At 57.3% G+C, this 57,671-nt stretch carries 51 protein-coding genes, 2 tRNA genes and 2 pseudogenes (1 of these 55 running past the window's edge); 14 read left to right on the top strand and 41 right to left on the bottom strand.

The window, feature by feature from the left end:
• The 7 genes in view from FH061_RS25785 to FH061_RS25755 are tightly spaced (at most 35 nt apart) and all read right to left on the bottom strand, a layout consistent with a single transcriptional unit that may run on beyond the window.
• Positions 1-3,629, bottom strand: partial view of a pilus assembly protein gene (locus FH061_RS25785; RefSeq protein ID WP_151638702.1) — the 5' portion only. 247 nt of this gene lie to the left of the window's left edge; only the first 3,629 of its 3,876 coding nucleotides appear in the window; its start codon is at positions 3,627-3,629; the stop codon falls past the left edge of the window.
• 15 nt (positions 3,630-3,644) lie between these two features.
• A complete protein-coding gene (locus FH061_RS25780) occupies positions 3,645-4,214 on the bottom strand; it encodes a PilX N-terminal domain-containing pilus assembly protein (protein ID WP_151638701.1) in 570 nt (189 codons plus the stop codon).
• On the bottom strand, positions 4,211-5,311 hold the full coding sequence (locus FH061_RS25775) for a PilW family protein (protein WP_151638700.1): 1,101 nt from the start codon (positions 5,309-5,311) through the stop codon (positions 4,211-4,213). The genes FH061_RS25780 and FH061_RS25775 overlap by 4 nt, the downstream gene beginning before the upstream one ends.
• Complete coding sequence (pilV, locus tag FH061_RS25770) at positions 5,308-5,862, bottom strand: type IV pilus modification protein PilV (protein ID WP_225984891.1); 555 nt, start codon at positions 5,860-5,862, stop codon at positions 5,308-5,310. The genes FH061_RS25775 and pilV overlap by 4 nt, the downstream gene beginning before the upstream one ends.
• Positions 5,863-5,897: 35 nt before the next feature.
• Positions 5,898-6,407 (bottom strand): pilus assembly FimT family protein, encoded by a 510-nt coding sequence (locus FH061_RS25765; protein WP_151638699.1) that lies wholly within the window; start codon positions 6,405-6,407, stop codon positions 5,898-5,900.
• A gap of 11 nt (positions 6,408-6,418) precedes the next feature.
• Positions 6,419-6,811: a type IV pilin protein gene (locus tag FH061_RS25760; protein ID WP_151638698.1), complete on the bottom strand. Its 393-nt coding sequence runs from the start codon at positions 6,809-6,811 to the stop codon at positions 6,419-6,421.
• A gap of 10 nt (positions 6,812-6,821) precedes the next feature.
• Positions 6,822-7,226: a hypothetical protein gene (locus FH061_RS25755; protein ID WP_151638697.1), complete on the bottom strand. Its 405-nt coding sequence runs from the start codon at positions 7,224-7,226 to the stop codon at positions 6,822-6,824.
• A gap of 310 nt (positions 7,227-7,536) precedes the next feature.
• Between FH061_RS25755 and FH061_RS31275 the strand changes: the two are divergent.
• Positions 7,537-7,668, top strand: a pseudogene (locus FH061_RS31275) (precorrin-3B C(17)-methyltransferase); the annotation flags it as partial.
• A 269-nt stretch (positions 7,669-7,937) separates the two neighbouring features.
• Here the strand turns inward: FH061_RS31275 and FH061_RS25745 are convergent.
• The 6 genes from FH061_RS25745 to FH061_RS25720 form a co-directional block, all read right to left on the bottom strand.
• The gene (locus tag FH061_RS25745; RefSeq protein ID WP_192805262.1) at positions 7,938-9,146 is read right to left on the bottom strand and encodes a cyanophycinase; all 1,209 of its coding nucleotides are present in this window, start codon (positions 9,144-9,146) and stop codon (positions 7,938-7,940) included.
• A gap of 245 nt (positions 9,147-9,391) precedes the next feature.
• Positions 9,392-9,928: a DUF2058 domain-containing protein gene (locus tag FH061_RS25740; protein WP_151638695.1), complete on the bottom strand. Its 537-nt coding sequence runs from the start codon at positions 9,926-9,928 to the stop codon at positions 9,392-9,394.
• 955 nt (positions 9,929-10,883) lie between these two features.
• Complete coding sequence (hfq, locus tag FH061_RS25735) at positions 10,884-11,366, bottom strand: RNA chaperone Hfq (RefSeq protein WP_225984890.1); 483 nt, start codon at positions 11,364-11,366, stop codon at positions 10,884-10,886.
• Positions 11,284-11,673 (bottom strand): hypothetical protein, encoded by a 390-nt coding sequence (locus tag FH061_RS25730; protein ID WP_151638694.1) that lies wholly within the window; start codon positions 11,671-11,673, stop codon positions 11,284-11,286. Before FH061_RS25730 ends, hfq begins: the two co-directional genes overlap by 83 nt.
• Before the next feature lie 1,009 nt (positions 11,674-12,682).
• Entirely contained in the window at positions 12,683-13,375 is a 693-nt protein-coding gene (locus tag FH061_RS25725; RefSeq protein WP_151638693.1) for a hypothetical protein, read from the bottom strand.
• Positions 13,376-13,858: 483 nt separating this feature from the next.
• Positions 13,859-14,173, bottom strand: a complete 315-nt coding sequence (locus tag FH061_RS25720; protein ID WP_151638692.1) for an EthD family reductase — start codon at positions 14,171-14,173, stop codon at positions 13,859-13,861.
• A 172-nt stretch (positions 14,174-14,345) separates the two neighbouring features.
• On the opposite strand from FH061_RS25720, the gene FH061_RS25715 reads away from it, so the two are divergent.
• The 6 genes from FH061_RS25715 to FH061_RS25690 all read left to right on the top strand — a co-directional run bounded on the left by FH061_RS25715 (position 14,346) and on the right by FH061_RS25690 (position 20,383).
• Positions 14,346-14,834 (top strand): DUF3293 domain-containing protein, encoded by a 489-nt coding sequence (locus FH061_RS25715; RefSeq protein ID WP_192805261.1) that lies wholly within the window; start codon positions 14,346-14,348, stop codon positions 14,832-14,834.
• Positions 14,835-15,078: 244 nt separating this feature from the next.
• Positions 15,079-15,621 (top strand): GbsR/MarR family transcriptional regulator, encoded by a 543-nt coding sequence (locus tag FH061_RS25710; RefSeq protein WP_151638690.1) that lies wholly within the window; start codon positions 15,079-15,081, stop codon positions 15,619-15,621.
• A gap of 59 nt (positions 15,622-15,680) precedes the next feature.
• A complete protein-coding gene (locus FH061_RS25705) occupies positions 15,681-16,070 on the top strand; it encodes a thiol-disulfide oxidoreductase DCC family protein (RefSeq protein ID WP_404822513.1) in 390 nt (129 codons plus the stop codon).
• A 121-nt stretch (positions 16,071-16,191) separates the two neighbouring features.
• Positions 16,192-17,295 carry a TIGR01777 family oxidoreductase gene (locus FH061_RS25700; protein WP_151638689.1) on the top strand — a complete coding sequence of 368 codons (1,104 nt, stop codon included), beginning with the start codon at positions 16,192-16,194 and terminating at the stop codon, positions 17,293-17,295.
• 926 nt (positions 17,296-18,221) lie between these two features.
• The gene (opgC, locus tag FH061_RS25695) at positions 18,222-19,451 is read left to right on the top strand and encodes an OpgC domain-containing protein (protein WP_151638688.1); all 1,230 of its coding nucleotides are present in this window, start codon (positions 18,222-18,224) and stop codon (positions 19,449-19,451) included.
• A 206-nt stretch (positions 19,452-19,657) separates the two neighbouring features.
• Complete coding sequence (locus tag FH061_RS25690; protein ID WP_151638687.1) at positions 19,658-20,383, top strand: family 16 glycosylhydrolase; 726 nt, start codon at positions 19,658-19,660, stop codon at positions 20,381-20,383.
• Positions 20,384-20,450: 67 nt separating this feature from the next.
• On the opposite strand, the gene FH061_RS25685 is transcribed toward FH061_RS25690, so the two are convergent.
• The 10 genes from FH061_RS25685 to FH061_RS25640 form a co-directional block, all read right to left on the bottom strand.
• On the bottom strand, positions 20,451-21,857 hold the full coding sequence (locus tag FH061_RS25685) for a DUF3131 domain-containing protein (RefSeq protein ID WP_151638686.1): 1,407 nt from the start codon (positions 21,855-21,857) through the stop codon (positions 20,451-20,453).
• A complete protein-coding gene (locus tag FH061_RS25680) occupies positions 21,851-23,272 on the bottom strand; it encodes a DUF3131 domain-containing protein (protein WP_151638685.1) in 1,422 nt (473 codons plus the stop codon). The genes FH061_RS25685 and FH061_RS25680 overlap by 7 nt, the downstream gene beginning before the upstream one ends.
• Positions 23,269-24,633: a DUF3131 domain-containing protein gene (locus FH061_RS25675; RefSeq protein ID WP_151638684.1), complete on the bottom strand. Its 1,365-nt coding sequence runs from the start codon at positions 24,631-24,633 to the stop codon at positions 23,269-23,271. Before FH061_RS25675 ends, FH061_RS25680 begins: the two co-directional genes overlap by 4 nt.
• Positions 24,630-26,468 carry a glycosyltransferase gene (locus tag FH061_RS25670; protein ID WP_151638683.1) on the bottom strand — a complete coding sequence of 613 codons (1,839 nt, stop codon included), beginning with the start codon at positions 26,466-26,468 and terminating at the stop codon, positions 24,630-24,632. Before FH061_RS25670 ends, FH061_RS25675 begins: the two co-directional genes overlap by 4 nt.
• A gap of 243 nt (positions 26,469-26,711) precedes the next feature.
• A complete protein-coding gene (locus FH061_RS25665) occupies positions 26,712-27,209 on the bottom strand; it encodes an ATP-binding protein (protein WP_192805260.1) in 498 nt (165 codons plus the stop codon).
• A 22-nt stretch (positions 27,210-27,231) separates the two neighbouring features.
• Positions 27,232-28,389 carry a sugar phosphate nucleotidyltransferase gene (locus tag FH061_RS25660; protein ID WP_225984893.1) on the bottom strand — a complete coding sequence of 386 codons (1,158 nt, stop codon included), beginning with the start codon at positions 28,387-28,389 and terminating at the stop codon, positions 27,232-27,234.
• A 19-nt stretch (positions 28,390-28,408) separates the two neighbouring features.
• A complete protein-coding gene (locus FH061_RS25655) occupies positions 28,409-28,747 on the bottom strand; it encodes an STAS domain-containing protein (RefSeq protein WP_151638680.1) in 339 nt (112 codons plus the stop codon).
• Positions 28,748-28,846: 99 nt separating this feature from the next.
• Positions 28,847-29,812: a hypothetical protein gene (locus FH061_RS25650; protein ID WP_151638679.1), complete on the bottom strand. Its 966-nt coding sequence runs from the start codon at positions 29,810-29,812 to the stop codon at positions 28,847-28,849.
• A 29-nt stretch (positions 29,813-29,841) separates the two neighbouring features.
• The gene (locus FH061_RS25645; protein WP_151638678.1) at positions 29,842-31,572 is read right to left on the bottom strand and encodes a SpoIIE family protein phosphatase; all 1,731 of its coding nucleotides are present in this window, start codon (positions 31,570-31,572) and stop codon (positions 29,842-29,844) included.
• Positions 31,573-31,653: 81 nt separating this feature from the next.
• Positions 31,654-32,820 carry a PP2C family protein-serine/threonine phosphatase gene (locus tag FH061_RS25640; RefSeq protein ID WP_192805259.1) on the bottom strand — a complete coding sequence of 389 codons (1,167 nt, stop codon included), beginning with the start codon at positions 32,818-32,820 and terminating at the stop codon, positions 31,654-31,656.
• A 698-nt stretch (positions 32,821-33,518) separates the two neighbouring features.
• Here FH061_RS25640 and FH061_RS25635 point away from each other — a divergent pair.
• From FH061_RS25635 to FH061_RS25620, 4 genes are all read left to right on the top strand, one after another.
• Complete coding sequence (locus FH061_RS25635) at positions 33,519-34,601, top strand: porin (protein WP_151638676.1); 1,083 nt, start codon at positions 33,519-33,521, stop codon at positions 34,599-34,601.
• A 409-nt stretch (positions 34,602-35,010) separates the two neighbouring features.
• Positions 35,011-36,540 (top strand): amidase, encoded by a 1,530-nt coding sequence (locus tag FH061_RS25630; protein ID WP_192805258.1) that lies wholly within the window; start codon positions 35,011-35,013, stop codon positions 36,538-36,540.
• A 10-nt stretch (positions 36,541-36,550) separates the two neighbouring features.
• The gene (locus tag FH061_RS25625; protein ID WP_404822512.1) at positions 36,551-37,687 is read left to right on the top strand and encodes an NAD(P)/FAD-dependent oxidoreductase; all 1,137 of its coding nucleotides are present in this window, start codon (positions 36,551-36,553) and stop codon (positions 37,685-37,687) included.
• 22 nt (positions 37,688-37,709) lie between these two features.
• A complete protein-coding gene (locus FH061_RS25620) occupies positions 37,710-38,108 on the top strand; it encodes a RidA family protein (RefSeq protein ID WP_225984888.1) in 399 nt (132 codons plus the stop codon).
• 134 nt (positions 38,109-38,242) lie between these two features.
• On the opposite strand, the gene FH061_RS25615 is transcribed toward FH061_RS25620, so the two are convergent.
• The 3 genes from FH061_RS25615 to FH061_RS25605 form a co-directional block, all read right to left on the bottom strand.
• Positions 38,243-39,367, bottom strand: a complete 1,125-nt coding sequence (locus FH061_RS25615; RefSeq protein WP_151638674.1) for a DSD1 family PLP-dependent enzyme — start codon at positions 39,365-39,367, stop codon at positions 38,243-38,245.
• Between the two features lie 36 nt (positions 39,368-39,403).
• Complete coding sequence (locus FH061_RS25610) at positions 39,404-40,705, bottom strand: D-serine ammonia-lyase (protein WP_151638673.1); 1,302 nt, start codon at positions 40,703-40,705, stop codon at positions 39,404-39,406.
• Positions 40,706-41,077: 372 nt separating this feature from the next.
• The gene (locus tag FH061_RS25605) at positions 41,078-42,061 is read right to left on the bottom strand and encodes a Bug family tripartite tricarboxylate transporter substrate binding protein (protein WP_151638672.1); all 984 of its coding nucleotides are present in this window, start codon (positions 42,059-42,061) and stop codon (positions 41,078-41,080) included.
• A 180-nt stretch (positions 42,062-42,241) separates the two neighbouring features.
• Here FH061_RS25605 and FH061_RS25600 point away from each other — a divergent pair, with 180 nt between their 5' ends.
• Positions 42,242-43,165 (top strand): LysR family transcriptional regulator, encoded by a 924-nt coding sequence (locus tag FH061_RS25600; protein WP_318841049.1) that lies wholly within the window; start codon positions 42,242-42,244, stop codon positions 43,163-43,165.
• 27 nt (positions 43,166-43,192) lie between these two features.
• Here FH061_RS25600 and FH061_RS25595 read toward each other — a convergent pair whose 3' ends face one another.
• The 5 genes from FH061_RS25595 to FH061_RS25575 all read right to left on the bottom strand — a co-directional run bounded on the left by FH061_RS25595 (position 43,193) and on the right by FH061_RS25575 (position 47,820).
• Positions 43,193-44,509: a PQQ-dependent sugar dehydrogenase gene (locus FH061_RS25595; protein ID WP_151638670.1), complete on the bottom strand. Its 1,317-nt coding sequence runs from the start codon at positions 44,507-44,509 to the stop codon at positions 43,193-43,195.
• Between the two features lie 510 nt (positions 44,510-45,019).
• The gene (locus tag FH061_RS25590; protein ID WP_151638669.1) at positions 45,020-45,229 is read right to left on the bottom strand and encodes a hypothetical protein; all 210 of its coding nucleotides are present in this window, start codon (positions 45,227-45,229) and stop codon (positions 45,020-45,022) included.
• Positions 45,230-45,862: 633 nt separating this feature from the next.
• Positions 45,863-46,711 carry a glycoside hydrolase family 16 protein gene (locus FH061_RS25585; RefSeq protein ID WP_151638668.1) on the bottom strand — a complete coding sequence of 283 codons (849 nt, stop codon included), beginning with the start codon at positions 46,709-46,711 and terminating at the stop codon, positions 45,863-45,865.
• A gap of 9 nt (positions 46,712-46,720) precedes the next feature.
• Positions 46,721-47,107, bottom strand: a complete 387-nt coding sequence (locus tag FH061_RS25580) for a hypothetical protein (protein ID WP_151638667.1) — start codon at positions 47,105-47,107, stop codon at positions 46,721-46,723.
• Positions 47,108-47,592: 485 nt separating this feature from the next.
• On the bottom strand, positions 47,593-47,820 hold the full coding sequence (locus tag FH061_RS25575; RefSeq protein WP_151638666.1) for an SHOCT domain-containing protein: 228 nt from the start codon (positions 47,818-47,820) through the stop codon (positions 47,593-47,595).
• Between the two features lie 470 nt (positions 47,821-48,290).
• On the opposite strand from FH061_RS25575, the gene FH061_RS25570 reads away from it, so the two are divergent.
• Positions 48,291-48,494 (top strand): cold-shock protein, encoded by a 204-nt coding sequence (locus FH061_RS25570; protein WP_151638665.1) that lies wholly within the window; start codon positions 48,291-48,293, stop codon positions 48,492-48,494.
• Positions 48,495-48,693: 199 nt separating this feature from the next.
• Here the strand turns inward: FH061_RS25570 and FH061_RS25565 are convergent, their stop codons facing one another.
• From FH061_RS25565 to FH061_RS25535, 7 genes are all read right to left on the bottom strand, one after another.
• On the bottom strand, positions 48,694-49,029 hold the full coding sequence (locus FH061_RS25565; protein WP_151638664.1) for an Hsp20/alpha crystallin family protein: 336 nt from the start codon (positions 49,027-49,029) through the stop codon (positions 48,694-48,696).
• Between the two features lie 21 nt (positions 49,030-49,050).
• Entirely contained in the window at positions 49,051-49,356 is a 306-nt protein-coding gene (locus FH061_RS25560; RefSeq protein WP_151638663.1) for an Hsp20/alpha crystallin family protein, read from the bottom strand.
• Positions 49,321-49,396, bottom strand: a tRNA-Glu gene (locus FH061_RS25555). The genes FH061_RS25560 and FH061_RS25555 overlap by 36 nt, the downstream gene beginning before the upstream one ends.
• Positions 49,397-49,401: 5 nt before the next feature.
• Positions 49,402-49,478 (bottom strand) — tRNA-Asp (locus FH061_RS25550).
• 166 nt (positions 49,479-49,644) lie between these two features.
• Positions 49,645-50,223: a hypothetical protein gene (locus FH061_RS25545; RefSeq protein WP_151638662.1), complete on the bottom strand. Its 579-nt coding sequence runs from the start codon at positions 50,221-50,223 to the stop codon at positions 49,645-49,647.
• 2 nt (positions 50,224-50,225) lie between these two features.
• On the bottom strand, positions 50,226-50,477 hold the full coding sequence (locus tag FH061_RS25540; protein ID WP_151638661.1) for a hypothetical protein: 252 nt from the start codon (positions 50,475-50,477) through the stop codon (positions 50,226-50,228).
• Positions 50,478-50,894: 417 nt separating this feature from the next.
• Positions 50,895-51,083 carry a hypothetical protein gene (locus FH061_RS25535; RefSeq protein WP_151638660.1) on the bottom strand — a complete coding sequence of 63 codons (189 nt, stop codon included), beginning with the start codon at positions 51,081-51,083 and terminating at the stop codon, positions 50,895-50,897.
• A gap of 578 nt (positions 51,084-51,661) precedes the next feature.
• Between FH061_RS25535 and FH061_RS25530 the strand changes: the two genes are divergently transcribed.
• On the top strand, positions 51,662-54,118 hold the full coding sequence (locus tag FH061_RS25530) for a glycogen/starch/alpha-glucan phosphorylase (RefSeq protein ID WP_151638659.1): 2,457 nt from the start codon (positions 51,662-51,664) through the stop codon (positions 54,116-54,118).
• Between the two features lie 117 nt (positions 54,119-54,235).
• Here the strand turns inward: FH061_RS25530 and FH061_RS31270 are convergent.
• The 3 genes and pseudogenes from FH061_RS31270 to FH061_RS25515 form a co-directional block, all read right to left on the bottom strand.
• Positions 54,236-54,415, bottom strand: a pseudogene (locus tag FH061_RS31270) (transposase); the annotation flags it as partial.
• A gap of 899 nt (positions 54,416-55,314) precedes the next feature.
• Positions 55,315-55,518: a cold-shock protein gene (locus tag FH061_RS25520; RefSeq protein ID WP_151638709.1), complete on the bottom strand. Its 204-nt coding sequence runs from the start codon at positions 55,516-55,518 to the stop codon at positions 55,315-55,317.
• A gap of 497 nt (positions 55,519-56,015) precedes the next feature.
• Positions 56,016-56,261 (bottom strand): hypothetical protein, encoded by a 246-nt coding sequence (locus FH061_RS25515; protein ID WP_151638657.1) that lies wholly within the window; start codon positions 56,259-56,261, stop codon positions 56,016-56,018.
• Positions 56,262-57,671: the final 1,410 nt, after the last annotated feature.

The following is a 57,671-nucleotide window of genomic DNA, read 5'->3' as shown; positions in this document are numbered from 1 at the left end:
GACGCGTTGAGCAGGTTGACCCAATAACCGCGGGCCTCGCCCAGCGATGCCGAACACGAGGCGGCCTTTGGTACGGGCCTGTTGGTACTGAAGGTCACCATGCCCCCGGCGATCAACGCCGTTGTCACGGTCTGCTCGCCCGTTCCGTACTGGTTCAAGTCCATGTACCACCCTTTGAGTTCAGACTGCGGCAATACCGCTGGCGTCGAACAGCTTGTCGAGTTGGTGTAGTTAGCGAGGCTATCGAGGTCAGCCGCTGTCGTCGTCGAAGCAAGATCGTCCTTGAAGACGTAAAAGCGGTTCAGCACATTTTCCCTAAACGGGTACTGCGTGCCGAGTGGATGCTCGCGGTCGCCGGTTCCGATGGCAACATATACCTTATCCTTATTGGCTAGCACTGCCGGCGCAAACAGGAACTTGCGGTAGCCGCCATTTGTGAAGGCAACCCGACGCATTGTCCAGCCGGCGGATCCCTGCACCGTCTTGTTGGAGCTCACGAAGTCAACGCGATACAGGTTGCCGCCGGTGTCGGCCGCATAGGCATAATCCGGATAGCCATCACCATCCGCGTCGACGAACGACACATCGGCTGCCACGCTGCGCTCGGTCTGGAACGCGGCAAGCAGCGCTCCCGTCCCGGCGTTAAGAATATAAACAAATCCGCCCTTCGTGTTGGCACATGTGGGCGACCGCGTATCTGCGTCCTCGCAGTTATCGTATCCGCCTCCAATTGCCAGCACCGGCGTTTCGGTAGAGTGCCCCTTGATGAACGCAATATTCGGCGTCGACCATGTCTGACCGATGCCGCTCATGCCGGATGTGCAGCCTGAGTCGTTGTCAAGATTCGGGCAGCCGGCTTTCCATTTAAAGGTCGGGCTGTCCGGATTGGACACGTCCAGCGCGTAGAGCATCCGCCCGCCGCGGCGCATGGTCGGGAATACCCATACTACCGGGTTTTGGTTGTCGCCATTCTGATAGACACCTGTCGAGCCGTCGAAGAAATAGTATTTCGGAATGCTGCCTTCGACCTTCGTATCCGGATAGCTGATCAGCGGGCTGTCAGTCATCAGGCGTGACAGGCGAGGGAAAAACTCGGGGGCGATGAAAGCCCAGCGCTCCTTGCCGTTGGAGGCATTCACTGCGCGGAACGTGCCGTCGTTCGCACCGTAAAAAACGGTAATGCCCTTCTCGCCGTAATTCACTGGCAACGGGCGTGAATGGATCACGTCGCCATGAATTGAAGGCCGCGTCTCGGCGACGGCATTATTAGCCTTCTCATTGTTGACGTCATAACCGCTGATGAAATTGACCAGGTTCGATGAAAGACCAGAGCTTGTTGTATCGAAAGCAGTCAGCGAATCACCTGTCTGGGTATAGAGGCTGCGGTTGACTGCCCAGGTCGGCGCCTTGCTGGTTACTGTCGGCGAATTGCCTTGACGAAGGACTTGCGCGACCGCTCCCTTTTCCACCAACGGACCATCAGGCGCATCTGAATAGGGGTCCCTGTCGGGGCACTGGCCCATCACTGTTTTCGGATCAAGTAACTGCCCGACGGGAAGCGTACCATCTGTGACACGTTCCCAGTAATTGGCGGATTCCGTCGTCCAGTAGCTCGCCGCGCATTCTGCCAAAAAGCCTGTCTGGCTGTTGACGGCGATCTTTGGAATAGGCTCGGTGGCATCGCCTAGTTCAATCACCCCGCCGTTATTGATGAGCTGATAACGCTTGAGGTTGCCGAACCAGCGTGGCCGCGCACCCGAATCGGGGCGGAACATGCCGATGAAAACCTGGTTTTCGTTCTGGGTACGGTTGGTCGCGTTGACTGGCAGACTGGTCGAGGCAAATGTCGTATTGACTGCCTGGATTTCGACCATGATCGTCTGCAGCGCAGTGAGAATCGCATCTTCGTTCTTTGCGGCGAAATACTTGCCGCCGCCTTCGCGCGCCATGCTCATCAGCAACGAGCTCTGCTCGGCATTGGGTTGCTTGTTATAGACGTCAATGGTGTAGGTAACTACCGACGACTTGATGGAACTGTCGGGGACAGGCACACCTTTCTTGAACAGGAAGCGTGCCCACTCGTCAGCATTGCGCGGGCCGCTGTCGACCATGGTATTGCTGGTCACGCCGTTGACATAAACGGTATTAGCGCCAACGACCTGGTACTGGTTCGTATTGGCAGGACAGGTCCCTCCAACGATTGTTGCAGTGCGAGTGACGGTATAGCGTGTTTTCGGTGTTGCAGTTTGACGAATAACTGCCTTCTTCACGTTGCCGCTTGCGCCCTGACAAGTCGCATCCTGGTCATTGCCGACCTTCGTGTACGTGCATGTGTAATCTGCCGGGCAGCTCAGTGTGCCGTAGTCGTGCGTGCCATTGGCTAATGGATCGGACCAGACAGGCAGATTGCCCGGATTTTGTCCCGACCCAGTGTAGTAGCAGCTGTTCGTTGACGCCGTCTGCACACCATACGCCGGTGCAGTATCGGCCGCGACAACTGTATATGAGCAGGAGCTGGCATTGGACGGACAAGCCAACCCGGCCTTGGCACCGGCATCGGCGGCTGTAGCAGCCGGCGCGCTTGCCAGATAGCCTGTCAAGCTGGAAGTGACTTCGGTCGTGGTCGGCGTCGGAATGACGCTACCCAATTTACAGCCCTGAGTGAACGCGCTGCACTGGCTGCGATATTCGTTCGCGGTAGCCACTGCATTACCTGTGTTGGTAAACTTTTTGCAGGTAACAGACGCACGGTCTGTTGCCGACCCGCTCAACGAGCCGATCGCCGAATATAACTGGCAAAGATTGTCATCGCTGTTCCAGCCGTAGCCATACGCAGTTTCGGCGCTGGCGCGGTCGCTGTAGCATTGGGCGGTATTACCCAACACGACGTCGCTGGTTGTGGTCTGCGTCGTGACCTGGGGTAGTTTAAGTTGGGTAGTATCGCCGCCCAGATTGCCAAGCGCTGTCGTGTTGGCCGAAGAGTCGGACGCCGGCCCGTTGTGGTTGGGGTTGCCGATGAAAATCACATAGTTGTTGCCACAGCTATTTGACAGTGACAGCGGCGATTTGAAGCGACTGTAAGGTGTTGCGTATCCATTCGGATCGGCAATGGGCGCGGGTAGAACGCCACTTGGCGAATAAGAGTTGGCGCCTGCGTAGTAATTAAACACGTCATACATCAGGTTGCCATACGGCGTGTTCGAATTGCGCTTCTCGTCGGGGCTTGTAATATTGTTGTAGATGGTGCTTAACTTCTGGCCAAAACTGAGCTTATTTTCACTGGACATGGGGCTGATGTTGAATCGCATGAAGCCCCCATTGTCATTCGCCGTGCCGCCAGTCACGAATTCCATCAAGCCCACGTTGACTGACGTGTCCAGCCCTTGAATCATTCGCTTAATGGCGTTGACTTCCGACTGTCCCTGGGTGGATCCGCCCGGCCATTGCTGGCTCTGGCGCGACCAGTTCGCAGTGTTGTCGAGCACGATCAGAATGTTGGGTTTGCCAAAACCTGCGCTACCTCCGCCAACGAAGATGTCAATATCCTCAGCAGCGGTTGGCAGTGACGCAAAAAGAGATGCGCCCCCTAACAGAGAGCCTGCGACGGCAGCGAATGTAATGCGGTTCATAGGTCGGGTTCCTTGCTATGGGCACTGGGTCGATACCGCGTCATTGCTCACACGAACGGCGACGCCCTGGGTTATCTCGACTTTTGCTTCGGTGACGACATCGGTGGCTTCGGCCTGTATTTCCCACACGCTGTCAGAGCAAAGGGAGGCGCCGGTTGCGGCGCCGGCCGTGCCAAAATTCTGTTGTTGTCCGACGACGCAGCCCACGTCTTGTTCTTTGGCCAAATCGAGTTTGGCCGTTTTGACTGCTTGTACCTTCGAACAAGTCGGTGGCTTTGCAAGCTTGATGGCGACGTCAGCTTTGCCATCTGCATTGGTGTCAACGCACTTGGTATTGGGTACCCCATTGCAGGGCGAGGGCAGCGCATCGTCGGGCGTGTCAATGAAGCGCGTGCTGCTGATGACTTCCGCGATGGTTTCCTGCGCGGCCGAATAGGCTTCGTTGCGCTGTTGCATATTGCCTACCGTCTGCAGACTACCCTTGGTCATGTTGACGCTTGTGATCACAATCAGGGTGAGCAGCACCAGCAAGATCAATGCGAGGATCAAGGTCAGGCCCTGCTGCTTGTTTAGATGCTTATTCATTGATCGTTCCGCCCTGCCGGATTGTTCATGCTCACCACCGTCGTATAGACGTGTCGTTTGAACGGGTCGTTGAACGGACCGGCCAGATTGGGTTCGCCGTTCCCGGCAAGGCCCAGCGAATACTGCTTGACGTCGGTGTACCCAGCCGTCTTTTCTGTGTTCCTGGCGAGAACGTGAAGTTTGACAGCAATGGTATTGCGCCACGCTTTGGCGCACGCGGTACCTGCGCAGGCCGCATAGCTGTTTGGATCTGCGGTATAGACCTTCGGAGAGCCCACTGCGTCGAGATCGAGGCCGTATTCGATCTGCAAGTTTTCTATGCCATTGACTAGCGGGATTGTGCTATATCCGTTCGCGCCTAGCTCCAGGCGCTTCAAGGTCGGAATGCCGTCGGACGCTTTATCGTTGTTGGCAACATAGTAGATATGCGTCCTATACCGGCGCAGCGGCGCCCGTGTCCCGGTTTTTGAGCCGGCATCGGAGCAATCTCGCTTGCGCAGTTTGAATGTTGCAGCGTTGTCCGGTCCGTTTTGCAAAATAAAATAGTTGAGAGGATTGCCAGACTCGAGTTCATCCATGCTGTTGCAGGTGGACGCCTGGAGAAAGGGCACGGTAGCGGTCAGCGCGTCGCAACCTGCGGTGCCGGCGATGCAGGCGGCGGTACGTCTGACGACGAGAATATCGGTGCCTGTCTTCCTGTCAGCGATACATGTTGGAGTGTTCGCATCCGCATCAAGACCTTGCACGTGCAACGGCATCCCTGCGATCAGGTTGGCCTGCGTGGTGTCACAGATGTCAGGTGGCGACGCCGGCGTCGCCAACTCTGTCGGGTCGAACTCGCCGTAATAGCCCGCCATTCGAATGTCATCTGTAAGCAGCTGGATTGCGTATCTACCGTTCTCAATCTGACGCGTAGCATTGTCGATTTCCCTGTACGATCGGCTGTTGGTCAAAAACAACGTGAACAGACCTGCCAACAGTATCAAGCCGAGCGCGACCGCCACCATCAACTCCACCAGCGAGAAACCTCGACTTAGCCCGTAGTGATGCTGACGCATGTTCAATACCTCTTGATCTTGGAATGCAATGCGGGTCATTGGCAACCTTGAAGACCTATCGAGATTTGCGTGGAGATAGCGCGGCGCATCTTGTCATCGTTGCCGTAAGCATCGTTGGCACAGTTAACTGCCGGCGCCTTGGTCGGGTGCATTCCCTGCCATGCCACCGTAACCCGGTAAACTGCCGGCCTGCACACGCCGCTGGTCTCGTCCGCGGTCTGCACCTGCGCGATGCAGCCACGCATGCCGGGCATTGTGCCGACCGCTTCGTTATCCTTCGTCGCTGAAAACCCTTTCAGCGCGTGGCTCCATTCGCACAGATCACGCGCCGCCTGTGTTGTCGTGGTAGTGCAGTCGACGGGTTGCTGGTCACCCGTGCCCAGCGGCGACGTTGAGACATACGCTGCAGCATTCTGGCGGTTGACGTCAATTCTCTCGGTCAGATTGGTCAGCATCACGAGCGCCTGGGCTCTTTCCTTCGATTCGAGCAATCCAATGCTCAGCTTGCTTTGCAGCCCCGCCAGGCCAAGCAGCCCGAATCCGAGGATGAGGACCGTGACCAACACTTCGATCAGGGAGACGCCAGCCATCCTGGATGGCGGACGCGACGGATGCTGTGGATGGGTCAACATGGGGTTTCCGACGAGCGCTGATAAGGCCGTCCGTTGAGATCTATCGAGACACACCGGTGCGTCGGGGACGACGAGATGGAAATATCAAAAATGATGTCGCCGCTGCCGCTGCGTAAACGGCCAGAAGGACTATAGACCATCGATTGAGGTCCGACGATGGAAAGCCCGCCGCTCGCGTTTTTATTGTGGATGTTGCGGTCTTCATCAACCGTGGCAACGCGCCAGCCCGCCTGCCACCCTTCAGTATTGGGGCTGATAACTACACTGGCATTGCGCTTGAGTGCCTCACTGCGTGCCAGCATGATCGACATCTGCAAGTCGGCTGCAGCCGACTTTGTGCGCTGATTAGCGATCATCGCCGACATGGACGGCGCGGCGACAGCTGCCAGGATGGCAACAATCGCGACCGTGACAAGCAGTTCAATGAGCGTGAATCCACCCAAAGCCAGGTGGAAGGAACATGGCTTCGGAAAAGTGAAACGAGGATCTTGAACGCAGCGCATTTAGTTAATTACTACCACTTGGAACTTGGGGACTTCGTACCGGCGCTGTCGATGGAAAGCACGACATCGCTTGCTTGGGCAGTGCCTGTTCTAGGTGTTGCTGTCACGGTGTACGCTGGCGGCAAGGCGTCGGCCACGGTAATCTGAACCGTATATAGGCTGGCTACCTTCTCCGGTGTTGACAGTCCGAGTAAGGCAACAGTACTTGCATAGGCGCGGTTGTCGATCAAGTATCGAGTCTGATGCTGCGCAATATCCACCAGATGCGCCTGCGCGGCAGCCCTGTTGGACTTCTTGATATGTTCTGTATATGAGGGGTAAGCGATGCTTGCCAGGATGCCGATAATCGCAACGGCAATCATCATCTCGATCAGCGTGAACCCATTTCTTGCGGCGACTCTCATGGTATTTCCTTTACCGATAATGACATGGCATCCCAAAAAATTGCCCATAGGAAAGGAAAATATGATGCCCCGCCCGCTTATAGGTTGTTATAAACACAAGCCGCCGGTTTGAACGGATCAAGAATGGAGCATGCCAAACCAGCAGGCAATTCGATGAAACCGCTGGCAGGACGCCCCTCGACACCCCCGCCTCTTCATGGGCAAAGCCAGGCTGACTAGACTCACTTGTACGCCGGAGAAACAGGGGCGACGCGCCATTCTTCCCGATGTGGCACGCAATGCCAAGCCAGCGTGTCGTTCTACTCGTGTCGATAACGAGTACAGACGAAGACACCGTTTCGTTGATGCGCGCAAAGCTGGCATCGTCGATATTGAACCAGTTGAAGTCTCCATTGAAGGTCAGATGCTTGTCCACGGATGTCTCGGCTTCGAACAGCTGCAGCACCATCTCGAGAGCAGGCACGTTGCCGTAGAGGCCGCGAGCACATACATGGCATCGGCTGCCCGTGCCGGCGGTTGCCTAAATACATTCGACGAATGGCGATAGACAAGCGGCAGGTGGGCCCTGCAGTCATGGGCGGGCTCCGTTCAGAATCAGCGAAGGCGCGGACACAGGGCAATCGGCGGTACGCGGATCGCTCCGGTCTTCGTGGAGAGTGGAAAGGAGCTTTTTCTTCGACAGCAGTTAACGGCAAGTCGAAGGCAATGCGTCCGGGGCGCATTCGTACAACCCGAATAGCGCTAGGATCGTCGAGGCCCAGCGTCTGTACCTGCGCCATCGCCGCCCCGGCACACCGGTGGCGATCGTAAAGAGCGCGTACCGTCGCCGTCAGAATATTGTATTCACGACGCTCGATATCCGGCCTTGTCCGAGCAGGCGAGAGGTACCGTGTCTCCAGGTCGTGTTTGTTAAGCGTTGCGAGCGGTTCGGATTGGCGCTGCGGAGCGCACGCGTATGCAGGGCACGCCGAGCACCGCAGGCGCCAATCCGTATCGCGCAGCAGCTTATCAAACACAGCCTAGAGCGTTTTCACTCTGACCTGCCTGCAGATCCTGGACCGATCGCCGTCGGCAAGGCGTCACGCCCTGTTCCAGCAGCAATTTGCCTCGGGCTCGACCAGGCTGGTCAGTAGGCGAAGTTGCTCAGCGTACCGTTGACAACGTTCGCTTCCCGGTAAGGAAGGGTGCTCCAGTTCGAGAAGTTGAACGATTGGCTGTCGGTGATCTTGCGTACGGAGATACCGCGCATGGTAAGCGGCTTGCCGGATAGGCAGGTCTCGGGCGCCATGGACGGTTGCAGCAGGTAAGCCGCCCCGGAACCGGGGACACCCGCATTGCTAACGCGCCGTGCCGTCTGCGAGCCGGCCGGCCCTTCGATCAGGAGCGCGGTCTGTATCGCCAGCCCGATGGCCCGAGCGCCGTTGGACGCGCCTGCCGAGCCCGATAGCACGCCGCCGGCGCAGCCAGTGGCGCCCTCCTGCCGGATAAGGCGTGCCATGAATGTCATTAGCCGCCCCATGCGGTCGCGCTCGTCGACATGAGCGTCGACAATGGCCGCGTCAAGTCCCGGTGCGACAATGAAAGCCGGCTGTGCGCCGGACTCGGATTCGATGCTCATGTACTTGTTGAATGGGTCGGCGAGAGCCTGTGCCGAAGTCACCGAACCGCGCAGCGCCGCGAAATCAAACCGTGGCAGCACCATCATGCCGGCCGAGGTCCCACCGACTGGGACGTTACGCGAGATCGCCTGGCTGAGAGTTTGCTCCAGCGCGGTACCACGCCAGTTCTTATAGTAGTCGGCCTGGTCGCCGCCGGCTATCCAGATAACGTCGGCGCGCCCGACGATCTCGTTGACCTTCGCATCATTGGCGGCAGTTGCCGACGGGATGACAAGGGTCTCCACTGACGACAATCCGAGTGCGGCGCCACCGACTGAGCCTGACTGCGCGGCTCCCGTAGTGCTGCATGTCGGATAATTCGAGTAATAAACATAACAATTGTAGCCATCGCTGCTGGTAGCGCGAATGATGACAAAGCGACCTCCCGAAGACGATGTGACGCCGGCACGGGTAATCATCCAGCGAAAGGCCTCGTCGACATCGTTGTCTCCGCCCATGAGCACCGTCGATGGCGAGCGGGGGCGTTGTCGGATGTCCGGCGTACGGTTCGCATCACCGGTGACATAGTAGGCATAGGATGTTTTGCCGCTAACATTGGTGCCGCCTCCGGAAATCTTGTCGGAGCCAGCGTAGGCGGACAGGCTGGCAGCAGCTGCGGCGACAATGAAGGTGCGGACCAGATAATGGGCGCACTGGCGTTGGCTTTTGAACAGCATGGCGTCTCCTTGATTTTGCGGTGGCAAAGCCGCCAGCCAACTATGCCGTGCCTTGTATTTCGTGCCGATACTACGCACCGTACCGTTGAGCAGCATCAAACCGTGATTGCCATTGAGTACTGGTGGCTGTATCACGGCGATATGCGCAGGACGTTCCGAATCTACCGTGCCGCAAGGCTTCTATCCGAACCGTCTGTCAGGTAGGCATCCTCAGGGCGGAATCCGGTGTTGAGGATACTGTTTTACTACCAGGTGAAGTCGTCCGGAATCTGGAAGGCAGCATAAGGGTCGTCCACATCCGTTTCAGTACGAGTCTTGTTCACTTTTACAACAAGCGAGGGAGCGCGCTCGGCAATCTTGTCGGCAATAACTCTTGGCACCAGTTCAGCAGCGCTGCCATGGCAGACGATGACGAGATTCCCGGCCATCAACTGCTTCTGCACCGCAGCCGACACATAGATGCGCTCGACCTTATTACCGTGAGTGAAATTGTAAGCAATGTCCCCTGCCCCCTTGCTCTGGCGATTGTTTTCCACCATCTGAGCAATCTGCGCCATGACTGCTTTTTCATTGGCTGCCGCATCGCGCTGGGCATTGAGTTCGCGTGCCCGCTCGGCGTTTTTTCGTTGTGTTTCAATTGCGGCCGCCTTCGCTTCATCGACACTCTGTGTGCCGCTTCGAAGCTCGATCTTTTTCTGCCGGCTTTTTTCGTGATTCGCTTGTTTCACTTTCTTTTTGTCGACCAGGCCGGCTTTCAAAAGCTGCTCTTGCAAAGAAACCATTTTCTACTCCATAAATAGGGGGCGGACTCAGGCAGCATCGCTAATCATCGCTAACCATCACGCTCGCATGGGGACACGACTGCTTGCGGCCTGCGGGACAGTTAACAACAATCAGAGTCCTCTGGCGCCGACCCAAGATTATAACGGTGCCGTCGTCCTTAGCCTCGTGACGCGGCTAGAACGTTTTCACCTTGACCGGCCTAGTCGAAATCGAGGCCGAGGCAGATTGCCGTTGGAACAAGACGCGGCGACGCGACATGGCCAGACCATGACAAGGAGGCACAACGCCGTGCCGGAGGCAATCTATCAGGTATCGGCAGGCAGGTCAGGGTGAAACCGCTCTAATGAAAAAATCACCGTCGATTACTGTTCTATGCGGAACTCCTAAGCTGGACTTTCTCCATTTAGCAGCGTAGCTAAGCGTCACAATTAAGCGTTCAAACAATGCCCATGGAATCTCGATCATATCCGGTGGATGTTTAGAGATCGTTAAAGTCTGCTCCCACGCTTCCACCGCAGGGCCATCATGCCCGAGAACGCGGCCGTGTCTCCGTATCTTTTTCATATCAGGCATCGGCTACGGCCACGATGCGTCGTGTTGGTTGCCAACGTTGGCCATGAACAGGGTTTGCCCCGCCCGCTTAGTGAGCTTACAGGGATGTCGCCTTCGATCTTGATAGTAGCGTTCCGATGTCGTGAGCAACGAGCAGCACGACAGAGCCGAATGCCGCTTTGCCCTGGGAATCGGCGCAATGATCGCCAGGCGAAGCCATAGCAGACCGCTGGCTTTGACGAAATGGCTGTGACTGGAACGCACCGGTCCCGATGAATACCCTCGGCGATAATTCGCTTGCCTCAAGGTCGCTCGATGGTGTCGCCAAGAGCCATGGCAAATGGACAAGGTCCAGCCGAGAAGGTAGATGTGGACGCTTGGGCAGCATATGCCCTGGGCTTCTTATCCTTCGCGCGTCAGGATGCGGCGCGGCGCTTTACGCAAGATCACGGGCGTCACCGCCGTATCCGCGCGACCGCCGGCACTCCTGGCTCGAGGCGATACGGAAGGCGATGCCGTAATGGCCTTGGCCGCCGGCACAATACTGGCGATCGTATGCTTGTAGATGAGCTGCATGCTGCTGCCAAGGCGTAAGGACAAGGCATGCTGATCAAATGACTCGATCATGCCAGCTTGTTTCACACCGCTTACCAAATAGACGATAACCGACATCCGCTGCTTGCGCAGGTCATTGAGAAAGGACGCCTGCAGGAGATCGCTCTTGCCGCGCTTCTTGTGCGTCCTGCTTCCCGACTTTTCAGGATGGTCACCTTCCGGTGCAAGGTCCGGCTTGCTTTCGACGCTAGATGTCATACCTGGCCAACATGGCTTCCACGCTAAAAGCCGGTCCTGGCTGCACCAGGCAAACGGCTGCTTCGCTGTCAATCTTTTTCTTGCGGCGGCCGGACTGGGGCGTTGCCATTGCTGAAAGCTGTTGACGCAGATGCCGCGCTAGGGAAATTCGTTTCTGGGAACGCTTCAGGCCGATGCGGCTTTGATACTGAAAACCATCCTCAAAGATGATTTGAATTTGACACTGACCTTCACCTTTTTCGGGTGCATCATTCGCCCAGCGTTCAAGTACGGCATTCGCCAGGGCCAATGTGCTGACGCGCGCGCGCATGACCACGCCGTCAATGCGTTCAATCAGAATCCGTGCGATATCGATCTTGTCACAATGTTCAATGATCAATTTCTATCCTTTGGCGCGCCATTGCGCCCAGTCTGGCAAGAGGATCAAAAACTCAATGTTTGCAGAGGTTGCCAACCGCCGGTCACCTGCTGCGGCTTAAAGAAAAAAGCCCGCAATCCTTGCAGAGTGCGGGCGAATCCAATTCAAGGAGAGTTGGAGGAGACGAGGACATCTTACCGGGCATTAACACTGCCGTCTTCTTTCGAATGCGAATGACAGATATTTCAAAATCTTATAACAAGCCGTGAAGGTAAAAGCCCGCAGCAATGTCATGCTGCGGGCTTTTATGTGTCTCCTGCCTATGCTCTTTATTGGATTTTTATACTGCCCCGCGATTGTGCACGAAGCGCGATGAAAAGTCATATGGCAGTGCAATAAATCCCATGGCGGGAGACCAGACTGATATACCTCCCATCGCACTAGATCAAGCAGGAATTCATTGACATGACATTCTTTCAAAGAATCCTTGCTCTTACACAAAGATCAGCTAAGCTACACAATGCACTTCATCGTGACCACGCTGACAAAAACTAAAAGCGGAGACAGCCATGTCAGTTCATCTGGAAAAATGCAGTAATCCCCTGTGTCGCAGGCTTTATGAACTTGAACATTACAGCCGGTGTTTCGCGCGTGAGGCCATATGCGCAGGGATGATTACATGCCCGTATTGCCGAACCGCTGTTTCAGCCAATCCTGCCCTCGTTTACTCTGCGCGCCCGTTGCCGAAAGCTTTTGAACACTGGCATACGGAAGATTTTTCTCCGCCCCGGAAAGGCGCGGACAAGGTCGGCAAATCACCCAGCTTGCGCTAGGCTATGCCTGATAAGCTTCTACGCGCTCCGTATTCGCATCATTGCTGGTCGGCGTATCACCAGGTTCTTTCAAGCGTGCATGCCGAATTGGCTTTCGGGTGTTTCTGCTAATTTTTCCACTGACTTGCATGGAGTGGACGCAATCACATAACGCGCTGCGTCAGTGGGCAAGCAGTCACACCTTGCACACTGATGTATTAAACGCTAATACCGGCACCGGATATGTCGCGGTTCTTCTTCCGCGTTAGCTGAATATCTCGATCGCCGAGCAGTAACTCCTTAACGAAATCGATGCACGCAGCATCGTCTCTGGCCGCATTGCTTGTTGTGACACGTTCGCCCAGTGCGGTGCCTAGCGCGAAAAATCTTTCGCCGGCGGTATGCATGGCCAGATCCAGGGTGCCTTCCCTGGAGCCGATAGCATCGCCGATCCATCCGGTGAAAATTTCATAACACTTGTCGTCAAGGTCCTTCGCCTTTACCGCTGACTGTGCCACTTCCAAAAACGAGACGCCGCCTTCGTCCGCATGGCGCATTATGTTGGCGAATCCATAAATGAAATCATCGATCGGTAAAAAGACGGTCGCCTTGGTGAACGCATGCGCAAGCATCATCCCGTTGGCGATGGTTTCACCGTTCCAGGAGCCTTCGAGTGCCAACGCAGCATGTGCAGGGAAGATTTGCAGAAGAGATTGAATATAAGCCCAACGGGTAGCTTCAGTTGCGCAAATCTCATTCATTTCCGTCAGTGTGACGGGTTTGTTGGCGAAGAATTTGTCAACGAGGGTTACATATTCGGTTTGCGGGAATTTACGCTGCCGGGTGCGTCGATATCGCTGGATGTCTAATGCTGATGTTAATTTCTTAATGTCGGATTTGCTGAATTCCATGGTCCACGCCTCTATGAGAGCCGTTAGGTGTTGTCCAGCTCAAATGGTTCATGCACCAAACAGAGAATTTTATGAGGCTCTTGCTGCGACTCGAGTTATCGCAATGCGACACTGATCGCAGTCATTGTCTGATTCGTTATCAAGCTTGATCGCATTTGTTAAGAATCAGCTTAAGCTTGCCGGAAGCAAGGGGCCTGACTACACGCGTGTCCACTGGTGCTACGGCAAGGAGGACTCGGCGTCCCCTTGTAACGCCGCCATGCGACACCTATTGCGCCTGTCTGGAAGGTTCGTATCCTCCGAATCCAGTGTGAACAGGCCCTAAGGCTTGGTTCGGGCTTTTGCGGTGAAAACCGGATACCTAGCACTCATGCAAACGCGCATTTTGCGTTCGGCATCGCTAAAGCGCCTGGCATATCACTCTCTATCAGAAAGATAAGCCTGCAGAATGCGCCTAGCGGCATGGCTTCGGAAGGCCGCGCTTCAACCGACAACGACTTCACTGATCTGACGAACTGGCGTGATGTCGGTGTAGTTGGCGATGTCAGCGAGGATTTCCTTGGCATGCGGGCCGAAGCCTGTCTGGAACGCTTCCAGCGACTCGCTGAAGATATGGCACATTGCCACATACGGTGCAGGGCTATCCGGCGCTCCGCCCGAAAGACCTTTGTCCACCGTGTAGTTCAGGCAGCTATCGCCCATCAGCCGCTTAACCATCGGCATGTGCTTATCGCGGTAATACTCGTGGTCGAATCGAGCACCGGAGGTATAGGGATACATTACGCTGACTTTAATCATGGCCGCTCCATGCAGGTATTGTGAAAAGAATTGGCAATCATGCATCATGAATAAACCTTGCGCAAGAATTTTGCCTGCACCACTACGGCTGAATACTGTATGCTTGTACAGTACAATGGATGATGCGATCATTCCTCGCCGTCACGCTTGCCCACCTTGTCTGATGACCCTCATGAAGGCCTCCAACACACATTCTATCGACCGTGCCGAATTGTCGGCGCAGCAACGCGCTGCTTGCCGTGCAGCATTGTTTACCGTGCATTCACCGCGTCGGCTGAATTTGCAAGCCGGCACACGCAACTATGAACTGACACAATTGCTTAAGGCGCATAACGCCGCGACTGCGGCCATAGTAACGGCTTATAACCCTGCGGGACAAAAGCTTCCGGCAACGAAAAACAAAGCTCGTCACATGGCGCTGTCCGCGGCCATCAAGAAGCTCAAACTCGCAGCGCTTCCGGCTGAGCGCAGAAGCGACGTCAATAGCGATCCGTCAGACGAAGCTTTTCTTGTCTTGAATATCAGTGGCGCGCAGGCAGAGGCACTCTTGACCGAATTCGACCAGCAAGCTTTGCTATGGTGCAACCAGTCTGGCGCGCCGGAGTTAATGGTGCATCCACTGATGCGGCAACGGGGATGGCGTCAGGCTTCGGCTGGGTGAACATAAAAAGCCAAGCGGAGTGATCGAAAACTGCGGATCGTATCCGCGTTCCTAGGCGGCAGCATCTTACGCTGATCCACATCGATCTTTTTCCAAATGCCGATAGCGCGCGACATAAACCTCATCGGGAAGTGGTAGAAAAGTCGTTACGAATCCCACTGGGATTTGACAAAAACACAAGTCTGTTGACTTTTTCTTCTGTATGGACTTTAATTTCTGTAAATACAGAAATTAAAGGAATCTCATGAAGCTCAGCGCCACTGCACAGAAGTTCGTCCTGCATTGGGGGGAAATGGGTACTCGCTGGGGGGTCAACCGTACGGTTGCGCAGATCCATGCTCTTTTGTATCTCTCGCAACAGCCTCTGACTGCGGATGACATTGTCGAGACTCTGGGAGTGGCGCGCTCCAATGTGAGCAATAGCCTCAAAGAACTGCAGAGCTGGAAGTTGGTCCGGATTACTCACGTTCTTGGTGATCGGCGCGACCATTTCATCGCCCTTCAGGATGTCTGGGAAATTTTCCGGGTGATCATCGAAGAGCGTAAGCGCCGTGAAATTGATCCGACGCTGACGGTTCTGCGCGAATGCGCAATCGAAGGTACGCAGGATTCGGAACTCGATGCGTCCGTCCTCGAGCGCATGCAGACGGTGCTGGATTTCCTCGAGATGCTGAGCGCCACCTATAGCGACTACCAGCGCCTGTCGCCGCAAACGCTGCAGCGCTTTCTGCAGATGGGCGGCAAGGTAGCCCGCCTGCTTCCTGCGAATGACAAGGAGCCGTCATGAGGCCGTTGCCGGACCTGACCTTGTATTTCGACGGGCATTGCCCGTTCTGCGCACGGGAAATGCGCCGCTTGAAGGATTGGAACGGCGCCGGCCGCCTTGCATTCATCGACATAGCGCATCCCGACTTCGATCCCTTGCCATTGGGCGTGGACCTGCCTGCGCTTAACCGCGAGCTGCACAGCAGGACGCGCGACGGCAGGCTCCTGGTCGGCATTGACAGCATGCTGGCGGCCTATACGCTGGTCGGCCGCGGACGGTTGGTATGGCCTCTGCGGAGAAACATGCTCCGCCCGAGCCTTGCACGCCTCTATCGCTGGTTCGCGCAGCACCGCTACCAGATTTCCGAACGCCTTGGCTATCGTTTGCCAGTGCAATGCAATGACGATGCCTGCAGTATCGGCAACCCGTTCATGAAGCAACCCTTTTCTTCCGAATCATGTATGGATTGACAGCATCACACTGATCGTCATGGTGCCGCCACTCTTCTGCTTGCACCGGAACGACAAGACCTTTTCCCTGCTTCACCCGGAATACATCAGCCGTCAAAAATTCAGCCGAGGAGATCACGCAATGAATACGCATGTTCTGGCATTGCCGCTTATGGTCGCGCAGGAATGCCTTGGCGCATTCGACACCAGTTATCAACACGAGATGCGGGATGCCATGGCCGCATTTCGTCTGGGGCGGTCCGCTTCAAACACCGACAGTGCCTCGCCAATTTCCTTCTGCAACTCCACGCAAACAGTGCTGGTCACCGGAGCGACCGGCTTCATCGGACAGCAACTGGTTCGCGCGCTGATCAGGGATGGACATACTGTCGTTGCCCTGACACGGCGTCAGAAAGAGGCCGCAAGGCTCTTCGACGGCAAAGTGCGGTGTATTGAATCCATGAACGATCTCGCCGCGTCCTTTCATATCGACGTCATCATCAACCTTGCCGGCGCCCGCATCCTCGGCCCGCGGTGGAGCAGCAAGCGCAAGAAGGTGTTGCTGCAAAGCCGCGTCGGGTTGACGCAAAGCGTCGTGGACTGGATCGCACGTGCGACATGCAAGCCATCACTTCTGTTGTCGGCGTCGGCGATTGGCTACTATGGCATCCAAAAGATCGGCGACCAGACCATGCTGGATGAAACGGCACCACCGCAACCCATGTTCATGTCTGACTTGTGCAGGCAATGGGAGGCGGCGGCGAGCGGTGCCATCGAGCATGGCGTCAGGGTGGAATGCATGCGTTTCGGCCTGGTGCTCGGCACGCAGGGAGCACTGCCGATGATGATGCTGCCGATTTTGCTTGGTGTCGGCGGCAAGCTGGCAAGCGGCCGGCAATGGCTATCGTGGATCCATGTGGAAGATGTCCTGCGCGGGATTGCTCATGTCTGGACACAGGCAAGACGGGAACAGGACGCAAACGTACAGGTTACGCCGCACACTTATGGAGTCACCAATTTCACTGCTCCGGAGTGCGTCACCCAACAGACGTTCAGTAAGACTGCGGCACGCATCTGGAAACGCCCTAGCTTTTTCCCGACACCGGGATGGCCTCTGCGGCTCGTCTTGGGTAAGCAAGCCGACTTGCTGCTGGAAGGCCAACGAGTCGTTCCGCGCCGGCTGCAACGCGAAGGATTTGTATTCCTTCATCCTGAGCTGGCAGGCGCATTGGAAAGCCTCAGGTAAGCTTGTTCACACTGTGCGCCAGACAGCATGATGCGCAGCGCCGCAGTCGTGCGGTCCAGCATCTTGGGGGCCATAGCCTCGCTATGGATTCCTGATCTGCCACCTCGGCCTTGCCAGTCGAGGGATTTAACAGGCTCACCCAGGCTCATCCTGCATGAAGTGACGTGAGATCGGTATCACCTTCGTACCCATCGAAAAGTTCATCCGGAATCACCGATGGCAATTTGCGAAACGTCAAATACGATCTGACCGGCGAAATCTATCTTTATCCCCGTCAGCAGGAAGGCGAATATCGGCCAAGTCGCTCCGGGCCGTAATTCCGGAGTCTGCACCGGCAGGGTCAGAGTTCAACGCCTTCCGCTCCCACCGATACATGTCGAACAGCAATTTCCTATCGCATCAACAAACCGGAAAAATTTATGCTTAACCAGCAAATACCTTTGTCTTCCAATCGTGTGCTGGAAGTTTCGGTAAGTGAAAAGGATGACTGCATCACAGTCTCCACTCAGATAATAACGAACGGCGTCCGCCCTTCCACCAAAACCTGCACGGTTACCAGTTTTCCGAGCGGACGTTCCCACTCTTGGATCTGCAGAGATAACAGGCCGAATGCGGAAGACCATTCCGCCCGTCAGGCGACTGCCATCAGACTGCCATCAACCTACTGACCGGCATGATTACCAGCGTTCGACATCCGCCTTCGTAGCAGCTGGAGCAGCGATTCCCTGGCGGAAATCCACGGCACACTTGTTTTGAATCCCCGGTCTCAATTCATCCCGCACGTGCCGCGCCAGGAGAGGAAAGCTAAGGCGAATCAGCCACTGGGCTCACCGGCAGGAATCATTTTCCCTGGACATGGTCTTGTTAATGCAGATGCCAGTCATGGCAATGTCATACTTGAACCAGAAAAAACCAGGGGAAATTTCTTGAGTGCAAACGCCGCCGCCTTGCCGCTTCATTCCATTCATGATTCCTGGCGTTACATCGAAACTGGCGCAACGCGCGATCTGCGCATCGACTTCATGCGCGGCCTTGTTTTTGTACTCCTGTTTACGACGCATTTCCGCTATCAATCCTGGTTCGCCCTCGTTGCATGGGAGCGCATCGGCGTTGTATCGTCCGCGGAAACCTTCATCATTCTCGCCGGCGTCGTCACCGGCGCCGTCTATGGCAAGAAGCTCAAGAGCGAAGGACTTGGACCCTGCAGCATCAAGCTGTTTCAAAGGGCGTGGACACTCTACAAGCTTGCTATCATCGTGGCCGGATCAGTTGCACTGCTGCGGCTGGTCCCCGGACTTGATACCTCTGCCCTGACAAGCTTCATCGACCCGGTCAGCGGCCATCGTCATGAACTTTACCCTCCGGTCGAAAACAGCGCGCTGACGTTCTTCGAGGTCCTGCTGCTGAAAGCCGTGCCTGACCAGTTTCAGGTCGTCGGACTCTACGTGGTGCTGTTCCTGCTCACCCCGCTGATTTTTTCCGCTATCCATCGTGGCAGGACCGGCTCCTTGCTTGTCCTCAGCTGGGCGGTCTATCTGATCAATTACCTTGCACTGGAATCTGAGCCCGGGACCGCCGCGCTGCCCGTCACCGGCGCGCAGTTCGAATATGCGTTTCCACTGCTGGCATGGCAGCTGATCTTCGTGCATGGCATCGTCGCCGGCTATCACAAGCAACGCATCCTGCAGTTTTTCCGCACAGGTGCCGGACAAGCGCTGCTGGCGACCTGCGTCGTCCTGTCCATCCTGTTCGCAGCCTTTTCGCTGAACCATCCGCTTGATACCCTGCCGGACTGGGCGGTTGCATCCTTCATCCCGCCGGATATCTTTATGCGCTGGTATCAGGCCTTTTTCCTCAAATACAATCTCGGTCCGGGCCGCCTGCTGAACAACCTGGTATTGCTGATCAGCGTGTTCGCACTGCTGACCGCCGCCTGGAGACCGATCAAACGTTGGCTAGGATGGCTGTTCATTCCGTTCGGGCAGGAATCGATGTACGTTTTCTTCGTGCACATCTATCTGATCCTTCTGATCTCCAATACGCCGTTGCCGGGCATGCAGAATGTCTGGATCAACACCGCCATCCACGCCGGCATGCTGCTGACATGCTGGGCCATGGTAAAAACCCGCTTTCTTTTCCGCTGGATTCCGCGTTAGCAAATAACAATCCCTGTGGACGTATTGCCACAATTGGATGCAATTCTTGCAAGTCTCTTCAATTCCAATAACTGTTTTTTATCTTGCAGCATGTCTTCTCATGGTATTGTTTCCTTGCGGCAATAATGACGGCGCACTCATGCATCCTCGATATCTGATGCGTCGCTTGATTGCCAGCCTCTTCCACTGGCAGCAAGAGAAACGAGATGACCGTCAAACAAAAAATTGCGGCCCTGGCATGCACGCTGGGGCTGACAGCGGGAGCTGGCGTGTTTGCGCAGTCCACACAAGTGTTTTATGACGATTTCAGCGGCAAGGGCGGCCTTGGCAGCGCATGGGATATCGCTACCTGGGTCAACGGACATCCATTCGGCTGCACCTTCTCCAACCAGGATGTTTCAAAGAGCAAGGGCGTGCTGCGTCTGAGCTTTTCCGGCAATTCAGGCAAGTGCGCAGAAGTACGCACGAAGCAATACTGGCAATACGGCAGCTTCGTGGTGGACATGAAGCCATCCAATGTTCGCGGCACCGTCAGCTCGTTCTTTCTCTACGACGGCGTATCCCGCACCGCGTCGCATCATGAAATCGATATTGAATTCATCGGCGGAACCTCGCTGCTGCATACCAATTTCTGGATCGCCGGTACGCAGTATCCGCGCGACATCGATTTGAACGCGCTGGGCATCGACCCCTATCAGCGCAGCCGCAAGTACAGCTTTGTCTGGCAGCCGGATGCGATCACCTGGCATGTGATGAACGATGCCGGGGAATGGATAGAGTTACGCCGTGAACAAGTAGATCTCGCCATGCCGATGAAGCTGATGATGAACGCCTGGTACGGCGACAATCTCGACACGGCGCTCTACTTCCCCGGCTATTACGACGGCAGCAGCGGCAAGGCGGAGTACAGCTCTGTCTGGATTGGTAAATAATTCCGATCCCGCCTCATCACATGCCGCTCTCATGGCATGAGTTGCCATGGGACGAGCATGAGACTCATTAGCGCGCCGGTACCAGAATCGCCGCGCACATCGGCCGCTCCGAGGGTAGGCACTGGTTGGGACGGGCAAACGGGTCGTCGAGCTTGCGCGCAAAGTAGCCGCTTCTCGTTTTCTCCGGCAGCAGCGTGCCCCTGACCTTGAACAGCAAGGTTTCGAGCACCATCGCATTGGTGGAGAGGGACAAGGTTTCCAGCGCCGCGCCGCTGTGCTCCAGCCGGCCTTCGAACCAGCCACGCTCCGGATGATGCAGCGGCTGGACCGCCTGCATCAAGCGGTCGGTATAGTCCCCCGGCCACATGACCCACATGCCGAATGCGGCGCGCGTCGATACCAGCGCAAGCTTCTCATATTCCTTGCCGTCGCTGCCCACCGTATTCCATGGATAGCCGGAGACGAATACGCCGTCGGTCACCGCATAAGGAGGCTCGCGCATCTGGTAATCGCTGCGTGCGGTCAGCACGCCCTCCTTCCGGAAGCGTGCTTCCTGCGCACGGTAAATGCGGTTGGCCATGTCCCGATAGTCCTGTGTCCCCGCCATCCCGGTTCCCGGATAGCGCCAGCCGAGTTCCATGCCCATCAGCACATGGGGCATGGTAAGTGCGCTGCTCGGCGCGCCGGTGGTGCGCGGGTCGCGTGCGTCATACGGCACGCGCACGCCGAGTATGGTGACGCTCTCGATCTGCGGCTCCGCCCAGATGCGTGTCGCGTCGAAGCCCCAGGCGGCAAAGCCTGCCGCTCCGATCTGTTCATAGCCCAGCCGGCCTTCGCGGTAGCGGTTGCGCTGGCCATTTTCACGGGAGGTGCCGAACATGGCGCCGCAATTGTCGATCACCTGGCAGAAATTCCAGCGCAGTACCGCCTTGTCGAAATATTCCTGGTATTGCGGATAACGGTTGCCGATGATCTTCATCCAGGTCAGCAGACGACCCGTTTCGACAGCCGACCAGCCAATGTCGGCTGGCTGGTTCGCATAGCTGACCATTTTTCCGGTCAGCGAGTTGTACAGCTTGTTGGGAACACTGCCTTCGGACAGATCCATGGTATTGAGAAACTTCAGCAGCCGGGACATGCGCGAGTCGAATTCCCGCGTGTCGATCAGCCCGAAGTCATGCGCCGCGGCGAGCGCCGCCATGTAATCGGCGACATGCCACATCGAGAAGGTGGGATAGCGGTCGAAGGAGTTGACCAGTCCGTTATCGGGATTGGTGTTGTTCTCGAAATAGCGCCATGCCACCTTGGCCCATTGCAGTTCCTGGGCTGTCAGCCGGCCATAACGGCCGTGGCTTCCCTCATGCAGAGCCGCATCCTTTGCCTTGGCGAACTGACCCGAGACTACGCCGCATCCGGTCATGAACACTCCGACCGCCAGCGCGCAGGCGGCACTCAACGCGCGCCGCCTCAGCATGCCCCTGCTCCGCCGCCGCAAGATGCCGTGTCGTTACGGCGGATGTTGAAGCGCGTACGGACCTTGTCGCCGTAGGCATCGCCGACGGTCTTTTCCCACAGGCCGCTCTTGCGGCCGCTCCACTTGAGCAGCTTGCCTTTGGCCTTGTACAGCAAGGCTTCCAGCATGATGCCGTTGTTGTTCGCGGTGAAGGTCTTGATGGGTCCCTTGCCGTTTTCCAGAATGCCCTCGTAATACCCTTTTGCGGGATCATGGGTCTTGGCAATGGTATTGAACAAGAGGTCGGTATAGTCCGATTTCCACATCACCCACATGCCGAGCGCAGCCTTGAGCGAGATTGCGGCAAATTGCGGCACATGCTTGCCGGTATCGGTGATGGTGTTCCAGGTAAAGCCGTCGGAGTATACGGTGTCGTAGACGAAGTACGGTTCCTGGTCGAGCTGATGCTCGGAACGGGCGGTGATGATGCCGGTATCGCGATGACGGTTTTCCTGCGCCTGGTAGACGCGCTGCGCGAAATCACGCATCCATCCATGGCTGTGGCGGCGGTCGTTGGTGTCGCGGTCGAGCGGCAGGTCCCAGTTGAATTCCATGCCGTCAAGCACATAGCTCTCGGACACCACGTAATTGTGCTGGTAAGTCTTGCGCGGATCACGCGAGTCGAAGGGCACATCCACGCAATGCGTATTCACGAATTCATACGGCTCGGGCTGCGATGCCATGTCGGTGGAGATGCCCCACAGCTCGAAGCCCTTGGCCGCATATTCCTCGTAACCCAGGCGGCCCTCCTGCACATACTCGACCTGTTTCTTTTCATTCAGGCGCGAGCCGTACAGGATGCCGCTGCGGTCGACGATGCGGTCGAACTTCCAGCGCAGCACGAAGCGGTCGATCGGGTCGGCCTGCTCCGGATAGCGTTCCTTGACGATTTTCAGCCAGATCAGCAGCCGACCGAGGTCGATCGCGGAATAGCCGATCTCGCCCGGCTTGTTGGCATAGTCGGATTTTTCCATCGTCTTGGTGTGATACACCTTGTTGGGCAATTCGTCGCGGAAGAAAGCCAACTTGTTGAAGGTGTTGATCACCGCACTGATTCGCTCGCCCGCCTGCCTGCGCTCGATGATGCCGAGTTCATGCGCGGCGACGATCGCGGCCAGATAGGAGGCGGTATCCCACATGGTGGTCGATGGATAGCCGTCGACCGCGTTCACCAGGCCCGATTCCGGCTGCAGGTTGTTTTCAAAATACTTCCAGGCGATGCGGGCCATGTTCATTTCCGCCTCGTTGAGCGGACCGCTGCGCTGGACATAGCGCGTTGCCGGCAGCTCGCCGCCAATGCAGCCGGCAGCCATCGTTGGCCCGTGCGCGCAGAGCAGCAGCCCGGTGAGACAAACTGCGATGCCGGATCGCCTCATGGTTTTTCTCCCTTTGCATGACCGAGCAGCCGGCCTCCCGCGATATAGGCCAGGCTTTCCAGCACCACGGCGTTGGTATTGGCGGTAATGGCCTTGTTGGCCGCGCCGTCTTCTTCATACTTGCCGGCATACCAGCCACGCTGCGGATCGAACAGCGTGCCGACTTCCTGCGTCAGCTTGCCGGTATAGTCATTGCGGTACAGCGCATGCCAGCCGAAAGCCGCCTTGACGCTCAGGCTGCGCAGCCGGCTTGCGTCTTCGCCCTTCTCCGTCAATGTGTTCCAGGCCTTGCCGTTACTGAACACGGTGTTGTAGACGAAATAAGGTGCCTGGTCGACATGGTCTTCGGTGACCGCGGTCAGCTTCCCGGTCTGCCGGAAACGCTCTTCCTGGGCACGGTACACGCGCCACGCGAATTCACGCGAGATGCGGTCGCCGCCGAATTCAAGACCGTCGAGCAGATACGGTTCGCTGAGCACGTAATTGTGTCCGCCCGTGGCTTGCGCATCGCGCCGGTCGTGCGGCACCGCGATGCCGTACACATCGGCGAAGCCGAGCTGCGCCTTGTAGTCGAGCGCCTCGGTGGCATCGGTGCCGAGCAGCGCGGCCGCCTTGGCCGCGTACTGTTCGTAGCCGAGACGGCCTTCCTGCAGCAGCTCCAGCTTGCCGCCGTCGTTCTGGTGCATGCCGACCAGCATGCCGTCGCGCGTCATGCGCGCCAGCTGCCAGCGGCTGACAACGCGCCTCGCCGCTTCGGTATGGCGCGGATAATTCCAGGCCACGATGCTCAGCGGCACCAGCATGCGGCCGATATCGATGGCCGACCAGCCGATGCCCTGCGCCGCCGGCTTGCCCGCATAGTCGACCATCTCCAGCGTGGCGGTACTGTACGACTTGTTCGGCAGCAGGCCGTCATACAGGGGCATGCCGGCCAGCGACTCCAGGATGTTTTCCATGCGCGCATCGAATTCCTTTTCATTCAGCAGTTCGAGGCGATGCGCCGATACCAGCGCCAGCAGGGTGGAGCCGGTGTCCCACATGGTGGCGGCCTGGTACTTGTCGACGGAATTCACCATGCCGGTTTTCGGGTCGGTATTGTTGTCGAAGTATTTCCAGGCGATGCGCGCCCATTCGCGTTCCTGCTCGCTAAGCGCCCTTGGCTCCGCCAGCGGCGGCACATCGCCGCTGTAGCGAATTTGCGCCTGCCCTCCCGCGGAAGCTTGCGCGCCGGGCTCAGACGCATTGGCTGCCTGCGACGGAACGCTATGTTTCTCGATCCACATGACGAGTGCGAAACCCACCGCCAAGGCGAGGATGAAGACGATATTGCTGCGCGCGCGCAAAAGATTTTCCTTGTTCATGCCATCCTCGTTGTCTCGGTTGCGGCCGCATCGGAGATATCCTCTTCCGGCGGCTTCCATTGCGCTGCCCTGATCATCGGCAGCATGACCAGGATATTGTTCAAGCCCCATGCGGCATTGACCACGAGACTCTGCAGCTCATTCGATTGTCCGAGGCCGAATACCCGGTAAGCGCCATACACGATCCCCGCAACCGTCAGCGCGACGACTGCCATCTGCGGAATCACGAGATGCAGGAAATTGCCTTCCTGCCTTTCCTTCGGCGTGACCGGAAACTTGATCTTTTCTCCCTTGAGCACAGTCCACAGCGCGCGGAAATTGATTGAGAAGAATGACAGATAGGATGCCTTGCCCTCCCATGACCTGACGCCCCACATGCCGAACATGAATGCCAGCTCGGTGGCAAGCAGGAAGGGCAGCGAATGCAGGTAGAAGGCGTTGGAATACGCCGACAGCGGCGGTACGCCGGTGAACAGGTAGATGATGGGCGCGGCAATGAAGACGACGTTCCAGATGCAGCCGAAGTAGGACCAGAAGGTCGACAGGTACATGGCGCGTTGCGCCCAGCTCATCTTGCCCTGGAACAGCGGATTGTCGCGGAAGCAGATATCGAGCGTGCCACCGGCATATTTGAAACGCTGGATCATCCAGGACAGCAAGTCCTGCGGCGACAGCATCTTCGATTCCACTTCCGGATGCAGCACCGACTTCCAGCGCCGGGCGACATCATTGTGCAGCACGATGGAAGTGTAGATGTCTTCCGAGACATGGAACTTGTACGGCGTGAACTCGGTTTCCAGCGCCACCTGGGTGCGCATGGCGCCGCTGAAGTCGTCGCGCAGACCGGGATCCTTGATCTCGGACGCGTATTTCTCCACTTCCTTGTCGACCTTCAGCGCATAGGCGCGCAGCGCCGCCTGCATCACGGCCTCCCTGCGGTGAATGGATCCGGCACCGCAGCAGAATGCAGCATTGGCCCAGTTGCGCCGACGCTGGATGACGTCATAGAACATCTGGGCATCGCTGACGAACGGGTCTTCGCCGAGGCGCACCGGTCCGACCAGGCGCTGCACCCCCGCGCCAAGCCAGCGTCCGACGCGGCCGGCCTTGCGCCCCCAGTACTGCGGCAGGCTTTCGCCTTCCGGAATATCGTAGAACCATTGAGGCGTCTGCACCCAGGCGACGTCGACGTCGCGAAAATAGCCGAGCGTGTGTTCTAGGAAGGTGGGGAACGGCCGGGTGTCGGCATCGCAGATGACGATGAAGTCGCCGCTGGTGTGCTCCATCGCATTGCGCAGATTGCCGGCCTTGAAACCGATATTGCTGGAGCGGGTGATGTAATTGACGCCCTCTTCTTCAGCCACCTGGCGCATCAGCGGACGACGTCCGTCGTCGAGCACATGCACCCGCAGGTCGATCGGATGCGGATAGCGCACCGCCTTGGCGTCGCGGATCGACAGCCGCACCAGTTCTTCCTCTTCACTGTAGGTGGTAATGAAGATATCCACCGAGATCGGACGGTCTTCGTCGCCGTGGGTGTCGGCGCATTCGCCGATGGTGCGCGGAGGAGGACGGCGCGGATAGTCCCGCACCCGCCACAGGTTGATCGCAAACAGCACCAGGCCGATATAGGCAAGCGTCTCGGCCAGCGCCAGCGGTATGGCGAACCACAAGGCATCGAAGTTCAGGGATTCGGTCCAGCGCCAGCGGATATAGTTGGCGCCGAGGATGAGTGCGACCACCACAAGGAACTGCCAGATCATCTCGATGGCCGGCGAATGCGGCAATGGCGGCGGCGGCCTGCGGTGCTCGAATTTGCTGAAATAAAATGCCAAGCGATACTCCTACCTTTGCTGATGAGTTGATAACCATGTTGAATGCTCCCGCCATTCCTGGTCCTGCCTGTCGTGACGGCGAGAGCCGGCTATGCATGCCGCAAGAGCTCTGGACGCCGCCATAACGGGCTATCTGCCGCGTTGCGATTCCTTCTCCCAACTCGTTACTGTCGTCTCGTCACGACTTGCAGCCGGCCGGTTCCAACGTAACCTCGGAGGCCTTTGCGGTACGCTTAATAAGCTCTAGGGATCGACCTCCTCCCCAAGCTTGTCGGTTTCGAATCGCTTCGCCATCGTCAACCGGTTGACGCCGTCGACGGACTGGTATTGCACCGCATCGAACGACAGCCTGATCAGCGCAAGACCCATTCCGTGTTCGGGTAAAGCAGCGACATTGTCAGGATCGAATTCGAATGGCACCGAACTGTCCCGTTCCAGGTTTTCCCGCGGAATCGGCTTTCCAGTGTCGAGCAATTCCGCAATGGCGGCATTGGATGACTGCTCGAAGCGCAGTTCCAGCGCCGCCGGATGCATTCCCGTATAGCCATGCGCCACCACGTTAGTCATTGCTTCAACGATGCCAAGTTCGATAGCGTCCTGGGCTTCCTGCGGAACGCCATCCGCCATGAAGGCACGCAGGGACTCGGCAATGGGACGCACTTCCTCCAGGCGCGCAGGCACGTTGAACTCGATCCTGCGGGTCATCGCGGACGGCTGGCCTGAGTCTGGAGTCGTTGTCATGGCGGAAGTCGTCATCGTTCGCTCATCGCGCAGGCTGGCGCTGCTGCACGATCTCACGCAGCATGTCATGCGTCTCGTCCTGGGCCAGGCCTTTGCGCGCATCGTCGAGCAGCCAGCCGATATCGGCGTCTGCGATGTCGACCACATCGCCATGGGGATCGATCAGCTTGCCGGCGAAAACAATGCGGTCGCTCAGCGATGCCACCGAGGCCACGCGGGTATAGTCGCCAATGATGCTTGCCCGTACCTGCGCGCCGGCTTCGATGACGCAGTTCGAGCCGATCACCGTCGGACCCTCGATCACGGCGCCGTCGCCGATCGATGTGCCGCTGCCGATGTAGACCGGTCCGCTGATTTGCACCTTGGACCAGTCGGCGCGGATGCCGAGGCCGACGCGCACGCCGGGCCGGATCTCGACGCCAGGCAAGCGGTAGCCGCGCACCTGGCCGCTCAGCGCAAGGCGGGTAGCATGCCAGAAGTCGGTCACCGAGCCGATGTCCACCCACTGAAACGGTTGCGCCACCGCGCAGACCGGCGCGCCTTTCTGTATCAGCGAGGGAAACAGCTGGCCGCCGATATCGTATTCCTGTCCGGATGGAATGTGATCGAATACCGACGGTTCGAAAATATAGATGCCGGTATTGGCATTGGTTGACAGGGCTTGCTCGGCCTTCGGCTTTTCCTGGAAACTCTTCACCCGGCCATCGCCATCGGTGACCACCACGCCGTACTTGCTGACTTCTTCCAGCGGCACGGTCTTGGTAACGATGGTGGCCACCGCGCCGCGGCTGCGATGGAATTCCAGCACTGCGCCGAGATCGACATCGATCAGCGCATCGCCACACAGCACGGCAAAGGTGCTGTCGAAGAAACCGCAGAAATCCTGGATCTTGCGCATGCCGCCGGCCGAGCCGACCGGATGGTCAACGAACTGTCCGTTCTCCAGCTGGCCTTCATAGGAATAGGCGATTTGCACACCCAGCCGCTCGCCGTCGCGAAAGTAGTTTTCGATGGCCGAGGACAGGTAGCTGGTGTTGATGAAAATCTGGTCGAAGCCGTGGCCTGCGAGATGCTCGATGATGGATTCCATCACCGGCTTGCGCACCAGCGGGATCATGGGCTTGGGCATCACGTTGGTAAGAGGACGCACGCGCGTGCCTTTACCCGCAGCCAATATCATTGCTTTCACGCCGATCTCCTCAGCTCAGCCTGTCAATCGCGTCGGACGGCGTATCCGCGATGACGAATACCTTGTCCATCCGGGTCAGCTTGAACAGGCTGAGCACCGCACCCTTCACATTGCATACCGCCAGCAGCCCTCTGGTACCCAGCGCCTTGAGCACCGAGACGATGGCGCCGAGGCCGCTCGAATCCATGAACTGCACCATCTCCAGGTCAAGCACCACAGCCTTTTCACCGGATTCGACCACCTTGAGCACCGCTTCCTTGAAGGACAGGGCTACCGATGCATCGATGCGCTTGAGCTGCGGCTTGATGATGGCCACGTCACGTTCCCTGCTGACTTCGATTAATTCCATGTTTTCTCCATTTTAATTTTTAAGGATTTGCGACATACAGGGAGTCCTCCTCCGATTGACCATGTCTTTAACTAGAAGTTTGCCTGTCCAGCTTTCCCCTTACCAGCTTGCCGACCAGGAAATGGAAACGCTGCCACGTCGGAAACCACCTTGCCCCGGCGTGTCACGCCCGGGATAGCGGTTGCCTGCATAGTTGTTGTACTGAATGGTGACCGTGCCCGGCCGCCAGTCAAAATATCCGAAACCGTAGGTAAAGTCCGGGTCCCAGGGCTGCTGCTGCGTACGATCAGGATAATAGAAGACCGTCGCATTCGCATACAGACTGTTAGGCAGGGTGTAACGGCAGCCCAGCGAGACCGTACGCTTGTTTTTCTTCAGTGAAAGGGTGGCAAGATCGGTATAGCGCTGCGTCAGGTTGGCATTGATACTGCAGTTGACCTGATGATCGTCCGCCACCTTGAACAGCGGATCAAGAATTTCCGGCATCTCGAACTTGTAACCGAGGGACCAGACGCCTTGGCGGAAACGGCTGACGGTCTCCGTCTCTTCCGGGCGCAACCGGTTGCCCGAGTAATTGCCATAAACCAGACTGAAGGTGTTCGGATGCCAGTCGTCATAGCCGAAGGCATAGGTGAAGTCCGGATTCCACGGCCGCTGGCGGTCGCCCATCAGATAGCGGTAGAAGGTAATGCTGCCGAACCAGTAGCTTGCCGGGTTGTAGCGCAGTTCCGCCTGCAACGTCGGCGAGACCGCCGGCGGGCCTTGCGTGCCAGCGCCGAGATCGCCACCGGCGCTGGTGCGCAACGGATAATCAAAGCCGAGCCGCAGGCGCAAGGGATGGGGACTGTTAGAAGCCTCGGTTTCGTCGGACTCTTTGGCGGCCGATGCCGATGCGGCTACCGTCGCCGTGCTGCCTGTTGCTGCCGGCTCCGACGTACCGGGAGCCGGTAAAGCCGGTTTATTCCAGTCCGATGCCTGTGCCGCCAATGCCTGTGCCCCCAATGCCATGCCGCATAGCAAGGCCGCTGCGGAAACACGCCATCCGTTGCCTGCATGGATGGTCATGCCTTGAATTCGGAAACTCAGCTGAACCTTCAATTCGCCAACCTCGCTCCAGAGAGACGCTGCCGGTTTGTTTCGAATTCAATGCTCAGGAAAGTAATGTCGTCCTTGTAGCCGTCTTCACCGCCGCGCCAGATCTTCAGCGCCTGGTCGATCGCTTCCCGTACTTCCTGCAGAGGCCGGTCGCGCGTCTGTGCCAGAACGCGTTCCATGCGATCCTGGCCGAACACTTCATCGTCAACATTCTCGCAGTCGGGGACGCCATCCGAATACAGGTAAAGACGCGTGCCTGGCGTCAGACGCAACAGATGGGATTCATAGTCGGCATGATCCAGAATGCCAATAGGCAAGCCGCCATTGCCGACCGCTTCGACGACGGCGGAGCCGGACCTGCAAACCAGCGCCGGCGGATGGCCTGCCTGTACCAGGGCCGCCTCGCCCGTCTCGCAGTCGAGGATGCCGAATACCATGGTGAGATATAGGCCTGACTCCGTCATCGACGCGAACCGTCGATTGAAATCCTGGACCACCTTGGGCGCAACCGCGCCGATATCTCCGCGCGCCGCATGCAGCAGATGCAGCATGTCCTGGCGGCTGGAACCCATCTGCCGCTGCGCGTAAAAAGCCAGCAGGGCCGCCGACACACCGTGGCCGGATACATCGATCACATAAAAGCAGAGATGGCGTTCGCCCAGCGGAAAATAATCAAAGATGTCGCCACCGAGATAACCCGAGGCACGGAACAGCCAGTCGAAGCGCACGCTGTCGATGCGCCTCGGTGCAGGCAGGAAACGCTGCTGCATCTCTCTGGCAATTGCCATTTCCTCGCTCAGCTTTGCATAGGCGCGCGACAGTTCCAGGTTGCGTTTTTCCAGATCGTCATGCAGTTCGGCTCTGGCCTGCTCCAGCCTTTTCTGTTCGGAGACATCATGGCCGATGGCAACGATGACCTGCAAGCCGTTCTGAGTCAGCCTTTGCATGCGCAATTCCAGGTGGCGTTCTTCACCTGCGGCACCTTTGCGTCGCTGGGCCAGCAATGCCCTGTCGCGCTGCCCGGTACGGAAGGTTTCAAGCAGCCTTTCCTTTTCGTGTGGCAGCTCCGTCTGCACCAGATCCGCAAGCTTGCGGCCTGCCAGGTTTCTGTCGCTGCAATCATGCGTCGCACAGGCAGCCGCGTTTGCATAGATGCATTCCATGGAACGACCGTCCACCAGCAGCACCTCGTCATCGAGCTGATTGAGTACCTGGCCAAGCAAGGCAAGGCGTGCCTCCCGTTTTCTCGCCTTGAGCAGGGCGGACAGGACCGTCGATAATTGCTTGAGGGATTCGAGCTGCCAGTCGTTCAGTTGGGCCGGACGGTCCGACAATACGCAAAGCGTACCGAGCTTGTAGCCTTCCTCGCTGGTCAGCGGCATGCCGGCATAGACCCGGATCGACAATTCTCCGGTAACCAAGGGGTTATCACGGAAGCGCTCATCTTCGAGCGCATCCGGCACATGAAATACGGTTTCCTGCAGGATGGCGTGTCCGCAGAAACTGATGTCGCGCGGCGTTTCCCTGAGATTCTTCAAGCCGTGCGCGGCCTTGAACCACTGCCGGTCTTTCGCGACCAGCGTGATCAGCGCATAGGGAACGCCGCAAATTTTCGCGGCCAGCGAAGCGATTTCATCAAATACGGCCTCGAATGGTGTATCCAGGAGCAGATAGCTGTCGAGATTTTCCACGCGCTGTGCATCGTCGGGAGGTGTCGGAGCGGCAATCATGTAAGCAGAGAGAGTCGTTTTTATTTTGGCTCGAGCGGCAGGCTCAGGTTCCTCATGCGGCAAGTATTGCAGCTTGATATTTCAAGGCCGGTACTCGATTGCCAGAAAGGTAACATCATCGGCGAAACTGTCGGTGCCGCCTTGCCAGCCGCGCAAGGCAAGATCCAACTGGCGCCCCACTTCCTTGAGAGGCATGGCGCGGGTTCGATCAAGCAGTTGTTCCAGGCGGGAGACACCGTATGTTTCTTCATGCAGGCTGTGGCAATCCGTAACGCCGTCCGAATACAGATAAAGCCTTGCGCCCGGCTCCAGTTGCAGGGAATGGCTTTCATATCGCGTATTGCTGACGAAACCAATCGGCAGGCTGCCGTCACCGATCGGCAACGGCGGTCCTTCCTTCGGCATCAGCAAGGCAGGCGGATGTCCCGCCTGTACCAGCGCCACTTCTCCCGTATGCTGGTCGAGTATGCCGTAGACCATGGTGAGGTAAAGGCTGGTTTCACGCATTTGCATGAAGCGGTTGTTGAAATCGGTGACCATCGCTGCGGCTGCGGATCCGATGCTTCCATACCTTTCGATCATTGCCGCTGCCTGGCGGTCGGATGCGCGAATCTGATGCTGGGCGTTGAATGCCAGCATCGCCGCCGACACACCGTGTCCGGAAACATCCACGACATAAAAGCACAGGTAGCGCTTGTCAATCGGGAAGTAATCAAAGCAGTCACCGCTGACATAACTCGATGCCTGGAAGAACCAGTCGAAATGGACCGGACCGATATTGCCCGGTTCGGGCAGCAGGCCAAGCAGCATCTTCCTGGCCATGTTCAGCTCGCGGCTTAACTGGGTATAAGCCGCATCGCGCTGCAAATGATGCACATAGGCCGCGGAGTGGTAGCGCAGGCGCGCCAGCATTTCAGCCTGCGCCGGCAGCTTGATGAGGTAATCGTTGGCACCGTCGGCAAACGCCTTGGCCTTGATTTCCGGGTCTTCTTTGGTGGACAGTACGACGATGGGTATGGCACGCGTTCGAGGATGCTCGCGGAAGCGGCGCACGAGCTCAAATCCGTCGGCATCGGGCATCACCAGATCCTGCAAAATGACTGTCGGTTGCCATTGCAATGCCGCATCCAGCGCCTGGTCCGCATGCTGGACCGCACGGAATTCTATGTCGCTCTGCCCTTTTGTTATTTGCCGAACTGCATGCGCCACGATGACTTGATCGTCGATAAGGAGTACACGTGTACGCAAACCTGGTTCTGGAGCCAATAACGCTTGTTCAGCTCGGCTCGGGGAAACAAACGCAATGTTTTCTTGAAAATTACCCGGGAGATGGTTCGTTGAAAGCATATATTTCGCTGCGGTCGGCTATTTATTCACCGACGAAGATACAAGAAGAGACAGTAGTTTGCTAATTAATTTAAAGTTTTTCTTGCCTACAATAAGAAAGGTTTGAAACGGGGCTTGAAAGCCCATGGAAATTGAATGAATTGCTTGCCGGGAGGTAAATGGCGCTTAAGCTACGGAAAGAGTTTCAGTCCATTGGCCATCACATCACTTTCAACATTAGGCAAATAAGAAAGGCAGGCATCACAATCATTCGACAACAATTATGGGAAGTTCTAGCAAACTGAAATCTGTCGCGCTGCCATGAGGAACTTCGGAAGGCTTGCGATCTTGAATCGGCAATACAAATCCTTTCATCGGCTACTGGCCAGAGTCGAAAAGAACGTTCGTACGAAAGAAAAATAATAAAAATGTGTTGTAAAAATGCGAAAAACTTATGAAAAACAGTCGCTTGCAATTTGCAAGCAATGTATGCTCTTGTCTTGGAAATTACTACATTTGCACGGCTTACTTTTCGAGCTCTATCGCAACGCAACGGTAATGCGGAATCAGATTCCGCTGCCGGATTTCCAGCACAAAAACAACCTACTTGGGATTGAAAAATGAAAAAATCGCTTCTCGCTTTGGCAGTTCTCGGCGCAGTCGCCGGTGCAGCGTCCGCACAGACCAGCGTGACCATCTACGGTGTCGCCGACGTCGGTATCTCCCGCACAGACACCAACCGCACTGAGCCGATCTGGGCTCTGTCCAGCGGTCAGCAAAACGGCAGCCGTCTCGGCTTCCGCGGTACTGAAGACCTGGGCGGCGGTCTGTCTGCAATCTTCACTCTCGAAAACGGCTACAACATCGATACAGGCGCGCTCGGTCAGGGCGGACGTCTGTTCGGCCGCCAGGCATTTGTCGGCCTGTCCAGCAAGGGCTTCGGTACCGTCAAGCTCGGCCGCCAGTACTCGCTGAACCACGACGCACTCAACGTGTTTGATCCGTTTGCGACCAACCTCGCAGGCAACACCGAGAATGCCATCGTCGGCTCCGCAGGACTCGGTTTTGCCGGCCTGCCGTACTTCTTCGCCGGCAGCGTATTGCCCCTGGCAGCAGCTCCGACTGCAAGCGCTCTGCCGATCGGCGCAACTCCGGCTGATATCCGCGTAGACAACTCCATCGTCTACCAGACCAACAACTTCGGCGGCTTCACCGGCGCGCTGCAGTATGGCTTCGGCGAACAGTCGACCGCCTTCCCGAACGGTCGCCAGATCGCCGCTTCCGCAACCTATGCAAACGGCCCGATCGCTGCAGTGGCGACTTATCACACCGCACGCGCTACAGCTGGCGGCGTTGATCAAGAGTCCTATCTGCTCGGCGGCACATACAACTTCGGCGTTGCCAAGCTGCACGCCGGCTTCCAGGACAACGAAATCGATGCAGGCGCAGCGCGATTTGAAAGCCGCACCTACCTGCTCGGCACAACTGTTCCGGTCGGCCCGGGCAACATCATGGCTTCGTGGATCCGCGCTGACGTGAGGAATGTCGACGTTCAGTCCGACCAGATCGCTCTGGGCTATACCCATCCGCTGTCCAAGCGTACCAACCTGTACACCTCGGCAGCATGGCAGCGTACTGAAGCAGCCGGCGCTGCGGACGTGAAGGCAAACATCTTCAACGCAGGCATCCGTCACCTGTTCTAATTCTGGTTGAAGGGCATGCCCCTTATCAGCTGTACTAACCAGTAGCAGGCAACAAGCAAAAAGGCACCTTCGGGTGCCTTTTTGCCATTGAACGATCAATGAAACATCCGGACTGCCATCAGGTATTCAACTGGTCAGAAGCGTCTGAATGCAATAATGCCCCCTCTGCTGGAAAATCGAAGATTCCGGCAATATCTCCCATATCGCGCCCCACTACGCTCATTCCCGAGACCGCATCGCCAGCGACAACAAGGCAACTTTTCATCACATCATTCAACTCCGGCAACCCATGCCGATTCGGCAAAGGAAGCTTCTAAACAATATGCTGGTGGCAAGGGGCGGCGAGACATATCATTCCTTTCATGCTGCGTAGAAGAAGGCGCCGCGCCTATTCCCTGAGAGGCAATAAATGATCGAGAAAAATATTGTTGAACAGAGCGCAGTCACCCTGCGCCGCCTGATCGGCACCAAGGAGATATCGCCCGTTGAATTGCTTGAAGCATGCATCGCCCGCATCGAGGAAATCAACCCGCATATCAATGCCGTTACAGCCACATGCTTTGAACGCGCGCGCCGTGAAGCGCTGCAGGCGGAAAAAGCGGTGCTGTCAGGTCAGCCGCTGAAACTGCTGCAGGGTCTGCCGATCGGCATCAAGGATCTGGAAGAAACCGAAGATCTGCTCACCACTTACGGTTCCGCGATCTATCGGGCCAACGTGCCGGCCCGCGACAATGCGCTGGTTGCCCGCCTGCGGGCGGCCGGCGCCATCGTGGTCGGCAAGACCAATGTGCCCGAGATGGGTGCCGGCGCGAACACCCGCAATACGGTATGGGGCGCAACCGGCAACCCGTTCAATCCCGAACTGAATGCCGGCGGCTCATCGGGCGGTTCCGCCGCCGCGCTGGCAGCCGACCTGCTGCCGCTGTGCAGCGGCTCCGATACCGGCGGCTCGCTGCGCATTCCTGCCGCCAAGTGCGGCGTGGTCGGCTTTCGGCCGTCACCCGGTTTGCTCCCCAGCCAGCGAAAACTGCTGGGCTGGACGCCGATCTCGGTTGTCGGACCGATGGGCCGCAGCATGGAAGACGTCGTGCTGCAGATGCGTGCCTGCGTCGGGCTCGATGTCAGCGATCCCCTGAGTTATCCCGCTTCGGCTGATGCATTCGCCGCGCTGGAAGAGATCGACCTCTCCACGCTGCGCGTCGGATATACCGAAGATTTCGGACTCTGCGAAGTGGATGATGGCATTCGCAAGCTGTTTCGCGAAAAAATCGCCTCGCTGCGTGGCCTGTTCAAGTCCTGCGAGCAGATTCAGCCGGAGCTGGGCGATGCGCATCGCTGCTTCGACGTGCTGCGCGCGGAGAGCTTTGTCGCCGGCTTTGAAGCCGCGTACAAGCGCGATCCATCGTCGCTGGGACCGAACACCCGTGCCAACTATGAGATGGGTGCCGCAATGAGCCTGGTCGACACGGCTTGGGCCAGCGCCGAACAGACGCGCCTGTTCCGCCGATTCCAGGCACTGTTCGACAGCTACGACCTGATCCTGTCACCGACCACGCCGGTCTCGCCCTTCCCGTGGACCAACCTTTATCTGAAGGAGGTCAATGGCGTTGCGCTGGAAAACTATTACCGCTGGCTTTCCCTCACCTATGTGGTGACCCTGGCTACCAACCCCGCGCTATCATTGCCTTGCGGACTGGATCACAAGGGCATGCCGTTCGGCCTGCAGGTGGTCGGCGGATTCCGGCGCGACGCCCATCTGCTGGCATGCGCGTCTTCGCTGGAACGTGCCTTTGCCGCCGATGCCGGATTGCGCAGACCGCGCCCCGATATTGAAAAACTCAAGCGCACCCGCGTCGACCTTACAAGCATCGTCACCGATCCTCCATCAGGCAGCGGAGGCGGCAACCATGCGGCGCAGGAAGGCGCTTCCGCAGTCTGAAGGTTTGTTCATGGAGAGCGACATGCAGTTTGACTTCATCATCGTCGGCGCCGGCATTGCAGGCGCCTCTCTCGCCAGCGAACTGGCTCCGCACGCGTCGGTCGCGGTGCTGGAACAGGAAGCGCAGCCGGGTTTTCATTCCACCGGACGCTCCGCCGCCCTGTTCAGCGAAACCTATGGCACCCCGATGACCCGTGCGCTGACCCGTGCCAGCCGTTCCTTCCTGCAGTCTCCGCCCGAAGGATTCGCCGAGCATGCAATCCTCACGCCGCGCGGCGTGATGCATGTGGCGATGACGGGCCAGGAAGACTTGCTGGAGCAGGCGATGGCGGCGGCCCTGCAAGGATCGCCGGATGCCGCGCGCCTGAGCGCACGCGAGGCGATCGAGCGCTGCCCGGTGCTGCGCGAAGACGTGGTCGCCGGCGCGGTGCATGAACCGGATGCGATGGATATTGATGTGCATGCGCTGCACCAGGGGTATCTCAAACACCTGCGTTCCGCCGGCGGCAAGATATTCAATGACGCGCGACTGGCGCAGGCCGAGTTCGAGAACGGCATATGGACAGTTCGCCTGGAAGACGGCCGCATTCTGAACGCACCCCGGCTCGTCAATGCGGCGGGCGCCTGGGCCGACACGGTGGCGCGCAATTGCGGCGTGCCGCCCATCGGCCTGCAGCCGAAGCGAAGGACCGCCTTCACCTTCGATGCGCCGGCCGGCATCGCCTTCGCAGGCTGGCCAACGGTGATCGGCATCGATGAATCGTATTACTTCAAGCCGGATGCCGGACAGCTGCTTGGCTCGCCGGCCAACGCCGATCCGGTCGATCCGCATGATGTGCAGCCGGAAGAACTGGATGTCGCGATCGGCATCCACCAGATCGAACAGGTAACGACGCTGCAGATACGTCGCCCGCGCCACACCTGGGCCGGTCTGCGTTCCTTCGTTGCCGACGGCGATCTGGTGATCGGTCCCGACAATCATCAGAAACATTTCTTCTGGGTGGCCGCGCAGGGCGGCTACGGCATACAGAGCGCGCCCGCCGTGGCCCGGCTTGCCGCCTCCCAGCTGCTGCAGCGCCCGCTGCCTGAACATCTCGCCCGCCACGGCGTGCGTGCCGAGCCGCTGTCGCCATCGCGCCTGCGTTGATCCAGCCTCCGAAAGTTACCTCATGACCGACATGCCGCCCAGCACCCGGAACGAAATTCAGCGTTTCCCCAGTTCCCTTCCACTGCCCTTTTCGCGCGCGGTGCGTGCCGGCGGCTTTCTGTTCCTGTCCGGCCAGATTCCTATGGATGGCGAGGGCAAGGTCGTGCGCGGCGATATCGCCGCGCAGACGCATGTGACGATGGATCGCATCGGCGAATCGTTGGCGCTTGCGGGCGCCAGCTTCAACGATGTGGTCAAGGCCACGGTGTGGTTGTCGGACCTGTCCCTGTTCCAGCAATTCAACGAGGTGTACCAGTCCTATTTTCCGCAGGGCTTTCCTGTACGCTCGGCGGTGGAAGCCAAACTGGCCTTTGGCGTCGACGTGGAGGTCGAAGTGCAGGCCTGGCTGGGAGGGAAATAGTCGGCTGCATTGAGCCAATATGCCGATGAGCCAATGGAACCCCCGGGTGCCGGGCGAGGCGCCCGGGTGTATCTGGCCGCCGCTCCTCTTCCGATAACGGGATGAATGCGATTCCTGTATGCGCCCGGCTTGGTTCAGCGGCTTAGCCCGCGCGCGGCCACCGGCCACACGCATTCGACGGTGCGGCCGCGGAAGCCGATCAGTTCTTCATGCAGATTCAGTGTCGGATCGCAATGCCCCGGCACCAGCAGCACCAGCTCGCCCAGTTCGGGCTGCCGTTCATCATCGCTTACCGTCACGATGCCGTGCTCGTCATTCGCGGAAATATATTCCAGCTCCTTCCTGCCGTGGACATGCGGCAAACCGGAATCCACTGCTAGCGACTTCAGTCCCGCATCAAGCACCACCCTCCCCTCTCGAATGCGGCTCATCACGGCGCTGGCCACGAACAGGCTCTGCTCGAAGCGCAGCCCGCCTGTCCACTCATTGCGGCCGTAATCGCCATCCATGAAAACATAGGAGCCGGGCTGGAGCTCGGTATAGACGCCGCTTTCCAGATCGAATTCGACACTGCCGGTGCCACCGCCTGTCACGACCGGACAGCGAATACCGGCAACGTCCATCGCGCGCAGGAATCCGGATGTGCGTTCGTTCGCACGCAGCACCGCGTCACGTCGCTCGCCATGCCCGCGCAGATGCTGCACGCCGCCGTGATAAGCCTGCAGGCCGCCGAAGCGCATGCGGCTCTGTCTCGCGATCATATCGATCAACCGCAGGCAGGAGGCGGCGTCGGGCACCCCGCAACGACCCTGGCCGATGTCGGCTTCCACCAGTACTACCAGGCTTGCATCCGCTTGCCGCAAGGCTTCCTCAAGCCATTCCACCTGGGTCGCATCATCCACGCACACGCTGATGTCAGCATGCAGCGCAAGCCCGGCAAGCAGCCTCGCCTTTTGCGGACTGCCGACTTCATTGCTGATATGGATATTGCGGACACCGGCCTGCATGAAGGGAACTGCCTCGCTGATCTTCTGGCAGCAGATGCCGGCCGCGCCCCGCGCCAACTGTGCCAGGGCAATCTGCGGGCACTTGTGCGCCTTGGCATGCGGACGCAGCTGCAGGCCGGCACGACGCACGTTGTCCTGCATGAAGTCGAGGTTGCGCTCGAAGGCATCGAGGTCAAGCAGCAGGGCCGGCGTATCGATCTGTTCGAGGGCCTGTCCTGGCGTGGCGGCGGGTGGCAGCGGGAGAAATTCCATGGAGTGCTCCTTTTGTTCTTTTACATGGCGAAACGCTCATGCCGCAAGCGACGCGCCGCGTTCATGAAAGCGGCGGTATTCCTCTTCCGGCACAAACAGTCCGCCGGTGGTCCAGGCGATATGGGTTGCCTGGGGCATCAGATCCAGCAGTCCATGTCGTGCAAGGTAGGCCTGCCCTTGTTGGTCATTGCAAAGCATGCCCGGTCCGGACAGACCGGCTGCCGCCGAGGGCTCGATGCGGATGTCTTCCTCGCGCTGCGCAAGATAAAGATGACGGAACAATTCTGCATCCTCCACCGTATAGACGCCCGACAGCAAGGGCTCCATCAGCGCCGCCGACAGTTCCGAAGCACGCGGCACGGCAAGTCCATCTGCCTCGGTGCGGTTGCTAAGACCGATGTCGTAAACCGAGCGTGCCGCGCCCGGGCCATCCATCATGTGCAGCATGAAGCATGGCGACTGTGTCGGCTCGGCGAAAAAGCAATGCACATGCGGCCCGAACAGCTGCTTCAGGCCGAATGCGATGCCTCCAGGCGCGCCGCCGACCCCGCACGGCAGATAGACGAACAGAGGATGCTTCGCATCGACGGCGATGTTCGCGGCGGCAAGCTGTTCCTGCAGTCGCGGCGCGGCAGCGCTGTATCCGAGCAGCAGCGACAGCGATCGCTCGTCGTCGACAAAATAGATGTAGGTATCCTGCTCGGCCTGGCGGCGCCCGGCGGCCACCGCCTGTTCATAGTCGCCGGCATGCTCGACGACCCGCACCCCGCGATTGCGCAGACGTTCCTTCTTCCATTCCTTGGCGTCGGACGACATATGCACGGTGGCCCGGAAGCCGAGCGCCGATGCCATCACGCCGATGCTGAGGCCAAGGTTTCCAGTCGATCCCACTGCCACTTCATAGCGGCCGAACAGCTCCCTGGCCGGAGCCTCGGCCAGCTGCGCATAGCTGCCGCCCGCCTTCAGCAAACCGTGCTCGCTTGCCAGCTTCTCGGCGAATTCCAGCACTTCATGGAAACCGCCGCGCGCCTTGATCGATCCCGCGATCGGCAGCGAATGGTCGGCCTTGATCCAAAGCCGGCCGCGCTCCGGTCCGATGCCCAGCGCCCGTTGCAGGCGGGGCGTCTCGACCAGCGGCGATTCAATGCTGCCGCCCGAAGCCTGCAGCTCCGGAAACAGCCGCGTCAGCAGCGGCGCAAAGCGCTGCAGCCGGGATTGCGCGGCCAGCATGTCGTCGCTGGTGAGATCGGACGGTCCGGCTTGTTGCGCCAGCGATGGATTGAGCCAGAGGACAGGGTGGCCTGCGGCAAGCTTGGAGAATTCGGTGGAAGCGTCCATAAGAATCGATTGTCTTTGTTGTCCTTGTTTCTTTCATACGGGCCATCGCCGCAACCGCCGCCAGCCCCGCGCCGCGCAGCAATATCGCCAACAGCAGCACGCCGGCAGGAACCGGCGGCACCGCTTTAAAGCGCATCGGCGATACCGGAGCACCATGATGGAACAGCGGCTGCAACACCGCCAGCATACCGATTCCTGCCAGAATAATCCCAAGCACGGAATGAATTAGGCCGGCCCCATTTGAGCGGCCCCCGCCGGACCCAACTCCCGCGACAGCCGGAGTGCCGCGGCGCTGAGGGGTAATGAACAGGCATCCCACCCAGAAATCATCCTGGCTGCGGATTGCGGATTGCGATGCGCAAGTCCACCTTCTCAATCAAGCTTGATATTGGCGCGCTGCGCAATTTCCTTCATGCGCGGCAATTCGTCGGCAATCAGTTTGGCGAGCTCATCGGATTTGCCATAGGTCGGCTCGAATCCCGATGCCACCAGCTTGCCGCGGGTTTCCTGGTCGGCCAGCGTGTCTGCCAGCGCCTTCTCCAGGCGCGCCTTGACCGGCCCGGGCATGCCGCGCGGCCCGAGAACGGCGAGCCAGGTATCGGCATCAATGTCGGCATAGCCGTTTTCGGCGACGCTGGGCACCTGGGGCGCCATGGACGAGCGCTTGGCCGTGGTGACCGCGATGGCCTTCACTTTCCCGGATTTCATTTGCGGCAGCGCGGCCGCCAGCGTATCGACGGTAAAGGGAATGTGTCCGCCGATCAAGTCATTCATTGCCGGGGCGCTGCCCTTGTAGGGCAGATGCTTCATTTCAAAGCCGCCGGCATGCTGCATCATTTCACCGGCGAAATGGGCGGTCGTGCCGTTGCCATAAGAACCATAGGAATACTTGCCGGGCGCGGCCTTGGCCGCCGCCACCAGTTCCTTGAAGCTGTTGATCGGCACCGAGGGATGAGCCAGCAGTACCATCGGACTGCGGCCGATGATGCCGATCGGCTCGAAGTTCTTCACCGGATCGTAAGGCAGCTTCGCGTAGATGGCCGGATTGACCGTGAAAGTGGTGCCGGAACTGATCAGCAGGGTGTAGCCGTCCGGATTGGCGCGCGCCACGGCACCCGCACCGATGATGGTGCCGGCGCCGGCCTTGTTTTCCACGATCACCGTCTGTCCGAGGCGGTCGCCCAGGGTCTTGCCCACCTGGCGGGCAATCATGTCGGTGGCGCCGCCCGGCGGGAACGGCACCACCAGAGTGATCGGCTTGGATGGATAGTCCTGCGCCTGGGCGAAGGCAATGGGAAACGTCGCGATGCATGCCGCAGCGATGCTGCCGCCGAGTCGGGTAAGCGAAATCTTCATTTGATGCTCCTTGCAAGATGAACTTGGGTGCCGCGACCGTTTCCGATCGAATCTGAAGAAATCATAGGCCTCGGCGGCGCTTGCCACCAGCATATAGTTTAGAAAGTTCGATTGCCGTTTCGGCATGGCTTGAGGCACAATGCACCCATGGCGAACACACGAGTCCTGCAAGAAACCGCAGTGCGGTACTTCCTTGAAGTCGTCCGCAGCGGATCCATCACCAAGGCGGCGGACAAGCTCAATGTCGCCTCTTCCGCCGTGAGCCGGCAGATTGCGCGTCTCGAAGGAGAGCTCGGGACGCCGCTGTTCGACCGCCGCGCGCGCGGCACCGTGCCCAACGCGGCCGGCGAACTGCTGGCTTCCTATGCGCTGAGGATGCAGCTCGAAACCGACCGCATCGGCAATGAATTATCGGCGCTCAAGGGTTTGCGGCGCGGGGAAGTCAGGCTGGCCTGCACGACCGGCTTTTCCATCCATTTCCTGCCGAACCTGATCCAGCGCTTCCGCAAGCAGCATGCCGGCATTCATTTCCAAATGTCGGTCGGCTCCTTCTCGGATGTCGCCAACCGCGTTCTTGAAGGGGAGGCCGATATCGGCATCTCCTTCACGCTGAGCGCCACCCGCGGCATCAAGGTGCAGCATGCGGAACCCGCGCCGATCTTCGCCATCATGCTGACGTCGCATCCGCTGGCGGCCTCGCCTCAGGTGACGCTTGCCGATCTTGCCGCCTATCCGCTGGCACTGCCGGCAAAGAAAATCGCGATGCGCCAGCTGATCGATATCTGCTGTGCCCGCAAGAACCTGGTGATCGATCCGGTGCTGACCAGCGATTCGCTGGAAGCCATGATCAATTTCGTGCTGGCCGAAGGCGGCATTGCTTTCTCCGCCGAATTGCCGGTACGTCACCTGCTCAAGGAAGGACGCATCAAGGCGATTCCGATCCGCAGCCGCGACCTCGCGCCGTTCCAGCTTGAAGTGCAGACGCTCGCCGGCCGCATTCTTCCGCGGGCGGTGCAAGCCTTTCTGGACGCGCTGGTTGCAGCCATTCCGGAAGCGGATGACACCGCAAGGAAGGATGCGGAGGCGCAGGCTCCGCTTGCCTGAGACGGCGTGACGGCGCGTTGCCGCTCCTCAGGGAGCGGCGGTCACGCGCCAGACGACGTTGCCCACATCATCGGATACCAGCAATGCTCCCAAACGGTCAGCGGCGATGCCGATCGGGCGTCCCGATGCCTTGCCGTCCTCCGAAAGAAATCCGGTCAGCACGTCCGTGGCGGGTCCGGCCGGCTTGCCATCCTTGAACGGCACGAAGATCACCTTGTAGCCGCTGTGGGGGCGGCGGTTCCATGAGCCATGCTGGGCGACGAATGCCCCGCCCGCGTATTGCGGCGGCAGGCGCTTGCCGTCATGGAAAAGTATGCCAAACGAGGCGGTATGCGCGCCCAGGGCATAGTCGGGCATGATCGCCGACGCCACCAGGTCCGGCCTCGGCGGCTTCATCCTTTCGTCCACGTTCTGTCCGAAATAGCTGTAAGGCCAGCCGTAGAAACCGCCGTCCCTGACTGTTGTCATGTAGTCGGGCACCAGATCGCTGCCGATTTCATCGCGCTCGTTCACCGTGGTCCAGAGCGCTCCCGTTTGCGGATGCCATGCCAGGCCATTGGGATTGCGCAGTCCCGAAGCGAACAGGCGCGACGTGCCTTTTGCCGGATCGACCTCGAGAATCGCAGCCCGATTGACTTCGTTGTCCATGCCCAGCTCGCCCACGTTGCTGTTCGAGCCGACGGTAACGTACAGGCGCGAGCCATCCTGGCTGGCGATGACGTTCTTGGTCCAGTGATGATTGACCCGTCCGGCAGGCAGATCCACTACCTTGACGCCCGCTTCCCTGATTTGGGTTGCGCCAGGCTGGTAGGGAAAGCGCACCAGGGCATCGGTATTGGCCACATACAGCGTATCGCCGACCAGCGCCATGCCGAAAGGCGAGTTCAGTCCCTCGAGGAATGTCGTGCGCACTTCCGGGACGCCGTCCCCATCCGCATCGCGCAGCAGCGTAATGCGATTGGCACTCGGCACGCCGGCGCCGGCGCGCTTCATCACTTTCTTCATGATCCATCCGGCGAGGCCGGAGCGTGCGCCTTCGGCATCGGCGGGCCGATTGGATTCGGCGACCAGCACGTCGCCATTGGGAAGCGTGTACAGCCAGCGCGGATGATCAAGACCACTGGCAAATGCCTTGACGGCCAGGCCAGGACTAGCCGTCGGCGTCACGCCGTCCGGCCAGCCCTGTGCCGGCGCGATGTTCACCGTCGGCATCAGGCCTTTTACCGGTGCTGGCAGCTCCGGCCGGGTTCCGATCCCCGCCTCCACTGGCAATTTTGCCGTTTCCGCGCAAGCATTCAGTAACAGAATTCCGGAAAACATGACGGGATAACGGACTGTGCGCATGATTAATCGCTCCTGGTCTGGGCGTATTGAAGGCGTTGTGAAGGGATGAATCGGGATCGCAAACTTCCTTTAAAGACAAGCCACAGGATTTTACGTTCACCATTTCCGTATCCCATCAACGCCCTGCCTCGGAGATGCGAAAAGGCGCCCTCCTGTTCCCCTTAGCGCACTTGTGCGCGATGCGTGCGAGGCTTCCCGCGCGATCGGCATTTTTCCATCACGCCGATGAAATCCGCTGTAGCCGACCAATGAGACCATCAATATCTACGGGACGAACGCAAGCTTCAAACCAGGTTATGCGTTCAGCATGGCATCTTCACCCGTCAGGCCAGCGCCTGGGGTGGTATCCGGAACGGGCTCACGCAGGAATGCGACAAGCGCGCGAGAAAATACCTTCAGGCGGCTGCCTGAAACGCAAACGGCGAAATGCGAGGTACCGTTGGCAGCGGCCGTGAACATGCGCAACCCCGGCAGACGTCGCTGTCTATTCCCATTCCTTCATATTATTAACTATGAACCGGAGCGTCGTTTTCCCCTGCGCGGTGCAATGCGGACCAGGGACATTGACACTTCGATGACTTCGCGTTCGTGCTCCACATAGATCGTTGACGGTTTTCCGTTCAACTGTTCCAGCAGCACGCAGTCCTTGGTGTATCGGACGGTTCCGAACTGTCCATGCTCCAGCTCCTGTCCGGGTTTAAGTAAGGTTTTTTCCAACATCTTGCAAATCCAACCCCAAGTATTTTGAACAGTCTCTGTGGCATCGCCGGACCCACCATGGATGCCCTCCCCGATCCACATGCCTCGCTAGTGGAAAAATCCAGCAGTCCCAAAGAGCCTGTTTGAAAGCTGAATGCGCGATGCAAAATCATGTTTCCTTTGAGAAACTATATCTTCGCAGTTTTGCTGTCCGGGTTCAATGCTCCATCGTCAAAATGAGAATGATTGGTGCTCCCTTGACCTACGGATGTTGTTAATCCGCGCCGCGATCCAGAAAATCCGCGGGACTGCCCGAGGAAGGATGGACAAAATGTCGAGCGGATTTTTCGGCGCAGCATAAGCACTGATGCAATGAATGGCATGGGATCGGTATTGCCTGCCCACCTTGGTACCGTCATGCGATGTCGGCTTCCTTTTGATTACTGGCGGCTCTCCTTGCACGCGCATCCCTGAAATTCGCAAGCTGAGATTAATTCAAATTCGGCCGCGTGATTTTCAAAATTCCTAAAGTCCGGATGTTGGATAGGCTTTTGAACAGATGAGGTTGAGGCTTTCCATCTGCCGGGAGTCTTTGTCTTTATTTCATGAAGACGCCAGCATGCCGGCATGCCATGCGCATTGCATGGATAGCTATTACGGGGTGTTCAATCGCCAGACACGGACATAATCAATTTCATAGGCGTTTCCGGTGCCAGTCGGCGTATTCCCGTTCGAGGGCTTGCCGCTCTCTCCACCAAACCAGAGGCTCAGCAGTATATACATTCGGCTTGGCATGGCCGCGCCGACTTTATTTCCCCGGGCAACGCCGTTGAAGTAAAAGGTGGAACCTGTGCTGTCCCATTTGACCGCGTACACATTGAATGACTGCGATAGAGGCGGGAATGGCCCGAAATACTGCGAGTTCACATTCCGGTTGGTATCAAGCCAGACCGTCGCGCCATATCCTATCGGCTCGTTATTATTATTTGACCAGTAGCCTTTGTTCTGGGAGCCAGGGTACGCTTCCATGATATCGATTTCGGGGCGCGTTTCGCCGTCGTGATTGAACAGCCAGAATGCAGGCCACGGCCCTATCCCTCTCGGCAGTTTGGCGCAAATTTCAAAATACCCATACGTCTGGTAGAACTTGCGATCGGTATCGATGGTTCTGTTATAGAACTTGCCGCCCTGGGATTGCGGCCAGATCCGCAACTTGCCGTTGCGGTTATTGTTCACGTCGTAATTGACGGGCCCTTTTGGCGTCTCGTACCAGATGGCATTGTTCCATTTGCTGGCATCCAGCCCGGAACCCGTATTGAACTCGTCGCTGAACGTAAGGGTATAGTTGCTCAGGGACTCGCCGGATGTTATGTACGGCAGTGTTGCCGATGGTGTGGACGAAGGTGCCGGGCAGGTCGTTTGTGCCAGCGCCCCGGTGGATTGCACCAGCAGCGAGGCGGCGGCCAGCAAGCCCGCAGCCGACGGTAACAGGTAAGTTTTCATGGCATTTCCTTAGCGGTTTGCGTTGGCTGAGCCAGCGCCGCGCCCTTCCTTGGTCCGATGGATTTTCAACAATTCAGTGACATACAGACGGCACGCCAGCGGAGTGCTCTCTTCGAGACACTCGTTTCTCAGGCCGGCGAAGCCCAGCGGAACAATGGCATTGGATGCACCCGGCGGATCGAACGGCGTGACGGTTGACCGGAAGTCACGGCCATTGTTTGCGGCAACGGCCTGACCGAAAGCAGCACCGTCCAGGGCCAGCAACTGTTCAAGCGGCAACGGGTTCCGGTAAGGAACTGTCATGAAGGGATCGGAGACGTTTTGCGCCAGCCCGGGCAAGCCGGCGACCAGCAGGCTGACCATGGCGCCAGCTTTGAATGTGTGAAACAGGCCCATCGTAGGCTCCTCCAGTTAATGAAGGCCTCACGTGCTGTCAGCTACCCATTGCAACCGTTGCAACCGCGGTATATACCGGACCACGCAGGCCATCAATAGCATTCGCAGGTCTCCTCTGCGTCACAACGCATGCCTGCGAATTGCGAATACAAGGACACCATCATTAGCTCGCTACGAATCTCCCGTTTGATAAGACGCAAGCCAACGTCATGCCAAGGGCCAAACCGCAGGGCACTTCCCGCATCTTTCTGCTGCGCAGGGTCAGCTGCCACGTGCATGGGGTGAATGATGAAGCAAAGTAGCATTAATTTGCTGGTCTGCGTATGGAGCCCCCGCGGTAACCAGCACTCATGTTGCCGATAATGGTAAACCTCGACATTGCTTCATTAATCCCGTCGCCTTTAGTCTGAGCGCCATCGAACGTGTTCAAGCTTGACTTAACGGTTGTTGGTTTGCCCACGGCTCATCCCCACCATCGGCTCGCTCTAATAGACCTGCCCGGCCAGAATGCGCCGCTTGAGCAGCTCATACTCTTCCGATGAGATGGTCCCCTCCTGCAATAGCCTGTTCAGGTCGGCCATTTCGCCACCATGGGGATAGCCGCGAGCAGTGTCGTGCTCGCTTCTGGTTCGGTGCTTGCGCACCCGGAGCGCAACCGCGATCAATAAAGTCGCAATGGCAAAGGCTCCCGTGATATATCCGATGGCACTCACTCTGCTCCCCCTGTCTGTACGGTGACGTTTTTTGTTTCCATTAGGGTAGCGTGTTTTTAAGACACGCCCGCGCCTTTATCATGCTGCGCGGCATTTTAGCGACAGTAGTCGGCATTGCCCGAACACCGCGGCCGGTTATTCGCCAATGTCGACCGGCGATACGTCTTTCGCACATGTAGACGATTGCACCTGCTGTGCGGGGATGCATTGACGGCGCTTGCCGAAATTGCAAGGTCCGATCAGTGATCACGCTACCTGAAATCAAGCCAAGGCTAGACAATGCTGACAGCAGGGCTCAACAATGTCTTGTTCGAGACGCAGACATCGGAACTGCTTGTCTATCTGTTCAGTGCGGATACACTACTCGAAGTCTCGCGGTGCCAGGAGCGGCCGCTCGTACACTGGGCGCAGATGGCCGAGCAGCTCAGCCCTCCGCACGGGACTTCTCAACAAGCATACGAAAGACGGACATGGCAACTGGTACGGTGAAGTGGTTCAACGATTCCAAGGGTTTCGGTTTTATTAGTCCCGATGACGGCGGCGAGGATTTATTTGCGCATTTTTCGGCAATCAACTCGTCCGGCTTCAAATCGCTGAAGGAAGGCCAGAAGGTATCTTATGAGCCGACGACGGGCCCGAAAGGCAAGCAGGCTTCCAGCATTACACCGCTCTAACGCTTCGTCACTACGGCATCGACCGTGCAGCCATGATCCGGCGTCAATTCGACTTGCCACATTGAACATAAAAATGCCCGATGCCTTACAGGCACCGGGCCAAATCTACCGTCAAGTAGAGTTCACTGCTATATGACAGAAACTATTTTCCTTAGTTCAACCTGTCCACGAAGTAAGCGAGTCGGTGTAATCCTTCAGTTCAATCCATAACGCCAAACGTTTCACGATGTCGTGTCGTCACGCCTGGTTCCAACGGCAATCTGCCTCCTTCGATTCGCCGCGACTGCACTTCGGCGAAGCGCGATTCCATGTCCTGGGGCAGGTCCAGCACTATCTCGCCCTCGATGGTGAGGCTGTCGGAATGTAGCTCCAGGTTCAGCCTGTCTTTCGGCACACCAGGCAAATCCGCCAGCAGCGTGATTTCCGCACTGTCCTCAACCACCAGGCGCAATACGATCGCGTCATCCTTGCCTGTGCCGCCTTGAGTATTCAGGTCAGCGCTCTCCTTGCGAGTGAGATTGTGTTCTTCACTCATGATCTGATCCTCCTTACCTTTTTAATATACGGAGATGCGCTGCGGCTGCGCGGACTTCTTGCGCTTGATACTGAAACGGAGCACGCCGTCGCGGTATTTTGCGTTGACTTTATCCGGGTCCAAGTCATCGGACAGGCTGATGATCCGCTTGAACTGACCCGCAAAGCGCTCGTTCAGATGCACGATAGCCTTTTCATCTTTGGTGAAGAGGTCGCCCTTGCGTTGACCGGAGACAGTCAGTACGCCGCGCTCGACGTTGACTTGCAGCGACGATGAATAGATGGATTTGGATGGCGTCTCCACGGGGATTCGAACCCCGGTACTCACCGTGAAAGGGTGATGTCCTAGGCCTCTAGACGATGGAGACGTATATGGCGGAGCGGACGGGGCTCGAACCCGCGACCCCCGGCGTGACAGGCCGGTATTCTAACCAACTGAACTACCACTCCGCGTGAGAGGCATTTCTTTGAGGAGCGCAACTTTACACGAAACTATCGATGTCGCCAAGTGCGGAATGGAACAAACTTTCCCGTACGATTTGAAAAGGCGTACCAACAAATGATGCTACGGCATTGCGCCAGCCCAGGCACTTCGGATGCGGTGAATCGGCCATGCCTAATGTCGCGTCACAGAGCTGCAGGGCAGGTAATGTCCCGCGCGTGGCGGCAGTACGTTTGCCATCTGCAGCAACCGGATTTCGGTACATGGATCCTGCAGGTACAGCAGCTGCGCCGCCATCTTGTCATACACCGTAATTTCGCCCGTCGGGTGAACGCACAAATGATGCTTTACCGTGCCGTTGGGGTATAGGACATCAATGTTCGAGAAGGGATCGACTCGAATACGATAGCGCACGCCAGTGCTGGCGCCGATAACATGAAATTGTCTCGTTCTACGAAATTCCAGGCGCTGCTCGCCGTTCAACAATCTGAGTAAAAGACACAATGACCTGCGCTTTGCCCGACGTTCCCTCTGCAGCGCGTCCTGCCAGGCTTGCGCATTCTTGCGCTGCGTCTGCAGCAGATAGGCCTTGATCGATTCATAGAAGACAAGGAATCCGCTGCGTCTTCCGTACACGTCGGACCGGGCACTCTCCGAAGAGATATCACCAACCGCCGGTCCAACGTCCGCGGCCGGTGCGCTCCGCAAAATCTGTTGATAGATGGAGCGCCATACCGTATGCAGCATGGCCATCGCTAACCGCCGATAATTCTTGGCACCAGCACAATTTCTTCCATGCTCGCATCAAACTCCTGGATCGTATGCTTGGGGGCTGCCTTGGATTTCGAACCAAATGCAGAATAGCCTTTGGCGATCGACCGGCTAAACATGTCCTGCGCCGCCAGGATTTCTTCCATACGGTCCATATTCCACTTCAATTGTGTGTGACCTGTACGGTCCATCACGCTCATTTCACCTATGCGCGATTGAGGTGTCTTTTCCATCATTAACTCCTTGACAACGAACGCAACACGACTTCCCTGCTAGCTTGACCGAGGCAAGTTAATCGTCAATACCGAATACCGCCCTGTTCCTCCGACCCTTGCACCAGCGCGAGGCGATGGTCTTAAGGACAATGCGATATGCATCTTCTTTGCAGCCCAGCCAGTGCGGTGCAGCGCAAACAAGATATTTACAGATTAGTATTGTCTTTGAACGACATCTCTTTATGCCGAAGAAACCGTGATATTGGTCAAGAGTGACGACACCGACCATGTGCGAGGAAAGAAGACAAGCGCGAGAAGCAAAAGAAGAACCATTGTGACTGCCGACTCATGAAGACCATTCCTTGAAACAGGCTCGTAGAACCTGGCAGATGGGTTCAATGGCAGACATGACTGCGCAACAGGATGAAATCGTTTCTGCTATCGACCTGCCGGCACTGCGCTGACAAGACAAAACGACCGGTCGTTGCGTGGATTCATTGATAACAGCGCCAGTTTGATATTGAACGCGGACATCCCCTTCTGCTGCGGCTCCGGTACGGCCGGGTCTTCCCATGGGCAAAAATCCACCCGGCCGCGAGGTGATTTTTGATCATTGGCAAAGAACATTTCCTTAACCGCGGTGGATCTGCTCGTTGACACGCAACTGCGGTATGGTGGCTACTAGAGTGGATTGCAGATGGATGTACGGTCGCCTCGGCTTGTCTTGGGCGCACGGCGGCGTTGGTCGTCGCTGGTGTGGCCCGCCACACGGCGCTTCTCCCGCCTTGCCCTGCATCCCAAGGCAAGCCGATACTTCCGTACACTCATCCGCAATCCGCTCTAATCCAACCCTGAGCCAAACCATGCGATGAGACCCCGTCTTTTCCGCTGGATAGCGTATGTCAGACTTGCCAGGCGAAAAAACCATTGCGCCCATCTGGCATGGGAAGGCTCGGGATTGGTATGAGCCGACTGCGTTGCGTTTCAACGGCAGTGACGGCTGATGTGCCAATTTCAGAACCTATGAACCATCAGACAAGCGTTAGCACTTTGGGCAGGGTTGAATGGCATAAAGGTTGTGCCGGCAATATTTGCAAACCATAACACCTCTGCCCACCAAGAAGGCGGTAATGCGGCGGTGATAGGCAAGCATGGTGTCAATTGCGCAATGAACCGGCAGGAGAAGACAATGGGAGATACGCGAAATGAAGATGAACGATTCCGAGATGGACCGCATCGCAAATGATGCAGCATCGCTCAAACGGGCAATTACCGAAAAGTTGCTCTATACCATTGGCAAAATGCCTTCATCGGCGGATGCGCGTGACTGGCTCAATGCGGCATCGCTTGCAGTACGCGACAGACTCGTGGAGCGCTGGGTCAAGACCATGCGCGCTTCTTGCCAGAGTGATGCCAAGCAGGTTTGTTATCTGTCGATGGAATTCCTGGTGGGGCGCAGCTTCACCAATGCCGCTCTTGCGCTGGGTATCTACACTGAATTGAAGCAGGCATTCGCCGCGCTCGACACCGATATCGAAGAAATTGTCTGTACCGAGGCCGATGCTGCGCTCGGCAACGGAGGCTTGGGACGTCTAGCCGCCTGCTTCCTGGATTCCATGGCGACGCTTGGCATCTCGGGCATGGGTTATGGCATTCGGTATGACTACGGCATGTTCAGGCAAGACATTGTCGAAGGTCATCAAGTCGAGCATCCCGACTACTGGCTCATGAGAGGGAATCCCTGGGAATTCGCACGGCCCGAAATCCAGTATCGCGTGCGTTTCGGCGGCCGCACGGAGCAGCACGGCGCAGACACCAGGTGGATCGGCACGGAGGATATCCTGGCGTTCGCCTACGACACCATCATTCCCGGATACGGCACCGAGCTCACTAATACGCTGCGGCTCTGGTCAGCGAAGGCGACCGATGAAATCGACTTGTTGGCATTCAACCGCGGGAATTACTTTGGCGCTGTTGAGCGCAGGATCCATTCCGAGAACGTTTCCCGGGTACTGTATCCAGACGATTCCACCATGAGCGGACGCGAACTACGACTGCGCCAGGAGTACTTCTTCGTGTCCGCCAGCATACAGGACATGTTGCAACGCCACCTGCAACGCCATGGTCGCCTCGATAACCTTCTCGATACGATCGCTGTCCATCTCAATGATACCCATCCGGTTCTGGCCATACCGGAATTGATGCGGCTGCTGATAGACGAACATGGCATGGAATGGGAATATGCGTGGGAATTGGTTTGCAGGGTCTTCTCCTATACCAATCACACCTTGATGCATGAAGCGCTGGAGACCTGGCCCCTTGACATGGTCGGGCGCATGCTGCCGCGCCATCTGGAGATCATTTTCGAAATCAATTCCCGCTTCCTGATCTCGGTTGCCGAGCGCATGGGGACCGACCACGACCTCTTGCGCCGCATATCGCTCATTGATGAACACGGCGAGAGACGGGTGCGGATGGCTTATCTTGCAGTTGTCGGAAGCCACAAGATCAATGGCGTCTCGAAACTGCACTCGCAATTGATGACGCAATCCATCTTCGCTGACTTCGCACGTATCTTTCCCGAACGATTTCACAATAAAACCAACGGCATTACCCCGCGGCGCTGGCTGGCGGAAGCCAATCCGTTGCTGGCATCACTGATTGACGAAACCATCGGTCCCGACTGGCGTAGCAATCTCGACCGGCTTGCAGCCTTACGTCCGCTGGCAGACGATCCGGTATTTGTGGACGCTTGCCGGCGCGTCAAGCAAGACAATAAGACGCGCCTGGCCGCCTGGATTCAGGCGAACCTTGGCATCCACCTCAACGCCAAGTCGCTATTTGACGTGCAGGTCAAGCGTATTCATGAATACAAGCGCCAGCTGCTCAACCTTTTGCATGTCGTCACCCGCTACAACCGTATCATTGCGGCCCCCGATGCGGACTGGGTGCCGCGCACCGTCGTGTTTGCCGGCAAGGCGGCATCGGCATACCGCAACGCAAAATTGATCATCAAGCTGATCAACGATGTCGCTCTGAAGGTCAACAACGACCCTCGTGCCGGGGATCTTCTGAAGGTAGTGTTCATCCCGAATTACGGGGTCAGTGCGGCGGAGCGCATCATTCCCGCAGCCGATCTGTCGGAACAGATTTCGCTGGCGGGCACGGAAGCATCCGGCACGGGCAACATGAAGTTTGCGCTGAATGGCGCGCTCACGATCGGCACGCTTGACGGCGCCAATGTTGAAATCCGCGAGCAGGTTGGAGAAGACAATATCTTCATATTCGGCCACACCACAGAAGAAGTGCAGGCAATTCGCAAACATGGTTACGATCCAATGAGAATCTATGAATCGAACAGCGAATTGCGGCATGCCCTCGACCAGATCCGCGGGGGATATTTTTCTCCAGATGAGCCTGGACGGTTCAAGCCTGTCTACGACCTCCTTACCAGCTTTGGCGACCAGTATCTGTTGCTGGCAGACTATGCCAGTTACATCGCAACACAGGACATGGTGGATGCGCTTTACCGGAGCCAGGCGGCGTGGCAAGCGAAGGTAATTCGCAATATCGCCGCCATGGGCATGTTCTCTTCCGACCGTACGATCACGGAGTATGCCAACGAAGTCTGGCACGCCAAACCGATAATGCTGAAGGGTTGAACAGCCGTTAATTCAAAGGCTGGGCCTGAATATTGGTTTCGTGTGGTGGACCCTTCCCAGATGGATGAACTTCCGGCACTCTGCGCGGCGTTTTGAAAATCACGAAACCAACCGAAAAACCAGGTAACGAAGGGCATTGAGCACCTCGCGCAGATCTGTCCTCCGGCGACGGCCGGTTCCCGCTGGTGACGGCAACAAGGGTCCAATGGTCTGCCATTCGTGGTCGCTCAAATCGCTCGGATAGCGCTTGACCTCGCGTGCCTGCCTAGGCTGTCTGGCCGCTGCGGTTCTGTGCACGTGGTAATTTTCCAAGCGCTTGCGCCATTCCAAATTATCGGCTTACTCCGTTATACCCGGTCGACAAACGCCTAGTAAGGCAATTTGAATAATCACGGGCATAAAAGGGTGATTACTTGCCGCCTTGAGTAGTACATGACCCTGCAGAGCCACTGAGTCTGGCCTTGATCGCCTCAGTCACAATATTACCTCCCTCCTTGGCTTCAGTGTACTCAAGGAGACTCTTGATGACGATCGCCATCTCTAGCACGGAGACAGGATCCACTACGGCACAATAGTCTGCATGCCAATCCTTATCTGGCTCGTGGGTCATACGGCGCATAGCTACGGCACAGGCGTCAAGAATTGCTGGTAAGGAGTGCATACGCGTTCCTGGCTAATGCTGCTTGGAAATATCGGTATTACACCTGCATATCTACTGCAATACTATCCCATTGCTATGGGATTTATAACGGTTTCTGTAATAACACTGGCATGGCAGGTACGGTCCCTGCTGCATGGATACATTATTTTTACCAAAAAGGCACCTCGGCCTTTATCAAAGATGGCTCCGCTGAGATGACCTGAGAGAATCTACTCCTCGAGTTGCCCATCTGGTTTGAGACACCAAACACCTCCTGCAGATCATTGAACGCCTTGAGAAGGAGCGAGTAACGCTGGAGATCTTGCATCTGGCTTTCGGATATCCAGTTTGAGAGAGATAATGCTGGATCTCGTTAAGCTTACTGTAAGTCAAAGTAAGATCAGGTAGCGACCTTGGGATCTTAAGCAATGGCAAGGGAAGCATCGACAGCCAGATCGGGGATTGGTGCGGCTGACTGCGTGTGCTGGGCGTTGAAAACGGACTTGAGAACAGCCCCGCTCGCGTACTTCCGATCAGGGCTTTTAAGGAAATCTAATTACATGGGAACGATATTAGACGCTTGTGCGCCCTTTGGTCCCTGGGTAGCTTCAAAGGATACTTTCTGCCCTTCCTTCAGGGACTTGAAGCCTGAGGAGTTGATAGCGGAGAAGTGTGCGAAGAGATCATCTCCACCTTGATCCGGTGTAATGAATCCAAACCCTTTTGCATCGTTAAACCACTTGACGGTACCTGTTGCCATAACATCTTTCAATATATGTTCTGAAATACTCAAGGACAGGATTCGTATAATCAGCTGTGCCAAGAGTCAGTGTATTGAGTAAGTCTTGCGATATCTCTTTCTCAACCGGACAGAGTGTAGCCGAACTAAGCATTTAGGCAAGAGGCGGATTATTCCCTATAACGCTCCAAATACGACAATAGCCTCTTGACAAAATGCGGCATGAAGAAGTTGTTCACATATGCGGCATATATAAAAATTGTCTTCTGTTATATATATGTTTCGCTCGTCGGATCAGGCTTGATCTAAGCTAACTTATTGATTTTTATCACTTGCCGTTCTTGCTTAAAGCAAAGGCAATCTAATGCAACCCGCATGGTACTTGGGGTTACCACTTGTCAAGCCCCGTTTATCCACATAGTTGTCCACAGGTAATGTGGATGGCTGGAAAATCTCTTCTGCAACAAGGACTTATTGAGATTTCTCAAAGTAACTGCCGAGACTTCGCACGGATGACTTCAGTATTTAACCCTACGTTCCCAAGGTCTCAACAGCACCCTTTTAGCCACATGAAGCGGTACCCCATGTTCATAGGCGAAACGGGAAGCTTCCTTCAGCCCCTCTGACTCCAGTATTCGTATTCCTTCTTCTACGATTTCTTCGGTCTCGCTATCCAGCCGTGCCAAGTTGAGTTCGGGGAAAAGCATCTTCTGTACTTGGGGGCTCGCCAGCCACGTCTTCCGTTCATCATCTGTAGAGTTCATCTCAGCAATCCCATTAAGACGCTACAGTGTGCGGTATGGTTAAAGCTAATTTACTGCGGCAGGTCATTCCAAAGACTGCTAACTTTATAAAACAAGCGAAGCTTTAACCAAGCAATGTTAACCAAGTGCAACATTCTTACCCGACTCTTGTTCTGTAAGTTATGCTGACAAGCCAACTTTGAAGGCAATAGAGGTAACAGAAATGGCTGCATTAGATGCTGTAAATGAAAGGCTACACTTCTCAGAACGACTACGGCAGAGTCTCGATCAAGCAGGCCAGGCCCCCGACAGCCCGACAGCATTAGCCCGATTCTTCAATTGTCGATATGACGGAGAGCCAGTCACTGTCCATGCAGTTCGCAAGTGGCTGATTGGCGAAGCAATCCCTACCCAGGAAAAGCTTCGTGTATTGGCACAATGGCTGGAAGTGCCTGCTGACTGGTTACGGTATGGTGCGAATAAAGTTGGCGACTCCAGCCCTCAGAGCAGCCCTCAGAGCGCCTACTCCCGGTACGGCAAAAAGGACCAGGCGATCCTTGAGAGCATCAGGAAACTCGATGACGCACATCAGGAAGCTGTACTGGCTTTGATTCAGTCACTTGTTCGGGCGACTAGAGAAGATGCCAGGAAACATGTTAGGTAACTCAAGGGCTTATGCGCCCGTAGGAGAACGTCTTCTGGCAACGTGACCTGTTCTCCGGGATGTTACTCAAGTCCTCTTCCGTCCAGCTACAGAGGCTTTTCAACGACCTTCACAGAAGTCTTTCAGTATGATTTCAAGCTCGGATCGATTAGCCTTTCGGTGCTGACTATGAGCACGAAGGGCGGCAACAGTAGCGCCAAGTACCACCGGGGCGGCTAGAGCAGCAAGTGACCATGGATTGACCACCGCAAGGCCAGAGATGAAGGCTTCAGGAGGCGGGGAGATCTGAAATATAGACTTCTTGATTGGAGTCAACATTGAATTTGACCTTTCTCATATGTCGAAGTCCAATGGTGGCACCATAGCCCCGATAGTGGTTGTGCATGATCAAACTACGGGCCATACGCTATGCTGCCTTTCCACTGTGCTCCAATGCGAAAAACACCCGCGGCTTTCTATTTATCTCCTTCCACCACATGCCGATGGAGCGGCTTGGGCCTCTTTAAGCTCCCATGTCCATGGGATTTCTAGAAGGCAGAGTATACGGTCTAATGACGCCACTCCGTGAGGTCCATATGAACCGGCTGCCGAAAATAATGATTTTCCTGGGATCTTCGCTGCTACCTGTGGCGGCAATAGCTAGTCGTGCCTGAAGTACTGATGCGAGCCAGTACTGGTGCGGGTCGGCGGGGAACTTTGGGGATTTGAATTCACCAGAAACAGGGTACGCCGCTACGATTTTCCGGTGAATTCATGGCCCCCAAAGA

Source organism: Noviherbaspirillum aerium (genome assembly GCF_008929045.1).
GTDB classification, from domain to species: Bacteria; Pseudomonadota; Gammaproteobacteria; order Burkholderiales; family Burkholderiaceae_D; genus Noviherbaspirillum; species Noviherbaspirillum aerium.
Note: the sequence above shows the minus strand (reverse complement) of the source record. Positions and strands in the feature narration are given on the sequence as shown.

What these genes read in the sequence shown, in the direction of transcription:
- FH061_RS25780 (WP_151638701.1), bottom strand. Translation starts at nt 4,214, where the DNA reads ATGAATAAGCATCTAAACAAGCAGCAGGGCCTGACCTTGATCCTCGCA.
- FH061_RS25775 (WP_151638700.1), bottom strand. Translation starts at nt 5,311, where the DNA reads ATGACCCGCATTGCATTCCAAGATCAAGAGGTATTGAACATGCGTCAG.
- pilV (WP_225984891.1), bottom strand. Translation starts at nt 5,862, where the DNA reads ATGGCTGGCGTCTCCCTGATCGAAGTGTTGGTCACGGTCCTCATCCTC.
- FH061_RS25765 (WP_151638699.1), bottom strand. Translation starts at nt 6,407, where the DNA reads ATGCGCTGCGTTCAAGATCCTCGTTTCACTTTTCCGAAGCCATGTTCC.
- FH061_RS25760 (WP_151638698.1), bottom strand. Translation starts at nt 6,811, where the DNA reads ATGAGAGTCGCCGCAAGAAATGGGTTCACGCTGATCGAGATGATGATT.
- FH061_RS25745 (WP_192805262.1), bottom strand. Translation starts at nt 9,146, where the DNA reads ATGCTGTTCAAAAGCCAACGCCAGTGCGCCCATTATCTGGTCCGCACC.
- FH061_RS25740 (WP_151638695.1), bottom strand. Translation starts at nt 9,928, where the DNA reads ATGGTTTCTTTGCAAGAGCAGCTTTTGAAAGCCGGCCTGGTCGACAAA.
- FH061_RS25725 (WP_151638693.1), bottom strand. Translation starts at nt 13,375, where the DNA reads ATGGAATTCAGCAAATCCGACATTAAGAAATTAACATCAGCATTAGAC.
- FH061_RS25720 (WP_151638692.1), bottom strand. Translation starts at nt 14,173, where the DNA reads ATGATTAAAGTCAGCGTAATGTATCCCTATACCTCCGGTGCTCGATTC.
- FH061_RS25715 (WP_192805261.1), top strand. Translation starts at nt 14,346, where the DNA reads ATGAAGGCCTCCAACACACATTCTATCGACCGTGCCGAATTGTCGGCG.
- FH061_RS25710 (WP_151638690.1), top strand. Translation starts at nt 15,079, where the DNA reads ATGAAGCTCAGCGCCACTGCACAGAAGTTCGTCCTGCATTGGGGGGAA.
- FH061_RS25705 (WP_404822513.1), top strand. Translation starts at nt 15,681, where the DNA reads ATGCGCCGCTTGAAGGATTGGAACGGCGCCGGCCGCCTTGCATTCATC.
- FH061_RS25700 (WP_151638689.1), top strand. Translation starts at nt 16,192, where the DNA reads ATGAATACGCATGTTCTGGCATTGCCGCTTATGGTCGCGCAGGAATGC.
- FH061_RS25690 (WP_151638687.1), top strand. Translation starts at nt 19,658, where the DNA reads ATGACCGTCAAACAAAAAATTGCGGCCCTGGCATGCACGCTGGGGCTG.
- FH061_RS25685 (WP_151638686.1), bottom strand. Translation starts at nt 21,857, where the DNA reads ATGCTGAGGCGGCGCGCGTTGAGTGCCGCCTGCGCGCTGGCGGTCGGA.
- FH061_RS25680 (WP_151638685.1), bottom strand. Translation starts at nt 23,272, where the DNA reads ATGAGGCGATCCGGCATCGCAGTTTGTCTCACCGGGCTGCTGCTCTGC.
- FH061_RS25675 (WP_151638684.1), bottom strand. Translation starts at nt 24,633, where the DNA reads ATGAACAAGGAAAATCTTTTGCGCGCGCGCAGCAATATCGTCTTCATC.
- FH061_RS25665 (WP_192805260.1), bottom strand. Translation starts at nt 27,209, where the DNA reads ATGACAACGACTCCAGACTCAGGCCAGCCGTCCGCGATGACCCGCAGG.
- FH061_RS25660 (WP_225984893.1), bottom strand. Translation starts at nt 28,389, where the DNA reads ATGATATTGGCTGCGGGTAAAGGCACGCGCGTGCGTCCTCTTACCAAC.
- FH061_RS25655 (WP_151638680.1), bottom strand. Translation starts at nt 28,747, where the DNA reads ATGGAATTAATCGAAGTCAGCAGGGAACGTGACGTGGCCATCATCAAG.
- FH061_RS25650 (WP_151638679.1), bottom strand. Translation starts at nt 29,812, where the DNA reads ATGACCATCCATGCAGGCAACGGATGGCGTGTTTCCGCAGCGGCCTTG.
- FH061_RS25645 (WP_151638678.1), bottom strand. Translation starts at nt 31,572, where the DNA reads ATGATTGCCGCTCCGACACCTCCCGACGATGCACAGCGCGTGGAAAAT.
- FH061_RS25635 (WP_151638676.1), top strand. Translation starts at nt 33,519, where the DNA reads ATGAAAAAATCGCTTCTCGCTTTGGCAGTTCTCGGCGCAGTCGCCGGT.
- FH061_RS25630 (WP_192805258.1), top strand. Translation starts at nt 35,011, where the DNA reads ATGATCGAGAAAAATATTGTTGAACAGAGCGCAGTCACCCTGCGCCGC.
- FH061_RS25625 (WP_404822512.1), top strand. Translation starts at nt 36,551, where the DNA reads ATGGAGAGCGACATGCAGTTTGACTTCATCATCGTCGGCGCCGGCATT.
- FH061_RS25620 (WP_225984888.1), top strand. Translation starts at nt 37,710, where the DNA reads ATGACCGACATGCCGCCCAGCACCCGGAACGAAATTCAGCGTTTCCCC.
- FH061_RS25615 (WP_151638674.1), bottom strand. Translation starts at nt 39,367, where the DNA reads ATGGAATTTCTCCCGCTGCCACCCGCCGCCACGCCAGGACAGGCCCTC.
- FH061_RS25610 (WP_151638673.1), bottom strand. Translation starts at nt 40,705, where the DNA reads ATGGACGCTTCCACCGAATTCTCCAAGCTTGCCGCAGGCCACCCTGTC.
- FH061_RS25605 (WP_151638672.1), bottom strand. Translation starts at nt 42,061, where the DNA reads ATGAAGATTTCGCTTACCCGACTCGGCGGCAGCATCGCTGCGGCATGC.
- FH061_RS25595 (WP_151638670.1), bottom strand. Translation starts at nt 44,509, where the DNA reads ATGCGCACAGTCCGTTATCCCGTCATGTTTTCCGGAATTCTGTTACTG.
- FH061_RS25590 (WP_151638669.1), bottom strand. Translation starts at nt 45,229, where the DNA reads ATGTTGGAAAAAACCTTACTTAAACCCGGACAGGAGCTGGAGCATGGA.
- FH061_RS25585 (WP_151638668.1), bottom strand. Translation starts at nt 46,711, where the DNA reads ATGAAAACTTACCTGTTACCGTCGGCTGCGGGCTTGCTGGCCGCCGCC.
- FH061_RS25580 (WP_151638667.1), bottom strand. Translation starts at nt 47,107, where the DNA reads ATGGGCCTGTTTCACACATTCAAAGCTGGCGCCATGGTCAGCCTGCTG.
- FH061_RS25570 (WP_151638665.1), top strand. Translation starts at nt 48,291, where the DNA reads ATGGCAACTGGTACGGTGAAGTGGTTCAACGATTCCAAGGGTTTCGGT.
- FH061_RS25565 (WP_151638664.1), bottom strand. Translation starts at nt 49,029, where the DNA reads ATGAGTGAAGAACACAATCTCACTCGCAAGGAGAGCGCTGACCTGAAT.
- FH061_RS25545 (WP_151638662.1), bottom strand. Translation starts at nt 50,223, where the DNA reads ATGGCCATGCTGCATACGGTATGGCGCTCCATCTATCAACAGATTTTG.
- FH061_RS25540 (WP_151638661.1), bottom strand. Translation starts at nt 50,477, where the DNA reads ATGATGGAAAAGACACCTCAATCGCGCATAGGTGAAATGAGCGTGATG.
- FH061_RS25535 (WP_151638660.1), bottom strand. Translation starts at nt 51,083, where the DNA reads ATGTTCTTTGCCAATGATCAAAAATCACCTCGCGGCCGGGTGGATTTT.
- FH061_RS25530 (WP_151638659.1), top strand. Translation starts at nt 51,662, where the DNA reads ATGAAGATGAACGATTCCGAGATGGACCGCATCGCAAATGATGCAGCA.
- FH061_RS25520 (WP_151638709.1), bottom strand. Translation starts at nt 55,518, where the DNA reads ATGGCAACAGGTACCGTCAAGTGGTTTAACGATGCAAAAGGGTTTGGA.
- FH061_RS25515 (WP_151638657.1), bottom strand. Translation starts at nt 56,261, where the DNA reads ATGAACTCTACAGATGATGAACGGAAGACGTGGCTGGCGAGCCCCCAA.